The sequence below is a fragment of the Paenibacillus lignilyticus genome (assembly GCF_017942085.1).
GTDB lineage: Bacteria > Bacillota > Bacilli > Paenibacillales > Paenibacillaceae > Paenibacillus_Z > Paenibacillus_Z lignilyticus.
This window is the reverse complement of the sequence record NZ_JAGKSP010000004.1, coordinates 57,672-115,342: the sequence shown is the minus strand read 5'-3', so window position 1 is coordinate 115,342 and position 57,671 is coordinate 57,672. Positions and strand designations below refer to the sequence as shown.

General features: G+C 50.8%; 52 protein-coding genes. 6 read left to right on the top strand and 46 right to left on the bottom strand.

The genetic code is table 11. The features are described 5' to 3' along the window. Positions 1-15 precede the first annotated feature (15 nt). The 6 genes from hutH to I8J30_RS12560 all read right to left on the bottom strand — a co-directional run bounded on the left by hutH (position 16) and on the right by I8J30_RS12560 (position 8,370). Positions 16-1,545, bottom strand: coding sequence for a histidine ammonia-lyase (gene hutH / locus I8J30_RS12585; protein WP_210655435.1), 1,530 nt, complete (start codon positions 1,543-1,545; stop codon positions 16-18). A gap of 277 nt (positions 1,546-1,822) precedes the next feature. Beyond that, complete coding sequence (locus I8J30_RS12580) at positions 1,823-3,604, bottom strand: cache domain-containing sensor histidine kinase (protein WP_210655437.1); 1,782 nt, start codon at positions 3,602-3,604, stop codon at positions 1,823-1,825. Next, complete coding sequence (locus tag I8J30_RS12575) at positions 3,594-5,165, bottom strand: response regulator (RefSeq protein WP_210655439.1); 1,572 nt, start codon at positions 5,163-5,165, stop codon at positions 3,594-3,596. The genes I8J30_RS12580 and I8J30_RS12575 overlap by 11 nt, the downstream gene beginning before the upstream one ends. 122 nt (positions 5,166-5,287) lie before the next feature. Continuing rightward, complete coding sequence (locus I8J30_RS12570) at positions 5,288-6,376, bottom strand: WG repeat-containing protein (RefSeq protein WP_210655442.1); 1,089 nt, start codon at positions 6,374-6,376, stop codon at positions 5,288-5,290. 155 nt (positions 6,377-6,531) lie between these two features. Next, positions 6,532-7,299 carry a sugar phosphate isomerase/epimerase family protein gene (locus tag I8J30_RS12565; RefSeq protein ID WP_091213810.1) on the bottom strand — a complete coding sequence of 256 codons (768 nt, stop codon included), beginning with the start codon at positions 7,297-7,299 and terminating at the stop codon, positions 6,532-6,534. An 18-nt stretch (positions 7,300-7,317) separates the two neighbouring features. Next, entirely contained in the window at positions 7,318-8,370 is a 1,053-nt protein-coding gene (locus I8J30_RS12560) for a Gfo/Idh/MocA family protein (protein ID WP_210655444.1), read from the bottom strand. A gap of 245 nt (positions 8,371-8,615) precedes the next feature. Here I8J30_RS12560 and cysC point away from each other — a divergent pair, with 245 nt between their 5' ends. Then, positions 8,616-9,227, top strand: coding sequence for an adenylyl-sulfate kinase (gene cysC / locus I8J30_RS12555; RefSeq protein WP_210655445.1), 612 nt, complete (start codon positions 8,616-8,618; stop codon positions 9,225-9,227). An 822-nt stretch (positions 9,228-10,049) separates the two neighbouring features. Here the strand turns inward: cysC and I8J30_RS12550 are convergent. From I8J30_RS12550 to I8J30_RS12355, 40 genes are all read right to left on the bottom strand, one after another. Next, the gene (locus I8J30_RS12550) at positions 10,050-11,855 is read right to left on the bottom strand and encodes an ABC transporter ATP-binding protein (RefSeq protein ID WP_210655447.1); all 1,806 of its coding nucleotides are present in this window, start codon (positions 11,853-11,855) and stop codon (positions 10,050-10,052) included. 13 nt (positions 11,856-11,868) lie between these two features. After that, positions 11,869-12,810: a phosphoenolpyruvate carboxykinase (ATP) gene (locus I8J30_RS12545; RefSeq protein ID WP_210655449.1), complete on the bottom strand. Its 942-nt coding sequence runs from the start codon at positions 12,808-12,810 to the stop codon at positions 11,869-11,871. 105 nt (positions 12,811-12,915) lie between these two features. After that, a complete protein-coding gene (locus tag I8J30_RS12540) occupies positions 12,916-13,056 on the bottom strand; it encodes a paeninodin family lasso peptide (protein ID WP_210655451.1) in 141 nt (46 codons plus the stop codon). Positions 13,057-13,085: 29 nt separating this feature from the next. After that, a complete protein-coding gene (locus I8J30_RS12535) occupies positions 13,086-15,026 on the bottom strand; it encodes an asparagine synthase-related protein (protein WP_210655453.1) in 1,941 nt (646 codons plus the stop codon). A gap of 68 nt (positions 15,027-15,094) precedes the next feature. Beyond that, a complete protein-coding gene (locus I8J30_RS12530; protein WP_210655455.1) occupies positions 15,095-16,267 on the bottom strand; it encodes a nucleotidyltransferase domain-containing protein in 1,173 nt (390 codons plus the stop codon). 12 nt (positions 16,268-16,279) lie between these two features. Next, positions 16,280-16,684 (bottom strand): lasso peptide biosynthesis B2 protein, encoded by a 405-nt coding sequence (locus tag I8J30_RS12525; protein WP_210656079.1) that lies wholly within the window; start codon positions 16,682-16,684, stop codon positions 16,280-16,282. Between the two features lie 37 nt (positions 16,685-16,721). Beyond that, entirely contained in the window at positions 16,722-17,024 is a 303-nt protein-coding gene (locus I8J30_RS12520) for a lasso peptide biosynthesis PqqD family chaperone (RefSeq protein ID WP_210655456.1), read from the bottom strand. Between the two features lie 2 nt (positions 17,025-17,026). Further along, positions 17,027-17,926, bottom strand: a complete 900-nt coding sequence (locus tag I8J30_RS12515) for a phosphoenolpyruvate carboxykinase (ATP) (protein WP_210655458.1) — start codon at positions 17,924-17,926, stop codon at positions 17,027-17,029. 125 nt (positions 17,927-18,051) lie between these two features. Then, on the bottom strand, positions 18,052-18,183 hold the full coding sequence (locus I8J30_RS12510; protein WP_143044416.1) for a paeninodin family lasso peptide: 132 nt from the start codon (positions 18,181-18,183) through the stop codon (positions 18,052-18,054). Between the two features lie 222 nt (positions 18,184-18,405). Continuing rightward, positions 18,406-20,346, bottom strand: coding sequence for an asparagine synthase-related protein (locus tag I8J30_RS12505; protein ID WP_210655460.1), 1,941 nt, complete (start codon positions 20,344-20,346; stop codon positions 18,406-18,408). After that, complete coding sequence (locus I8J30_RS12500) at positions 20,343-21,587, bottom strand: sulfotransferase family protein (protein ID WP_210655462.1); 1,245 nt, start codon at positions 21,585-21,587, stop codon at positions 20,343-20,345. The genes I8J30_RS12505 and I8J30_RS12500 overlap by 4 nt, the downstream gene beginning before the upstream one ends. Positions 21,588-21,627: 40 nt before the next feature. Beyond that, positions 21,628-24,570, bottom strand: coding sequence for a chitobiase/beta-hexosaminidase C-terminal domain-containing protein (locus I8J30_RS12495; protein WP_338044796.1), 2,943 nt, complete (start codon positions 24,568-24,570; stop codon positions 21,628-21,630). Positions 24,571-24,591: 21 nt separating this feature from the next. Continuing rightward, a complete protein-coding gene (locus tag I8J30_RS12490) occupies positions 24,592-25,932 on the bottom strand; it encodes a UDP-glucose dehydrogenase family protein (RefSeq protein WP_210655466.1) in 1,341 nt (446 codons plus the stop codon). 57 nt (positions 25,933-25,989) lie between these two features. Beyond that, positions 25,990-27,360 (bottom strand): sugar phosphate nucleotidyltransferase, encoded by a 1,371-nt coding sequence (locus I8J30_RS12485; protein ID WP_210655468.1) that lies wholly within the window; start codon positions 27,358-27,360, stop codon positions 25,990-25,992. 65 nt (positions 27,361-27,425) lie between these two features. Further along, complete coding sequence (locus I8J30_RS12480) at positions 27,426-28,391, bottom strand: polysaccharide pyruvyl transferase family protein (protein WP_210655470.1); 966 nt, start codon at positions 28,389-28,391, stop codon at positions 27,426-27,428. A 106-nt stretch (positions 28,392-28,497) separates the two neighbouring features. Beyond that, positions 28,498-29,049: an acyltransferase gene (locus I8J30_RS33645; RefSeq protein WP_210655472.1), complete on the bottom strand. Its 552-nt coding sequence runs from the start codon at positions 29,047-29,049 to the stop codon at positions 28,498-28,500. Positions 29,050-29,067: 18 nt separating this feature from the next. Continuing rightward, positions 29,068-30,408 (bottom strand): lipopolysaccharide biosynthesis protein, encoded by a 1,341-nt coding sequence (locus I8J30_RS12470; protein ID WP_210655474.1) that lies wholly within the window; start codon positions 30,406-30,408, stop codon positions 29,068-29,070. A 21-nt stretch (positions 30,409-30,429) separates the two neighbouring features. Next, positions 30,430-31,329: a glycosyltransferase gene (locus tag I8J30_RS12465; protein WP_210655476.1), complete on the bottom strand. Its 900-nt coding sequence runs from the start codon at positions 31,327-31,329 to the stop codon at positions 30,430-30,432. Next, positions 31,326-32,375, bottom strand: a complete 1,050-nt coding sequence (locus tag I8J30_RS12460; protein ID WP_210655479.1) for a glycosyltransferase — start codon at positions 32,373-32,375, stop codon at positions 31,326-31,328. Before I8J30_RS12460 ends, I8J30_RS12465 begins: the two co-directional genes overlap by 4 nt. A gap of 5 nt (positions 32,376-32,380) precedes the next feature. Next, positions 32,381-33,598, bottom strand: coding sequence for a glycosyltransferase family 4 protein (locus tag I8J30_RS12455; protein WP_210655481.1), 1,218 nt, complete (start codon positions 33,596-33,598; stop codon positions 32,381-32,383). Beyond that, positions 33,595-34,908, bottom strand: a complete 1,314-nt coding sequence (locus I8J30_RS12450) for an O-antigen ligase family protein (RefSeq protein ID WP_210655482.1) — start codon at positions 34,906-34,908, stop codon at positions 33,595-33,597. Before I8J30_RS12450 ends, I8J30_RS12455 begins: the two co-directional genes overlap by 4 nt. A 29-nt stretch (positions 34,909-34,937) precedes the next feature. After that, the gene (locus I8J30_RS12445; RefSeq protein WP_210655484.1) at positions 34,938-36,194 is read right to left on the bottom strand and encodes a glycosyltransferase family 4 protein; all 1,257 of its coding nucleotides are present in this window, start codon (positions 36,192-36,194) and stop codon (positions 34,938-34,940) included. A gap of 19 nt (positions 36,195-36,213) precedes the next feature. Continuing rightward, a complete protein-coding gene (locus I8J30_RS12440; RefSeq protein WP_240547849.1) occupies positions 36,214-36,864 on the bottom strand; it encodes a sugar transferase in 651 nt (216 codons plus the stop codon). A 13-nt stretch (positions 36,865-36,877) separates the two neighbouring features. After that, complete coding sequence (galU, locus tag I8J30_RS12435) at positions 36,878-37,777, bottom strand: UTP--glucose-1-phosphate uridylyltransferase GalU (protein ID WP_210655488.1); 900 nt, start codon at positions 37,775-37,777, stop codon at positions 36,878-36,880. 263 nt (positions 37,778-38,040) lie between these two features. Beyond that, positions 38,041-38,685 (bottom strand): CpsD/CapB family tyrosine-protein kinase, encoded by a 645-nt coding sequence (locus I8J30_RS12430; protein WP_210655490.1) that lies wholly within the window; start codon positions 38,683-38,685, stop codon positions 38,041-38,043. Continuing rightward, positions 38,666-39,421, bottom strand: coding sequence for a YveK family protein (locus I8J30_RS12425; protein WP_210655492.1), 756 nt, complete (start codon positions 39,419-39,421; stop codon positions 38,666-38,668). Before I8J30_RS12425 ends, I8J30_RS12430 begins: the two co-directional genes overlap by 20 nt. A gap of 301 nt (positions 39,422-39,722) precedes the next feature. Continuing rightward, positions 39,723-40,367 carry a response regulator gene (locus I8J30_RS12420; RefSeq protein ID WP_091213748.1) on the bottom strand — a complete coding sequence of 215 codons (645 nt, stop codon included), beginning with the start codon at positions 40,365-40,367 and terminating at the stop codon, positions 39,723-39,725. A gap of 5 nt (positions 40,368-40,372) precedes the next feature. Then, positions 40,373-41,071 (bottom strand): sensor histidine kinase, encoded by a 699-nt coding sequence (locus I8J30_RS12415; RefSeq protein ID WP_210655494.1) that lies wholly within the window; start codon positions 41,069-41,071, stop codon positions 40,373-40,375. Positions 41,072-41,815: 744 nt separating this feature from the next. Beyond that, the gene (locus I8J30_RS12410; RefSeq protein WP_210655496.1) at positions 41,816-42,484 is read right to left on the bottom strand and encodes a PspA/IM30 family protein; all 669 of its coding nucleotides are present in this window, start codon (positions 42,482-42,484) and stop codon (positions 41,816-41,818) included. 2 nt (positions 42,485-42,486) lie between these two features. Further along, entirely contained in the window at positions 42,487-42,963 is a 477-nt protein-coding gene (locus I8J30_RS12405) for an LPXTG cell wall anchor domain-containing protein (RefSeq protein WP_210655498.1), read from the bottom strand. A gap of 125 nt (positions 42,964-43,088) precedes the next feature. Further along, complete coding sequence (locus I8J30_RS12400; RefSeq protein ID WP_240547766.1) at positions 43,089-44,450, bottom strand: sensor histidine kinase; 1,362 nt, start codon at positions 44,448-44,450, stop codon at positions 43,089-43,091. Further along, a complete protein-coding gene (locus I8J30_RS12395) occupies positions 44,440-45,114 on the bottom strand; it encodes a response regulator transcription factor (protein WP_210656080.1) in 675 nt (224 codons plus the stop codon). The genes I8J30_RS12400 and I8J30_RS12395 overlap by 11 nt, the downstream gene beginning before the upstream one ends. 93 nt (positions 45,115-45,207) lie before the next feature. Continuing rightward, positions 45,208-46,137, bottom strand: a complete 930-nt coding sequence (locus I8J30_RS12390) for an ABC transporter permease (protein WP_210655500.1) — start codon at positions 46,135-46,137, stop codon at positions 45,208-45,210. Then, positions 46,134-47,021, bottom strand: coding sequence for an ABC transporter permease subunit (locus tag I8J30_RS12385; RefSeq protein ID WP_210655502.1), 888 nt, complete (start codon positions 47,019-47,021; stop codon positions 46,134-46,136). The genes I8J30_RS12390 and I8J30_RS12385 overlap by 4 nt, the downstream gene beginning before the upstream one ends. Before the next feature lie 16 nt (positions 47,022-47,037). After that, positions 47,038-47,790 (bottom strand): SDR family oxidoreductase, encoded by a 753-nt coding sequence (locus I8J30_RS12380; protein ID WP_210655504.1) that lies wholly within the window; start codon positions 47,788-47,790, stop codon positions 47,038-47,040. A gap of 39 nt (positions 47,791-47,829) precedes the next feature. Beyond that, the gene (locus I8J30_RS12375) at positions 47,830-48,468 is read right to left on the bottom strand and encodes a succinate dehydrogenase cytochrome b558 subunit (RefSeq protein ID WP_210655506.1); all 639 of its coding nucleotides are present in this window, start codon (positions 48,466-48,468) and stop codon (positions 47,830-47,832) included. A gap of 263 nt (positions 48,469-48,731) precedes the next feature. Continuing rightward, entirely contained in the window at positions 48,732-48,911 is a 180-nt protein-coding gene (locus I8J30_RS12370) for a hypothetical protein (protein WP_210655508.1), read from the bottom strand. A 410-nt stretch (positions 48,912-49,321) separates the two neighbouring features. Continuing rightward, entirely contained in the window at positions 49,322-51,004 is a 1,683-nt protein-coding gene (locus I8J30_RS12365; protein WP_210655510.1) for a right-handed parallel beta-helix repeat-containing protein, read from the bottom strand. A gap of 131 nt (positions 51,005-51,135) precedes the next feature. Continuing rightward, on the bottom strand, positions 51,136-52,479 hold the full coding sequence (locus tag I8J30_RS12360; protein ID WP_210655512.1) for a glycoside hydrolase family 30 protein: 1,344 nt from the start codon (positions 52,477-52,479) through the stop codon (positions 51,136-51,138). Positions 52,480-52,505: 26 nt separating this feature from the next. Further along, positions 52,506-53,075: a TetR/AcrR family transcriptional regulator gene (locus I8J30_RS12355; RefSeq protein ID WP_210655514.1), complete on the bottom strand. Its 570-nt coding sequence runs from the start codon at positions 53,073-53,075 to the stop codon at positions 52,506-52,508. 207 nt (positions 53,076-53,282) lie between these two features. Here I8J30_RS12355 and I8J30_RS12350 point away from each other — a divergent pair, with 207 nt between their 5' ends. The 5 genes from I8J30_RS12350 to cyoD all read left to right on the top strand — a co-directional run bounded on the left by I8J30_RS12350 (position 53,283) and on the right by cyoD (position 57,664). Further along, entirely contained in the window at positions 53,283-53,531 is a 249-nt protein-coding gene (locus tag I8J30_RS12350; RefSeq protein WP_210655516.1) for a hypothetical protein, read from the top strand. 157 nt (positions 53,532-53,688) lie between these two features. Then, positions 53,689-54,732: a ubiquinol oxidase subunit II gene (gene cyoA / locus I8J30_RS12345; protein WP_210655518.1), complete on the top strand. Its 1,044-nt coding sequence runs from the start codon at positions 53,689-53,691 to the stop codon at positions 54,730-54,732. Between the two features lie 17 nt (positions 54,733-54,749). Beyond that, entirely contained in the window at positions 54,750-56,717 is a 1,968-nt protein-coding gene (locus I8J30_RS12340; RefSeq protein ID WP_240547768.1) for a cbb3-type cytochrome c oxidase subunit I, read from the top strand. Next, entirely contained in the window at positions 56,717-57,319 is a 603-nt protein-coding gene (cyoC, locus tag I8J30_RS12335) for a cytochrome o ubiquinol oxidase subunit III (RefSeq protein ID WP_210655522.1), read from the top strand. Before I8J30_RS12340 ends, cyoC begins: the two co-directional genes overlap by 1 nt. Before the next feature lie 3 nt (positions 57,320-57,322). Further along, entirely contained in the window at positions 57,323-57,664 is a 342-nt protein-coding gene (cyoD, locus tag I8J30_RS12330; RefSeq protein ID WP_420831198.1) for a cytochrome o ubiquinol oxidase subunit IV, read from the top strand. Positions 57,665-57,671 lie beyond the last annotated feature (7 nt).

The window sequence follows — 57,671 nt, the reverse complement described above, 5'->3', positions numbered from 1 at the left end:
CTAGAACATGATTGACTAATACAGTGGTCCGGTAATGGCTTCCACCGCGACCAGAAATTCGCCGGACAGCAAAGCGTCCGCTGTTCTTTCGATATCGGCCGAAGTGGAACGGTCATCCACGACCGGCGGAACGAGGGTTCTCAGCTTCTCGTATAACGCACGAGTTGCGGGAGCTAACCCGTCCGCCCCGATAAACTCGGCTGCCTCAGCGGCACAGATCAATTCAATCGCAAGCACCTTGGAAACGTTGTCAACCACCTGTACCGCATGTCTGGCGGCCGTTGTCCCCATGGAAACGTGATCCTCCTGGTTGGCCGATGACGGAATTGAATCTACGCTTGCCGGATGGGCGAGCACCTTATTCTCCGAAACGAGTGATGCACTAACATATTGCGTAATCATCAATCCTGACCCGATACCCGGGTTGCGACTAAGGAAAGGAGGCAAGCCGCCGGATAACGCCGGATTGACGAGCCGTTCGGTTCGGCGCTCCGAAATATTCGCAAGCTCGCTCATCCCGATTTTCAGAAAATCCATGGCAAACGCGATCGGTTGACCATGGAAATTGCCTCCCGAGATGACCTGCCCATCTTCCGGAAATAAGAGCGGATTATCGGTAGCGGAATTGATTTCGATGGTCAGTTTATCCCGCACATAATCAAGCACTTGGCGAGTAGCTCCATGCACTTGCGGCAGGCAGCGAAGCGAATAAGCATCTTGTACCCGGATCTCTCCCTGCCGCGTCGTTAGTTTACTGCCTTTCAGCAGGGTCCGGAAATTCTTCGCCACGCCAATCTGTTCGGGATAAGGTCTCGCTTGGTGCACTTCCTCAGCGAATGCTTCCGGGATCCCGCGCAAGCTTTCCAAAGTGAGCGCTGCGATCGCGTCTGCGATTTGGGCCAATCGTTGTGCTTTCATGAAGGTGAGCGTGCCGATCGAGGTCATGATCTGGGTACCGTTGATGAGCGCCAACCCCTCTTTTGCCTGCAAGGTGATGGGTTTCAACCCTGCTCGGGCCAGCGCCGCAGCACCCGGAAGCCGCTCCCCTTGATAGAAAGCCTCCCCTTCGCCCATCAGCACGAGCGCCAGATGGGAAAGCGGCGCTAAATCACCGCTTGCGCCGAGCGAGCCTTGCTCGGGTACAACGGGATGCACGCCTAAATTGATACAATCGATCAGCAATTGCAGCGTGACCGGACGAATGCCGGAATACCCTTTGGCAAGCGCATTGGCGCGAAGAAGCATGAGCGCCCGAACCGTTGCTTCCGGCAAGGGGCTGCCTACCGCGCAGGCGTGACTGCGAATTAAGTTGATTTGCAGCTTCGCGGCGTCTTGAGGCGAGATATGCACATCGCTGAATTTACCGAAACCCGTGCTTACGCCATAAACGACTTTGCCGGCGGCAACAAGCTCTTCCACCATTTCACGGCAGCGACTCACACGCTCGGCCGCATCCGCACACAGTATGACCGCTCTGCAATCCAATGCCACTTCCATCACCAGTTCAGGCACGAGCTGCTTTCCATCCAGTACGACAGGCGTCATGTCAACACCCCTCTCTTGTTGTTCGGCGACTAACATGTCGAGTGATCCCCTTTCTTGCTTTAATATAAGAAAGGGACCGAGCGGAAGCTTTAAGCTTCCACGCGGTCCCTTTTCGAAAAGGGGATATGCGATTGTCCAGTATCATGCTTTCGCCAATACTTCATCGCGACCCACTCGTTTCAGTTGTAGTTTTCGATTCATCTTTAATTGTCACATGCCGGTTTGAATGTTGTCAATGGGGTCTCGCGGACGCGGCGCGGGAAATGTGGCCGATGGTTTACCACGGCAGCTCGATGATGACCGTGACGCCGGGGCCTTCATTGCGCCGATAAGTAAGTCCATACTCTTCTCCATAGAGCAGCTTAATACGTTTGTTGATATTATTTGCGCCATATCCGTGGAAGGGGTCGGTTCGATCCCTATTGAAAATACGTTCCAGGTTTTCCTGCGAGATGCCCACCCCGTCGTCTTTCACCGTGATCACGATTTTGCCATGGACGGCATTTGCGCTGATCGTAATGGTCCCTGTCTCGCTTTCCGTCTCCAGAATGCCGTGAATGATCGAATTTTCGACCAAGGGCTGCAGCGTGATTTTCGGCATCGCATGTTCATAGAGCGCTTCCGGAATATCGATCACAAGCGTAATGCCGTTCTTGAACCTGGCGTTCTGAATGTCGATGTAGGCGGCAATATGCTCGACTTCATTGCGCAAAGAGACGATGTCCTCCCCTTTGCTTAAGCTAAGCTTATAGAATTTGGACAGCGATTGGACAAGATCATAGATGCCTTGCTCCTGAATGCGCATCGCCTTCCAGTAGATCAGGTCAAGCGTGTTATAGAGAAAATGCGGATTAATTTGCGCCTGCAGTGCTTTGAGCTCCATCGATTTCACTTCTTGCCCCAGCGCATATTTCTCATCGAGCAGCTGCGTAACCTTGGCGATCATCGACTTGAAGTTCCGCGATAATTCCCCGATCTCATCCTTGCCCTCGTGCTGAATTTGCAGGTCGAAGTCGCCCTGCTTCACGCTCTTCATCTGCGAGATCAGACCGCGAATTCTGCGCGTACCGGACGCAGCAGCGAGAAAGGCCAGCGGCAGCAGGAACATCGCAATTAAGAACGCAATGGCCAGCATCTGCTTCATCGCTTTCTTCTGCGAGCCCAGAATCTCCTTATACGGAGTCAAGCTGACCAAATACCAGTCGGAATCCTCGACCAGCTGCGCCCCGACCAAATACTCCGCATTGTCGAAAACCCGCTTGCCCCAGACCCCTTCCTTGAACTGATCGTTCGTGCTCCCTTTCAGAATGTCCGACTTGAACGACAGCATCCCTGCATTCGCATGGGAGGAATGAACCAGGATCTCGCCGGCTTGGTTGATCAGAAATACGGAGGACTCCTTCGTAAACGCTACGCGATCCAGAATCGATTCGAATATACTCTTGGGCATATCGACACTGAGGACCCCGATCACATTCTGGAAGCTTTCGTTATCGAAGATACTTCTTGCGATTGTAAACGTCGGCGTCTTCTCCTTCTGCAAATCATTCAGCAGAATCATGCTTGGGAATACCTCGAACGTAGTGCTGCTCTTATTCAAATTCGCGTACCACGCGGTGGACGCAATCCGATTGGTGCTCATTACGTCATCGGTTTCGTTCGTGCTTGCTACGGCCTGAGAGGTATATAAGCTTGTTTTGATAATGTCTTCGCTTGGCTTCGTAATATAAAATTGCTTGCGGATGCCTTCGACATCGAAGCTCCATAACCCGTAGCTATTGTAGTAATAGCTGGCGCTCCGATGCAAAATATCTTGGATTTTCTCATTCGAAGCCAGGATCGTTAAGAAGTTCTTGGCGACATATAGCTTAAATTCCATAAACGATCGGCTCTGTTCGAATACTTGCCGGGAGGAATACCTCGCTTGCGTCTCGAGATCCTTAGAGGAGATGCGATAATTCACGATAATAAACAATGTGAAAGGGATCGCAAGCAGCAGTAAATATTGCAGGAAAAGCTTATAGTGCATTTTCAAATCGCGGTAGATGTTAACTCTCATAGAGCTGCTTCATCCTATACTCGGATGGTGTGGAGCCTGTGTATTTCTTGAACAGCGTGGAGAAATAGTTCGTATCCGTGAGTCCGATTTCGGTTGTAATATCGTACAGCTTCTTATTGCGGTCCTGCAGCAGCCCTTTCGCTTTCTCGATGCGAAGCGCCGTGATGAATTCATTCAGGGTACGGCCGGTCGATTTCTTGAAAAAAGCGCATAAGTACGTTTGACTCAAATACGTATGCTGAGCGATGGTCTGAATCGACAGCTGATTGCTGTCGTAATGGCTTGCGATATACTTCTTGATCTCGTCGATTTTCTCGATGCCGCCTGCCCTGCTCTCCGGCTTCAGCATCGTCATGTCGATATTCGAGCGCAGAAACGCGGCAAGCTCGCTAAGGGTAATGCGCGTATCGATTTCACGCCACATATACGTCGTTTCTTGCTCATCGCCGGAATCGGCAGCATCCCACTGCATCGTCACTTCAAACAGTATCCGCAAATGATTGAAATAGAGGTTTCTGATCTTATTCGTGTCGGGGTCCTCGGCGGCGGCGATTGCTTCTGTCAACTGATTGACATAGTCGATTATTGCTTCAGGCGGGTCGCTTCTGAGCATCTTCTTAAAGCGGTTATAAACGCCTTTGTCCAGTTCATAACAGCCGGGCGCAGCAGAATTCGGAAAGTAAATCCGATTCGTCCCCGCGTAAAATTGACGTTTCGCCGCTTCTGTCGCCGCCTTGTACGACAAGGAGAATGCATCGGTTCGGACCGTTTGATCGCTGCAGCCCGCAGACAGCGAATAGTTCCCCTGCGAAGCCTCTTGAATCGATTCCAGTATATTCCCGGCGAATGCTTCGGCCTTCATCTGTTGAACCGCGGCTGGATCATTCGCGATGATCGCCAAACATCGATCTCCCACGAATCCGGCGATATATCGTTGATCCGAGTTGCTCGGAGAATGATTCAATAGGTGAAGTATTCGCTGCTTGACCAGCGGTTTCTCATCTTCTGCTGTGGCAGAGGACCAATTAAACAGAAATGTATAGACGCGGAAGGGTTCGCTCGTCGTTAACGGCAAAATGCCGGAGTCGACGCGATCCATCCAGACCGACAGATCCGTTTTGTTGCAGATCACATCCACAACGATCTCCTCGCGCCGATACTGAATATCTACCTTTTGGGTAGCCGCATGTTCAATCTTCTTCACAACGTCGATAAACAGCGTCTTCAGCTGCTCCATGTCGACAGGCTTGTCCAGATAGTCGACGGCATGCAGCTGAATCGCCGATTTCAAATACTCTTTGTCCGAGAAGCCGCTAAGGAATACAATCTCACAATCCGGATAGAGGATGCGGAACCTCTGCGCCAGCTCAATGCCATTCATCTTCGGCATGCGAATATCGGTCAGCAATATCGACGGCTTGAACTTCTCTGCAAGCGCAAGCGCCGCAATGCCGTTCTCCGCCGAATGCATTTCTGTAATTCCCCAATCAGACCAGGGCACCAGCTCCATCAAACTATCACGTGTCGTTTCTTCATCATCGACGATCATCAAGTTAATCACCCTGCTCCCCCTCTCTGAAATCGCTTTCAAACATCTCTATTATATAACTTAACGGTTCAGAGTTACATAGAAAAACCGCTTACTCCCATCGTTCGATGGAAGTAAGCGGCTGCTGTGGCGACTCATTGCTGCGGCGGCCATACAATCGTTCCGCTGCGATTCATATATCCTCGTATATAGTCCCGCGAGTCCGGAACGTTAATATAAACCTCTGCCAGCTCCCCGATGAATGAGGCCGCCCATTCGAACTGCACCTTGATCACAAACTTGCCGGAAGTATTGATAAAGCCGTATTTCTGCCCTGTGCTTGCCGGTGCCAGACCGCCGGAGAAGGTTCCGCCCGCTTTAATATTCTGGATCATCTTCTGTCCCTTCTTGTTGATATAGAAGGTAACCCCGTTGCGTTCCACGAACGCCAGCCCTTCCGAGAACGGCTGCGCCATCGAGAACTGCGGCTTCAGAATATACTTCCCGGTTTTATCGATATAACCATATTTTCCATTCTCATACACAACGGCTGCTCCATCGGAGAATGACTCTGCATGGGTAAAACGCGGAGACACCACTAGCTTTCCCGATGTATTGATATAGCCAAACTTGCCATTCAGAGCCAGCTTAACGGCCGCCATTCCCTCCGCGAAGTCTGCTGTGTAACTGAATTGATAGGGAATAACCAATTGCCCCTTCGTGTCTATGAAGCCGGTAGCTTTGCCAAGATTGACTCGAGCAAGCCCCTCCGAGAAGTTAAACGCCTTCACATAAATCGGCCGAATTGCGATCTGCCCTTGGCTGTCCTTATAGCCATACCGAAGCTCAGTCTTACCGTTAGTTCCTTGAATCTTTTCCGTATAGATGGTCAGTCGGTCATACATCAAACCACAACTATTCATCGCGCAATCAAACAGTTTGTCTCCCGCAAGGGTATAGTACGTCACCTTCTTCTCTGCAAGATTGGTGATGACATAAGAATTCCCCGGCTTGCTGTCGTACCATATGCCATCATAGATCGGCGCTACTACCGGTTCGCCTTTACTGTTGATGAGACCATATTTACCATCTAATTCGACGCGATACAGCCGTTCCACGGCCGGCTTCTGTTCCGCTGCGATCGGTTTACCCGCGACAGACACTTCTGCCTGTCCGTGCCCCAACCAAGCAAATCCCGTCATTGCAAGCATCATTGCAGCAATGGCTGCGACCCGTTTCAGCATGTGATTGCCCCCTGTTTTCCAATAACATGTAGATATCTCAATATCTAGACGCATCGTAACGAGAAAAGTGTGCAGCTTGCAATCAAATAAAAAAGAACAGGCTGCCGGGTTAGCCCGGCAGCCTGTCGGTATTGCTGGTATATGATCAAGATCAATTAGAGCAAGCCTTTTTCTTTCAAGTTCAAGTAGCTGACTGTCGCCGTCTCGATACCCGTGAGGTTGCGCAGCTGATCTTGCTCGACCGTCATCCATTCCACGCCGATTTCGGTAGCTGCTTCAATCGACGCTTGAATGTTGACGACGCCGGTACCGACAGCCGTCCACTTCCCAACCTCGTCTGTGCCGTACACATCTTTCAGATGAATGGCCGGTACACGGCCCGCCATCTTGCGAAGGATATGCGCCGGATCTGCACCGCCGAGCGTAATCCAAGCCACATCCATACGGAAGAACAGATGCTTCGGATCGGTATGCTCAGCCAGAATGTCCAGAGAGTATACGCCGTTAAACGTTCTCTCGAATTCATGCGCATGGTTGTGATAGCAGAATCGCAGCCCCTCAGCCGCAAAACGAGCACCTGCCGCATCGTACAATTCAGCATCGCGAAGCAGCTGTTCTCTATTATCAACGACGTCCCACCAGAACGTAACATCCTTCGTTTGCAGGGCATGCGCCTCGCGAATCAGGCGATCGACTTCCTTCTCGTCGCGAAGCAGTTCCTTGCTGGGAACGCTATGCGTAGCCACTTGCAATCCCAATTCATGGAAACGCGCGACATTGGCGTCGACATCTCCCTTGAGCAGCTCGCCGCCGCCTTCGATTCCCTTATAGCCGATTTCAGCGACGCGCTTCATCGTCCCCCAGAAATCCTGCTTCGCTTCTTCATGCACGATTCCAATTAACCCAAGCTTCGGTCTTGTCATGGTTCGTTTCCCGCTCCTTTATTTCGCGAATTGGCCGTCATTAAGCATGGTGATGAAAGGGCTGTCCGTAACGCCGGTAAGCGGAAGCTCTACTCGTGCATTGCGTCGTACCGATTCATAGACTGCGAAAATAATTTCCGAAGCGCGAGTTGCCTTCTGATGCGACGCCTCGGGCTCTTCGCCTGACTCCAAGCAGTCAATCGCATGACGGACATAACCGATCATTTGATCAGACATCGAGGACAGCTCCATCTCAGGCTTCCAAGACGGATCGTCGTAGTTGATTCCCTTGACGATTTGCCCGTCCCACATCACTTCGATAAAACCTTCGGTGCCAATGACGCGAACACCGGCCCAGATCTTCGTCATATCCTGACTCGGTTCCCATGTATCGATAGAGCCGGAATAGAGGCTCGCCTGTACGCCGTTCGCGAATAGAATTTGACCGGTCGCGCCGCATTCGGACGGCACGTTGAACCAGTTATAAATTTCGGTAGTATCGACTGCCCCAAGCACTGTTTTCGCCGGCGTTTCGTCCATGTAGCTAATCGCTTGATCAAACGTATGGATACCGCAATCGAGCAGATTAGGCGGTGAATAGAGGTCTAGGCGAAGCACCTGGCCGATTCGGCCTTCTTTGATAAAACGACGTACCGTTTGATTTCCCTTAGCGAAACGGCGCTGGAGCGAGAAGGTCAGCTGGCAGCCAAACTCGTCTGCGATCTTACCCATCTCTTGGCATTCGCCCCATGTTGCCGACATCGGCTTCTCGCACAATACAGCCTTCGCGCCCGCTTCCGCACAATCGCGGAATACCGGCAGATGCAGCGGTGTCCAGAGACAGATGAGAACAACGTCAGGCTTCTCCTTCTCCAGCATTTCCTTGTGATCGGTATAGATGCTGGCTTGAAAGCCAAACTCATTATTCAGCGTTTCGGCTGATGCGGCAGAAATATCGGACAACGCGACAACCTTTAATCTGCTGTCGGTTTGTACCCCAATGGCATGTTCATGCGCACGTTTGCCGCAGCCGATAAAAGCGACTTTATAAACGGATGATGATGAATTCACTTCGTAATCCCTCTCCCTCAAACTCTATTCTTACTGCTAATCTTAGAACGAATTGAAACGTTTCACATACCTCCAGAATACATCAACAGTTACAGCGCTTTCAACCCAAATTTTTCAAACCCAAGCGTTTTCTTGATGTTCTTTGAACTGGACAGGGAACGGAACAATATGCCTGTCATGATTCGACTATTTCCTCCATGTTTAATTAATCAGGTGTACAAGTTTTTGGAGGGAGAGAGGAACCGTTGGACCACAAGAGCGACAATATCACATGGCATCACTCTAATATATCAAGGGATGACCGGCAGAAGAGGACTCGTCAAAGAAGCTGTACGTTATGGTTAACGGGTTTATCGGGCTCCGGTAAATCAACGCTGGCGTTTGCGCTGGAGAAGGAATTGTATGCCAGAGGAATTGCGTCTTATGTCCTCGATGGGGACAATATCAGGCATGGACTCAATCGTGATCTCGGGTTCTCTGATGAGGATCGCCAAGAAAACATACGCAGAATCGGTGAAATCTCGAAGTTGTTCGTGGATGCCGGCTTAGTTGTGCTGGCGGCGTTCATCTCTCCGAACGAGAAGGACCGCAATATGGTGAGAGAGCTGCTTCAACCGGGGGATTTCAACGAAATTTTCGTAAAATGTTCGTTAGAAGAATGCGAGAAGAGAGATCCCAAAGGACTCTATCGGAAAGCAAGAAGCGGAAAAATTCCCAACTTCACGGGGGTAAGCGGTCAGTATGACATCCCGAGCGCGCCCGAGCTCATTATAGATACGGAACAGTTAACCATTGAACAATCCATAGCGGCTATTATCAACTACCTCGAAGAACGAAACTACTTCACCGGCAACTAACCCCCTCTGCTCGATATCATCTTGACCATAGAGAGAGCCACGCGGCTCTCTCTCAGCATGTAGAGAACTCTACTAACTCTGCCTATCTTTCGCTCAATTGACCGCGACTCCAGAGGCTTGTTCTTGATGCATGGATCGATACACTCCCCTGCCGGGCGGAGGGGTTTTTGCCCCCATACAACTAGCAAATAGCGTCTCAACGATTCGTCAGCATTTTTTCTTTGTCTCTATCGGTCGCCAGTAAGCTAATTTGTCTTTTACTGGTGGAAACTCTGCCTAAATCGTGAAATAGCCCCTCTGGAATCCGTTAGACTTCGGGGAGCGACTTTCTCGGGCAACCTTCACTACTACCGCTGTCAACTTCTCCCCAGTGCATGCTGCTCGTGAAATAGTCCCTCTGGAAACCGTTACACTTCGGGGAGCGACTTTCCCGGGCAGTCTTCACTGTCCTTGCCGCTCTAACGAATTGTAGAGGCCTTATTTTGCAGAAATGGGCACCTCCTAAATTCTAACGAATCACAGAGGGCTTATTTAGCAGAATTACGCTGAAATGCAGGGGTTTTGGAGCAAATAAGGCTTGTAGGATTCGTTAGAATTCCAAAACGAGTTTTTTAGTGCAAATAAGACCTGTACGATTCGTTAGACCTTCCCTCGAGAATCCAACGAAGCGTACAGGCCTTATCGCACAGGATTTGCCCAATAATCAGTGATTATCCCCTCTGGCAACCGTTACACTTCGGGGAGCGACTTTCTCGGTCAGCGTTCACTCCCATTACTAGGACTCGGATAACAGGCTGCGCGGATACTGCACCATTCCCCCTGTTAAGGCACAACTTTGTCCGATTGAAAATGCAGCAATTTGCTAAACGTGCCTTTCATGTCCGCAGAAAGCTGCTGGTAGCCGCCTCGTTGAATCACTTCGCCTTTCTCCAATACAACGACTTGATCCGCGCTGCGTATGGTCGACAGTCGGTGCGCGATGACAATAATGGTCATTCTTCCTCTTAATCGGTCAAGCGCGCCTTGAATTTTGGCTTCATTTTCGCTGTCCAAGGCACTGGTTGCTTCATCGAGGATCAAAATACCCGGCTTTCGCAATACCGCCCGAGCCAGAACAATCCGCTGTCTTTCCCCTCCCGAAAGCCTAACCCCACGGTCACCAAGAATGGTATCCAATCCCTGCGGCAGATTTCGAACAAATTCATCCGAAGCGGAGAACTGCAGCGCCTCCCACATTTGGGCTTCCGTTGCTTCCGGGGCGGCAATCAACAGATTCTCTCTGATGCTTGCATGGAACAAGAATGGATCCTGCGAGACATAACTGACGGATCTCCTCAGCGAGAAGCTGTCGTCGCCGGCCAGATTGCGTCCGTCGACAAGAACCTCTCCTTCATCCGGTTGAATGAGTCCAATGATGATATCGATTAAGGTGCTTTTCCCGGCACCGGATTTTCCAACGATAGCTGTCATCCGATTCACCGGAATGGACAGATTGATATTCTTAAGGGCATAGGAGGATTGGCTTCCATTGTAACGATAAGTGATTCCTCGGCATTCGATTCCTTGCTCCATGCTTACCGGATCTCCGTCCGCCGGATTGTCATGCACTTCCAATTCCTTTGCCAATTCGCAATCCTTCTGAAGATCCGCAAGATTCTTGAAAGCGGGAAGCGTTTGGGCAATTTGTTCCCAATTAGACTGCAAGGTCGAAAACTTCGGCCAAAGACGGGTGAATATGATGATGATCAGCATGAGCTTCTCAGCCTGTACATGGAATACTTCCAGAGATACGTAAACAAATAGCGTAATGATAATGACGGACGCCACTTTATAAATGTACTGGGAGGTTGCCTGCGTTTTCCCAAAGTGAACGAGGTTATACTCCATTTTGCCGCAAAGCGCGCGAAACCAAGTTAAATGCTGCGCTTCTGAACGATTGCTCTTAATGTCTTTCATCCCGTTAAAATGATCGGTCATCCCGCCCATATAATGCTGAGCAAGCTCGGAGGTTTCATCCCCGATGCTTTTGGACCGTTTAATGAATCGGCTTGCATACACGGCAAGCGCTAAACCGCAGATCAAGACCATAATCGTCAGTTGTGCCGACAACCACAGCGCAAAGCCGATTTGTACCGCGGTAAACAAAATAGTGGTCATTAACCGCATCGCGAGATAGGCGCCTTGACTGACGCGCGAAAGCTCATTCGTCATGATGTTATAGAAATCCGATCTTCTTCTTTGCAGATAGAACGCCCACTTGGCCTGCAGCAAGCCCTGATACATTTCCATTCGAAGGTACCTTATGAACCCATGCTGAATATCCAGGTTCAAATGCGTTTGCTTACGCTGCAAATAAGCCTGACCTGCAATTAATAGAATGAACCCCCCTAGAACAACAAGCAGTCTCATTCCGTCCGGTATGGTCTTCAATGGGCTTACCAAGTCAGCCACAAACGGAATACCATCCGTATGGAGGTCCAAAACCCCTATCAAACCAAGCACCGGAATCAACAGAAAAATGCCAATCCCCTCGAGGAAGCTGATCACTACCATGCCGATCAGATTGACAGTGAGCTTCTTACCGGCAAAATGATGCATTTTTTTGATATATAGCAGCAGATGCTCCATTTTTCTTTTCCCCCTATCCGTGCGAAATCCGTATTCCTTCTTCAACCGTATTCAGGATTCGGCTTACTAAATCGTAGGCGGTAAATCTCTCGGCCGGCCTGCATAATTGGTACATGTTAATGTGATTGACGATCGAGACGGAGGCAGAGAAATGCCACTGATCCAAGCCAAGCTGAGGAATCAGAAAATGGCGGTAGGTATGAAATCGGATGGTAGGAAGTCTCTCAAGCCCTTGGAGATGGCGAAGTTCCGTGCCACATCCGTCCGTCTTTACGAGTTCGAAGATACCTGCCAGAGGGACCGGCTCCTCGCAAAACATTGACGCTGCGGGTATCGCATATTTGGTCTCGTACAGCGGAACATAACGATCCGACTGCATCCCAAGCTTGTCGATGCTCTCCTGCCAAAGCTTCTGCTGCGGGTAAGAGGGAATGACGACTGGGACCCGGTCGCGGTTCAACGTTACGGCAATCACGTCGTCGGTCAGAAGCGGATAGCCACGTTTGAGAAAGGCGGCAGCAAGGGTGGATTTGCCCGCGCCGGAATCGCCGACGAACGCATAAGCCTTGCCGTTAATGACAACGGCGCTTCCATGTAAAGGCAACATCTTACGCTGGAACAGCAGCACACCCATGCAGGTTCCGAGCAAGTATAGCCGAACAACGGCATCGTCCGCTCCGATTGTCGGAGAAACAGTGATCCGGTTCCCTCCCCGGACTCTGTAAATGGCCGTGCCTTCTATGTTCAGCATAAAATCATCGCCTTCAAGAGCACAATAATCGTCGCTGCCACTGCCGCTGCTCTCGTTCCAGGCTTGATACAAGTCATCCTTGTCGATATAAACATCCGCTTCACATGTTTGTTCCGCTTCCCGAAGAAGCTCCGGCAAGGCGATTTCGCTTGCCATCGTCAGCCCAAATGCTCGATAAATCGTTCGTTTGACAGCAGGGTTCATCTTCCTCACCTCAATTCAGTAGAGTAGCTGTAAATGAAACTTGAAGAGGCCCTTATACGTTTTCTTCGTATAAGGGCCAATTGGTTTGCCGCGTATCAGGTGCATTTAGGATTCAAAAGCGTGCCCTTTGTTGGAACCCTTGCCGTTCTTGTCCGGGAATACACCATTCGGTCCACCCATCGTCATGTTTACGTCGAGAACTTCCACCGTTGGTTGCTGCCATTCTTTCCTTGTTTGCTTTTCCATATGTATCACCTCCCTTCAAGTGGAATCAATCACGTAAATTGCTTCAAGAACCGGTAAGCTATCAAGGCACGCATTAATAATCTCGCATCCGGATCGTATGCATGCTTCGGCTTTGGAGCATGGCCGATTTTCTCAAGCGATGCCTTGATTTGATCTACGTTCAAATAATGAGAGGCCATGGGATCCCGGCAAAGCTTCCAAAGCTCTTCGTTGAAAAACCCCCATATCGGAATCATGCGATGGACCCAATCCGCTCCTTGAACGCCGTGAATGCGTTGGTTTAATCGTACTTCATCGGGCAAATACGATTCGGTTGCCCTCCGGATGAGTGATCGGTCCATCCCGTTTTGTACATACTGCTCGATCGGCACGGACATGCAGAAGCGTACCACTCTCGGATCGGAGGTCGGGTCCCTTTCCCAAACGCCATACCGCAGGGAAAACTTGGTTACAGATGTGCCTTGATGGTTTGAGGTTGCCAAATTGCTGAATTGATAGTCTCGTGCTTCGAATTCATCGAATGCAGCCCCGCCTAAACCGACGTCATGGTGTTTAAGCTTTTCAAAGACATTTGTTCTTGCGGCCAAATCCGGATGGATGAGATTCGGAATTTCGTTCTTCGGTTCCTTGGCGTAATAAGATCTGGTCGCAAATGGAAAGGCTTGTTTAGCGATAATAGGCAGCAGCCGGGATCTTCCTATATTCATCTGTCTCCCGTAGTGCTTTAGCTCGCGGTAAAAATGGAACAAGCGCAGCTTCCTTAAAAGCTTGGCGTAGTAGTCCATGGCCGGTCCCCAAGAAACGGTATAATTTCCTCGCGCTCCTGTAAGCAGCACGCCGACCCCATCTTGCCGTGCTTTTTCAAGAATCCCTTTGATCCAGAACGAATTCTCGAAGAACTTATATGGAGCTTCCAGAAGCCCGACCAAGTCGTCGATTTCCCCGAACGAGTTCCTGTCCGAAAAATCCAAGCCGTTGTGCGATATATTCCCTACGTGACGTACCGTGGCTCCAATGTGCGGACTTTCGTCGGCCATCATGCTTCTCGAGGTCCAATCCACGAAATCAGGCGAAGGAACGAAACTGTATGTATGCAATGATTTCCCTTCCTTACGCAGAGGGTCAGCGGCAAAGCTGATGACTGCGCCTGAATCCAATCCACCGCTTAAGCTTGCGCCGACCGAACGGAATGTCCGAAGCTTCGATGTTACAGCCTTCTGAAAAACATCGCGAAACGCTTCCTCGTATTCGCCGTTTGATTTCAGCCGAAGCTGATCCCGGGGCGCTTCCAGCGTCTCGTACTGCTCCAGCGTCATTTTGCCATCCCGGGCCGTAAAGCTATGTGCCGGAGGAATTTGTTCGATATTATGGTAGACCGACCCGTTCACGTCGACGGAATCGAGAATAATGGGAATGGCCAAAAACTCGGCAAACCATGACTCATTAAGCTCCTTCTCGGCGCCGGTGATCTCGAATAACGGATTGACCGCCGTGCAAAAGGCAAACTGCCGCTCTTGACGATGGTAGTAGAGCGTGCGGTTTCCCAATAAGTCGCGTGCTCCGAAAATAAGGCGCTTCTTCTCGTCCCAGATGACAAAAGCGAAATCGCCGATCAAATAGCGCGGGACTTCCTTCCCCCACTTCAGGTACGCCGACAAAATAAGCTCGCTGTCCGTCATCCCTTTCCGCCGGGAATAAGCAATTTGCAGCCGGTTAAACAATTCATCCCGGTTGTCGATGATCGCATCGGCGGTAATGGCCAGTTTATGAAGCTCATCATAGAACGGCAGACGTTCATGAACCGATTCCGGCGTGATCCACTGGGCATGGCATCCCAGAAATACGGACCCTCCATGCCAGGTTTGCACATCATCGGCCGGATATTTTTGCAAAGCTTGCATAAGTTTCTTGCTATCCTCTATCGATACAGTCTCTTCGTTGTAACAAAGAATACCTGCAATTGCACTCATGTTTGCCTCCGAGGTGCTTGTCTTTCTTCTACGTGCAGTCATGTCCTGCTTGAATAGGAAGGATCCCTTTAAGCTTCCTGCCTCATTTGCCGCCATAACCAGACGAACGGCCTTAAGGGAAAGTATAGAAAATGCAATTGTTTCGGAAGCGGCATCGCCTCCGTATCCCTGAAGCTGGGATATAATTGGCCAACTATATAAACCGACTTTTGCCGGGTCGTTTTCAATGCAAACAAGTAACGTTTATAGGTCTTGCCTAATTCTTGGGAGCTCGGCACAGGCGAGAAAGCGACGATATCCCGGATGAAATAGAGCGAACGCTGAGCCAACTCGCGATGGTGGCTGCTGGTGATCATCGGTTTGGCGGAGCCTGGTATCGGCGTGCCAAGCAGTGTGGAAGCAAGAATTAGAGCCTGTCCTCCAAGCTGAAGGCATTCATAGCGTCGCATAAGCGAGATAAGCGTTTCAAAGTTTACGCCTTGGCGTACTAAGCGATCAATATCCGCCAGCCAGCGGAGCCTGAACCAGCCGTGACGGGCGCCGTGCGAGACCAAATACATGAAGAGATCTTCGCTTCCCAGCATATAAATAATCTCATTTCTCATAAGCGTACTGCGTCTTCTCCGTTCCCAGAGCTCCTCGAATGAAGGTTCTTTGCCCATGTCGGAATTGAGACGCCAATGAAGCTCCACCTGAATCCTCGTTTGCGGGTGCGTATAGGAGATATGATGCATCTTCCACTTCCAATTGAATAACCGCGGAGCATGACTATCGCTCTCATAACCAAGCTCGGTCAACATCTCTTCTGCCTTTTCCACACCGTCCATTGGGACCAGAATGTCTAAATCCTTGGACGTTCGAAGCGAAACATCACCATATAGCAGATCGGCGAGCACCGGTCCTTTAAGAACCAATGAAGGAATCGCTTTGTCCTGAAATGAGCTGCACAGAAGGCCCATTTCAGCGCTTAAACGGAGCATCTGAAGCGTATTCATGCCGTAATCCCGATGAAGGGCTTGGGAGAAGTCGGCAGGAATCGAATTGTTGTTCTTCAGCTTCGAATACAGCTGCGGATAGACGCGATGATGTCGGATCAGCTTCAGAAGTTGATTCCAATCGATGACAGGCATCGATGGCTTGCCCCATTGCTGCGCCTGATCGGCATTCATCTGCATGAACGCCAGCATGATGTTTAATTCTTCAGGAAAAGCGCTTAGATCCAGGGTGCGATTGTTCTCCATAACGGGACACTTTCATTCCTTTCCTTGCGTTTTGTCCGATCCGAATGCGGCCACCATCGTGAACATTTTCATCTCCTCGGCTCCGGTCACATAGAATGGCCCGCTGCGCAGCCAAGCATGCGCGATCATGTTCCCCTGATCATCCCTCGCCGTACCCAGGTAGAGCGTGCTTTCGATCTGGCGCCGTTTCAGCATTTTCTTGGCTGCGATCGCTCTGACCATACACTGGCTTTCCCAGATGGTATGACGGCTCACCACCCGAATCGCTTGCGCAATTTGTCGGATCGGCATTTCGTTCGACGGATCATTCGCCAGCGGGGTTTCGGACATCCGCCCGCCCAAGGATGGCGCGATCCGGGAGAACGGTAAGGTCTTCAATACTCGTGCCCAGCCTAAGTAAATGAACGCCTCGAGCATGACCCGTTTCTTCTCCGCAGGCAGAGCGAGAAACTTCCTAACGATGCGCTTCAAGGTTCCGAACCTCGATTAGCGATTCCTGATGCATTTTCCGAAGGAAAGCCTCGACTTGTTCCTCACAGGCAGCACGTGTAACGTTATATTCCAATAGGAGCTTGTCTACCAATTGGCTAGCCGTAATCGGTGAAGTAAGGAGCTCCCAAATTCGGCCGCCAATCATGCCGAGATTGTAATATTTTCCGCTATCGATGCTGAACATCACTTTCTCCCCGTTCATGTCACTCACAATACTGCCAGGCGATTGGATAATCTGTTGTTCCGCCAAGTTCACGTTCGTCACGTTTATACGCCTCCTTTGTCAATGGTACGAATAATCTCAGCTGCGAGGTCTTGCGCCGTAAATCCGTTTGTTGGCCGAATGAGCTGATGTACGTTTACCTGATCGGCCACGCCGGAAGCTATCTTGAAATGCCATTGCTCCAATCCCAGACGCGGGATCAGCATATTTCGGTACGTATGCATCAGCACGATGCGCAGTCGATCCAGATTGGACAACCGCCTGATCGAAACCGCTGGCTCAGATTCCGACTTTACCAATTCAAACAGTCCGGCAAGCGGGACGGGCTCGTTGCAAAATCTTGAAAGTACCGGTACGGCAAATTTCGTCGTTTCCCGATAAACCGATTGATAGTGCCCGGATGCCAAACCCAGCTGATCGATGCTTTCCTGCCACAGCTTCTGCTGCGGATAAGACGGCATAACGACAAGCCTTCCTCCTTCACCCGCAAAGGAAACCGGGATGACATCGTCGCTTATCAGCTCATACCCTTTGCTTACCAGCGTGGCGGCAAGCGTTGATTTGCCGGCTCCCGAATCGCCAAGAAACGCGTAGGCTTTGCCGCCTATCATAATGGCGCTTCCGTGCAAAGGCAGCACATTGCGGATCATTAGCAGCGCGCCCATGCAGGTACCGAGCAAATACACACGCACCTTCTCTGGATCTGCGCCGGTAAGCGGAGCGACTGTAATTCGATATGCGTCTTCTATGCAATAAATAGCTGTCTCCGGAATGAGGAACAGGAATCGGCCGTCTTTGTACAAAAAGTTGCTGCCGCCAAGCTCAAGCTCTTCCCACAACTTGTCTGGGCTAGCCGATTCAATGAAAACATCGGGGTGCTCCTTTTCCTTCATGGGACCGGACACAGGTAATTCAGGCAGCGGGATTGAACTCGATATCCGCATGTTGAAAGCCTTATATACCGTGTGTTCACTGGCAGATATCAGATCAATCACTCCTTTCAGGGCAATAATAATAAATCCCTTATACAATCCACTTGCGCGGATTGTATAAGGGCGCTTGGACCGAACTAGCTCGGGTTATAGATGTCCATATCGTCAGTTGTTACAAAGTCAATATTCGACATCCCTTTTCCATACATCGTTTCGCTCACGTCAAGCATTTCAACAGTCGGAACTTGCCATTCTTTTTTGTTCGTCATGGTTTTTCACCCCCTCTCAATGGAGTTAACGAGTTTTATACTATTTTTAAAGAAAGTTATAAGGAAGAGCTCCGGGTTCAGGGATGTGCCTGCGGCCGCTGTTAAGCTTGTATTCTCTTTGGATTAGATTAGTCGGTAACAATACAAGTTTAAAGGAGGCACGTAAACTCTCCGGCACAATCCCTTTCACCCTTACGTTCCTTATCATTTCTCTAAAATCTTTTAAAATCGTTTTAAGAACCGGTAGATGATCAGGCTGCGCATGAGCATTCGCATCTCCGGATGGAAAGCGTGCTCCGGGCGAGGCGTATCGCCAAGCCGAGAGACGGCGTCCCGGATACGGTTGACGTGCAAGTACTGGGATGCTGCAGGATCGGTGCACAGCTGCCTCAGTTCATCGGTCAACGGCTTCCAGGATGGCGCGATGCGGTGCACCCAATCCGCTCCTTGAATGCCGCGAATGCGCTGGTTCAGCCTTACCTCGTCGGGCAAATAATGCTTTGTCGCCCTCCGGATAAGCGCACGATCCAAGCCGCCCTGCACATACTGTTCCACCGGGACCGAGAAGCAGAACCGCACGACTCTGGGATCGCAGGTGGGATCGCGTTCCCATGCGCCGTAACGCAAGGACAATTTCGTTGCCGATGCGCCGTTCTTGTTCCCGACAGCAAGATCTTGCATCTTCTCCTTGCGCAGCTCCAGCGGATCGCTGATGGTAGAGCCGTTCACGCCGATTCGATGCTCCTGCAGCTTGGCGAACACATCCGTTCGCCTCGCAAAATCGGGATGAATCAGCATCGTCGGAATAGCTTCCGGTTCGCTCGCCTGCTGCGAACGTTTAGCCAGAATCGGGAATGCCTGCTTGCCGATCACGGATAATAAGCGCGATCTGCTTATCCCTTTATTAACGCTGTACAGCTGAAGCTCCCGCAAGAATGCCAGCCATTTCAGTTTTCGGAGCAGCGTAGCGTAATAATAGAGCGCCGGCCCCCACGACACGGTAAAGTTTCCTCTTGCCCCGGTGAGCAGCACTCCTGCACCTTGTCCGCCTGCTCGCTCGTGTATCCCTTTCAACCAGTAGGAATTCTCGAAGAATTTATAAGGCATCTCGAGCATGTCCAGCCACTCGTCTACTTCGGATAAAGGGCTGATCCCTTCGAAATCCATCGCTTGGTGCGAAATGTTGCCGACATGCCGGACCGTTGCATCAATGAACCGGCTTTCGTCGGCTGCTGTGCTGCTGGGCGTCCAATCGGTGAAATCGCCGGTCGGAATGTAGCTGTACGCATGCAAGGACTTCCCTTCCTCACGCAGTGCACGTGCGGCGAAGCTGGCGACGGAGCCGGAGTCCAGTCCGCCGCTTAACGTTACCGCCACTTGACGATGCGTGCGCAGCCTTGACCTCACCGCTTCATCGAATACCTCCCGGAATGCCTCTTCATAGTCTTGATTCGAGGAGAGCCGAAGCATCGACCTCGGTTCCAAGGAACCGTACCTACTGAGCGAAACGCGTCCATCCGCGACCGTAATCGTATGAGCAGGCGGCAGCTGATGAATGTTCCGGTAAGGCGTGGAGGTGACGTCCGTCGACTCGAACATTTCCGGAATGGCCATAAACTCCGCAAGCCAAGGTTCATGAAGCGCTTTGACAACATCCGGTAAGGCGAATAACGGAGCAAGCGTCGTACCGAAAGCAAACCGATCGCGGCCTTGAACATAGTACAGCGAGCGATGCCCCAGCAAATCTCTGGCACCGAACAGCTCCTGCTTCGCTTTATCCCAGATCACGAATGCGAAATCGCCGATCAGATATTCCGGAGCATGGCGCCCCCATTTGCGATAGGCCAGCAGAATAAGCTCGCTGTCCGTAATTTTGCCGCGATGAGCGGGATAAACCTGCAGCAGCTCGAACAATTCCCGGCGATTGTCAAGGATGGCATCGGCAACGATGCCAAGCTTGCGTTCGGCGTCGTAATAAGGCATTCGCTCGCCTACCGACTCGGGAGTGATCCACTTGGCCCGGCAGCCGAGGAAGACCGCGCCGTTCGTCCACGTTTGGGCATCATCGGCATCGTACCTCTCCATGGCTTCCATCATTCCGCTGCTGTCCCTGCTGCTGACCGGATGCCCGGTATGCTGATAAATGCCGACAATCGCGCTCATTTGTTCAGCCTGCCGTTATTGAAGTAGGTCGAAGCCAGCTGGGACAGTCGATTGCCGAAGGGAATCAGCATTTTCAGCCGATTGGCTTTGCGCTTCATGGTGTCGAGCTGCAGTTTCAGCTGCCTGCGCTCTTTGGCACTGTTCTCCAGACGTTTCTCAAGCATGCGCACGGTCATCTGCAATTGAAGCTCCTCCGGATGCAGCCATTTATCATCATGGTACCGTTCAGGCAGCACAACATTTCCTGATGTACCCGAATCCGTTCGCATCTCGTAATCGGCTTCCCACCTGCAGCCTGTCGCATCCGCCAGTTGCTTGGTGTACAGATCCATTAGCTCCGTATCCGGTTCAAGTTCGAAGCGTACGCCCGTGAGCTTCTCCGCTTCAGCCAGCTCCTCGCTGTACCCCAGATCATGAAAGAGTTGAGCGCCAAGCACTCGGCCGTACATTTCGATCTCCTGCTTGTCGAGCACGTCTTTCCAGATCGCGATGGAATCCTGATTCGCCTCCGAATGATTCGAAACAAACGGATCCCCTACCCCCATGCTGAAATACAAGTCAGACTTGGCGGTATTTCTAAAGTTCCCGTAAAGCTCCAGCCCTTCTTCATAGGCAACGCCCAGAAATCGGCACACCTCGATCATCTGCTCTCTCGGGCTCGCCACCAGCTTCTCGTAGGACAAACGGTGCGTGTAGGGATTAGCTTGAGCGAAGTAGCGGAAATAGCGGAACAACCCGATCGTCAGATCGGCAACCTTCATATCGAAGGTTCCATTTCGCATGTCCTCCCTCAGATTGAAGCTTGTTCCCCGCTGTCCGTTCACCTTCTTATGGGAAGAGAGTACCGCGAACGGGTTGCGAATAAGCCAGATCCGACGGGAGTGCGGAAACAGAGCATCCAGAAACTCCAGCAGATAATAATACCTGGGCGACTTGTCGATCACCATCTCCGCTCCGGCGCTGCTTTGCATTAAGCCGTTGTAGACCTGGAGGGCAAAAGCTCGGCAAGCCTGCTCATAGCTGTGTTGAGGCAGAACGCCGTTATAGAACTGATTAAGGATGCCTGTCCCGCCATAAGCGCGGCGCTGCGGCGATTGCAGATCATACAAGCTCATCAGGAACCACATTTCCTGGGTGGCGAACAATTTACTGTGATTTTGGAGCATAACCGTGGCCAGAGAGCTTCCGCTCCTCGGCGTACAAAGTAGAAAAACAAGGTTGTTGCCGCTCGAATCGACCAACGTGTACCTCCTTCAAGGCAAGGATTGCGAAGCAATCGGCTTAGCCTTTATTGAAATCATAATAAAATTTCGCGCGCTCCCCGAGCATGACCTTATAGATGTCATAGTTCGTATCCATGATCGCTTTCAGATAGTCCTTGTAAGGGCGATCCGCAACATTGACCAGACCGGAGTTGTAATGCTCGCCTCCTACGCCCTGCCAGTACCTGCCAAGCCCTGCTTGATCCACGTAATTGAACACGTGTGCACCGACTACATAAGGCAGCGTGACCGCACCTTCCACGTAATTGCGATAGCGCATTCCCCGTTGGAACTGGTTCACTGCCGAGTTCGGAAGGAGAGGCGCAAGCCCCTGCTCGCTTGTCCCGTAACCGAATTCGCTGAACAGAATCGGTTTGCCGCCGGATAGATCGTAAATCTTCTTCAACAGATCGGGTTCGAGCTTATAGGTGTAATAGTTGATGCTGATGACATCCACGTATTTCCCTTCCGCTTTGGCAAGCGCGCTGCTGATTTTCTCATTATGGAACGTTGTCGTAATCCATCGATCTCCAAGAAGGAGATGGTTCGGATCGTATTTCCGATATGCACGAGATACCGTTCCGAAGAACGTATCCAGATAGTAGTCGAAGAAGCCTTCCATATCGCGCCATGATTGGGAGGTTGAAACAGGCAGCTCCGCCTCCTTCATCTCGTCGAACGATTTGAATGTCGTCTTCCAATTGGCGTTGAAGGAGCTGATGGTTTGATATTTATCCTTCAGCCTCTGGACCAATTTCCCTTTCATGGCAGCCGAGCTCGCTTTGAGCTTGGGCACATTCGTATAAAATTTATGAAAGTCGTATTCGTTATCGATGAAATAACCGATCAGATTCTTATCGTTTTTGTTTGGCGTGAGCGCATTCTTGAATGCTTTATCGATCTGCTCTGCGGCATTCGGAGCAAAGATATCGAATAACGAGAGTCCATTGATTCGAGCCCATGCCATTCCGTTAAGCGGAAGCATTCTCACGTACGGAAGCTTGCCATCCTCGCCGTATTTCTCGGTCGAATAATTGCCTACGCCGTTAAAGCCCCATTTCGGAAGCCGGGTTACCGCTTCCGAGTAGATCGCATGCTCGGTTGGGAACACGCCTTTCTTCCGGAAAACATTCGCCACATAGAACGAATAGTTATCCTTGCCGATATAAGCGTTTTTGTTAATGCCTTGATTCGGGAGAACGGATTCGAATTTCTGCTCCCGACCGGCGATCCGGGTGTAGGTTTCATTGGCCGTCACGCCATTCACGGCTAAGCTGAAATAGAGATTTCCATCCGGCGTCGTCATCACTTTGCGTTCACCCATTCGCTGGATCGCGAAGTAACCCTTGGCAGCCAAATTGTATTTCTTCGCGCTGCCGGCAAGTCCGCCGTATGGATCGCGGCCTCCCGGCGGCTTCAGGCTGCCGTAGTAAGCAGCATCTGCCGCCGCATCCGCTGCCAGCTCCTTCTCATCGGTCACTTTACCCGTGAAATTCGCATCCTTCATTTGACCGAAGCGATCGACAAGGATCTCGCTGCTCGCGTTCACCGTAAACTTGCGAATCGGACTTGGCAGCCAGCCGTCTTTCACCGCGTACGTTTCAAGTACGTTATACCCTTGAAGCTGGAGCGGCTTCGAATAATACACGAAATCCGGCCCTTTGTTTAATCGATAGTAAATGCGCGCGCCTTTCGTAATCGAGGTCAATTCGGTCTTCACCGAAGACTCGCTTCGGGAGGTGGCCAGCTTCACGGAAGCCGTGTTCTGATTAATGACGACCTTCGAAACTTGAGGCGACCAGGCTTTAGAACCGAGCAGCACGATTTTCAAATACCTCGAATGTTCGGGCAATCCTGAAGCTTCATACGCGTATTGCTGCCAGTTTCCCGTCGGATAGCCGACAGGGTTGATCGTCACGGGAATTTGCTTGTAGTCTTTTCCGTCCGACGAGACAAACAATCGATGCTCCTCCATCGGATTTCCGGTAAAAAAGCTGCTGTAGACCGTAAACGATTGGATGTCGTAACCCGTATGGTACACCATGCTGCCGGGGGCGCTGGTCGTACGCGCGAGCCGGCCTTTGTCGTTATCGAAGTAGCCCGGCTGGTTACTGGCTACATACAGATTGGCGCGATGGGCGAGCAGCTTGAAATTATCAAGCGGATCGATTAACCCAACCGGCGGCGCCAACTGAGGAGCAGGCACATATCGATAAGTCGATACGCCTGTTGCTGCCGACTGGCCCGAACTGGAATGGCCCACAGCTGTTATTTGAAGCAGCAAATTTTGAACGACTGCAATTGGCGAGCTGTAATGCATGCGAGTCAGCGATGTTCTGGGGTCGCTGCCATCGGTTGTGTAATAGATGGTTTCACCCTTCTCGCCCTGGTTCAGCATAACCATTCGCCCGTAAGGCACTGTACCCGAAGGCACGCTGGTGTCTGCGCTGGAAGGTCCGTTCAGTACAACCTTCCCGATGGCAGGCGATCTTGCGATACTGGTACCCTGGTAGACGACTTTGAGAAACTTCGTGCCTGCCGGGAACTTTCTCGATTCGTACACGATGTTTACCGCTCCGCTGTCTACTTCGTGCATGTCCGGTATGACCTTGATATAGGTCACGCCATCTTTGGAAATGTAGAATGCCGGATGGTCATAGGTCTTGCTCCCGTTCGGCTGATAGTATGCGTAAACCGCGAAGGACCGGAGATAACCTTCCGCCTTGTACACCATGTTCTCACCTGAAACGCCGCTGCGTTTCACTCGGGTCGGATCCGAGGTTTCACTCGGAGCCTTCGTCAGAAAGAGCGTATCGGAATGCTTGTAGACCTGCTTCCAATCTCGCAGATGGTCGATTTCAATCTCATAGTAGGAAAGCGGAGCGGCATCTCCCGTAGCGGATAACGGTATCAAGCAGCCGAGCAGCCCATATAACAACAGCAATGAAGCATTTTTTCTCACAATAAAGGCCCTCATCATCCTTTAGTAATGTAAAGCCAACACTTCCTCCTTGACGCCTTGATTCAAGCTGGGGCGGCCGATGGAATAGTAAATGAACGCCGTACCCGCCAAATCCTCTTCTTTGAACACGTTGCGGCCGTCAATCAAAATAGGCTTTCGCAGTACTGTTTGCAGCTGATTCAGATCCACGTGAATGAATTCGTCCCATTCCGTCAACAGGCAGAGCGCATCTGCATCGGCTGCCGCTTCCAATGCTCCTTCGCACCAAACCACGCCGTCCTCGCCGTACATACGGCGGAAGTTCGGAATTGCGATGGGATCGTAAACCTTCACCACAGCCCCGCTGTTCACCAGATGCTGAACAATCTCGAGTGCCGGAGATTCCCTCACGTCGTCGGTATTGGGTTTAAAGGATAGTCCCCAGATGGCGATCGTCTTGCCTTGGAGGTTGCCGTCGAATATCGTTTCAAGTTTACGGATCATTTTGAACCGCTGATCCTGATTGACCTCAACTACCGCACGAAGCAATTTGAATTCGTAATCGACATGGCCGGCAATTTGGATGAGAGCCCTAGTATCCTTCGGGAAACACGAGCCTCCATAGCCAATGCCCGCTTTCAGAAACGAATGGCCGATCCGGTTGTCGTATCCCATTCCTTGGGCGACCTGGGTCACGTCTGCGCCTACCTTCTCGCAGATGTTCGCAATCTCGTTAATGAACGAAATTTTCGTAGCGAGAAAAGCATTGGAGGCATACTTGAGCATCTCGCTGCTGCGAATGTCCGTCATCACGATTTGATCCGTCAGCGGCGCATGCAGCTTGGCCATCGTGTCTGCGGCACTCTGACTGTCGGCACCAATGACGATCCGGTCCGGATGAAGCGTATCCTGGACGGCCGAACCCTCTCTCAAGAACTCCGGCAGCGAGATGCTGTCGAACCTTTCGCTCGTCAGGCGGCGAATCCGATCTCGCACGCGTTCGTTCGTGCCGACGGGCACCGTACTCTTCACGGCGATGATCTTATATCCGTTCATCGCTTCCGCAATTTCGTCGGCAGCCTGATCGATGTAAGACAAATCCGCTTCGCCGTTTGCCAAGGAAGGCGTCCCGACCGCGATAATCACAATATCCGACAGCTGAACCGCGCGATGCAGATCGGACGTATAGCTCAGCTTCCCGGCAGCCATATTTTTAAGCGAAAGTTCCTGCAGGTTCGGTTCGTAAATAGGGATAGCTCCGTTTCGCAAAATATCGAGCTTGGCTTGATCCTTGTCTACGCAGATCACTTGATTGCCAAGCTCCGCATAACAAACCCCCGATACAAGCCCGACATAACCAGCACCGATAACCGTGATGTTCATCTTCAACAACTCCTTCGAATTTTCGGAGAAAACGCAGCAGCGTAAGCATTCGCTTCGTTATTTCGTACAGAGCTGCATAATTTCGTTCCAATCATGTTCAAGCCTTACAATGTCCTCTTCAATCAGCTGCGAACCGGTTTGGATTTCGATGATTTCGATATCCGCCAGCGCACGCAGGCTATGTCTGTTTTCCTTCGGAATCAGGAGGACGTCCCCGGTAGTGATGGAGAATCGCTTGCCGTTAAGCACCATTTCCCCATGTCCGGCAACCACCGTCCATACCTCGTCCCGAAGACTATGGTATTGGTAGCTCAGATTGCTTCCCTCGGAAATGAAGATCCGCTTGGTCAGCACTTCCCGGCCATCCGGATAAGTCACATAATCGAGCACCCGATAGCGTCCCCAGCGCCGCTCTTCGTACATTGGGCGCTGCTCCGAGTGTTTCATGACATCCTTGATCTGCGGACTTGAAGCTTTGTCTGCAACAAGAATGCCGTCCGGACTCGCCGCAACAATGACATCGGACAAGCCGAGCAGTGTAATCGGAACTTCCAGCTCGTTAATGACATGGGTATTAATTGAATCTGCCGTAATAATGCCTTTGCCGATCAGAGAGGTTTCGATTTCCTCCGTCAACGTATTCCATGTGCCAAGATCCTTCCAGGACCCATCATATTGAATGGCAGCTATCCGATTCGCTTTCTCCACCACTTTGTAGTCGAAGCTGATCTTCGGCAGCTTGCTGTACTGCTTCAACATTTCTTCGTACTGGATCGGCAGCCCGTTCACGATCAGTATGTTAATGATCAGATCCAATTTGAATGCGAAAACACCGCAATTCCACAGCGCATCCTGACGAATCATCTCTACAGCCTCTTCTTCGCGAGGTTTCTCGCGGAAGCTCTGAACATCCATGAACGTTTGAGCAGCGTCGCCGCTTTGCTTCGGAATGATATACCCGTATTTCTCAGATGGATAAGTCGGTTTAACCCCCATCAGCGCTAAGTCGGCATCGGAGCTGGCAAGCACCTGCTCTAACTCTTTCAGCTTCTCGAAGAAGCCGATCTCAACGAAGGGATCTACCGGCATGACGACAATCGCTTCGTCAAGACTCACGCCTTCGACCGAATAGAGATAGGTGGCTGCAAGCGCGATCGCGGGAAATGTGTCTCTTCGCTCCGGCTCGACGATCAAGTTGATTTCATTCCCAAGCTGACTTTGAATCATCTCTACCTGAGGTTTGCTCGTCGTGACATAGGCATGATTCTGCAAATCGGCTTCACCGATCTGTCCCCAGACTCGTTGTATCATGGACTCCAAACGGTCATCGTCTTTTTTCAAGATTTTCAAAAACTGTTTCGACCGGGCGTCATTCGACAACGGCCACAGCCGTTTCCCCGATCCTCCCGAAAGCAATACGACTTTCATGATATACCTCCTTTAATAGGGAGTTTGACGGAGTCAAACTCTCTCTGCTATAAGTTTGACGAGAGTCAAACTCTCTCTGCGCTAGTCTGCTGCGCCAATAGTTTCGCTGACGTTATTCCATTCGTCCAAGTGCGATAGTAGCTGGAATTCTTTCCGTAGGAGTTGTCCAGCAGAATATTCGGCTTATCCATGAGACAAGACAGAATATGTCCATGAAGCCTTGAGGTCTGCACTTTCTTGTATTTACTAAACCGGTTAACGGCTTTGTTCACCAGATAGTCGGTGTATTTGCCCCAGATCATGCTTACAGGCAATTTGCCGTTGCTTGCTGCGGACATTTTGAAAATCGCGCGAATGGATTTCTGCTCAAATCCGCTGAACAGCGTCGCCCAATCCAGATAGTCGCCTTGGCCTGAAGCTTCAAGCCGCTCCTGCTCCGCCGTCTTCTCGATGTCAATGCGAAGGAAACAAAGCAATTCCTTATCCGGGTTCGTATGGCTCCGAATCGGCCATAATTGATGCGCCATATCCGGGGACAGGTAGACATGGCAGGTCTTGAATTTGACGGCAGCCATCTCTTGCGAGTAGGTGTCGCGAACATAGAGATGCAAGTCCTTATGCTGATTGAAGATACTTGCCGTCCGGTTGAATTCCGCCTCGCTCTTGTAGAAAATCGTCTGCGGCAGCATGACTACCCGATGGCCGGGATAGTCGGAAACGACTTGCTCGCGCAGCCTCTGGTGAGCCGGATACAGATCACCGAAGTTCCCGCCGCCATGCAGCACGATAATATGATCCTGCGGAATCTTCACGCCGCTTGGGAAATCAAGCACGCTGTAACGCGCCATAACGCGAATATGATTATCTTTGAAGAACGCTTCAGTGCCTTTCATGATCAACAGATCTCCGCCATTACCATGAACCGGATAATCGAGGTAATAGATCTTGGAATGCGGCGGAATCACCTGCAAAATCTGCCGAAGCCGGTCCTTGAGCTCATCCATCGGATGAGCAAACTGTACGCTTTCCATTCATCCGTCTCCTCCGTGTCTCTTCTCTCTCTCTCTCGGGCTTGTTCAAAAAGGGAGTGCTGCAGGGTTCAGGGATGTGCTCTCCGCGCTTTTTGAACAAGCTCCGTCACTTGGTCCACTTCACGTTCTTCTTGATGGGCTTCGCGGGGACGCCTGCGACAAGCGTGTGGGCTGGCACGTCTCTCGACACAACCGACCCTGCAGCCACAACTGCGCCTTCCCCGATCGTGACCCCTTTCAGAATAATCGCCTTATTGCCGATCCAGACACGATTGCCGATGATTGTCGGCTTGGTCGCCAAGCTGCCCTCCATGCTGTGATAGTCCGTATCCATAATGGTGACATCCCACGAGATGGCGCAGTGACTGCCGATTGTTACCTGCTTCTTGCATCTGATTTCGGTTCTACGATTAATGAACGTATGGTCGCCGATTTCAATGACAGCCTCGTTGGAATCCAAGTAAAATCCGGCATGCTTGTGCAGGATGACGTAGTCGCCGATGAAGAGCTTGGCTCGTTTGGCCTTCGACACCGTCATGCTTCCGCCTACCCGCAGCAGCTTCCCGCATTGATCGACATGCCTCCGAAAGAACGCACCGAGCAATACGCGATACCCGAATTTGAAGTAATCCTTGATGCTTCTGTTGCTTATGTTCATGCCGGTGTTGCCGCCTTCCTAAGTTTGCATTCTTCGCGAGAGGTGCTCGTATAGAAAGCGCAGATCACTTTTGTCATACAAAATGCCGAGAATGCGAACCTTGAACACGATCCTCATCGCTGCGATCGTAATCAGAATGCGGATAACCGCGCCGAGCAGCAAAGCAATTGCGATGCCGTTCAAGCCATACAGCGGTGTAAGGATGAAAAACAACCCGACCGTGATGGCCAGCGCGATCGCTTGCCGCATCGCTACCAATCCGGGGCGTCCCATCGCGTTGAAGGAAGAGGCGAGAATCCATGAACCTCCGCCGATGATGCATTCGAGGGACAGCAGGTAGAACGCCGTGCCGGCTTCCAGAAACTGCTCCCCGTACAAGAGGCCCAGCAAATAATGGCCGATGAGCATTCCCGGAATAACCGCGATGGTCATGAGCAGGAAGGACAGCCGGAAGGCTCTGCCGACGGAAGCGATGATTTTGTCCTGACTAAGCCCCGTCACCTTCGGAAAAATAACGTTCGAAATGGCCGTCTGCACGACATTGAATACACGAGATAACGTATAAACAACCGTATAGAGCCCGAAATCCCTCGGTGTTAGCAGCGTTAAAATAATCAGCTTGTCGCACTGTGAATACAGCGTGCCGAGCAGCTCTACGCCGAATACTCGTCCACCGTAGCCAAACAGCGTCCCCAGCACGATACGGTCCGAAAATCTGCGCAGCCAGTTGAACGATAATTCATGCCGCAGCCGGTACAGCGCCCAGAAGATGACCATTAAGCTCGTACCGAAGAATATGAGTGCGGCGCCGTGCAGCGATAATTTGCCGATCGCCCACAAAACCAGCAGTCCCAGCAGATTGCTAAGCGGAACGTATAAGCGCAGTCCGTTATACAGCACGAATTTATCCATGCTTTGCGTGAGTGCCGTCAGCAGATTGACAGCCAGCAGCATCGGCAGTGTCAAGATCGTGTACCACTGGGCTGTCCGAATGACGTCATCCGGATAGTTTCCGAGCCAGACGGGCAGGCCGATCCAGGCAATCGTGCCGACAAGCACACTGACCGGCACCTGGAACATGAATCCTGCTCGAATGTACTCCGCCGCTTTCCCCGCATGAATCTTCATGTTGTAAATAAGGGAGGTAGGTAGCCCGAATGAGACAAGCCCTGCCAGCAAAGTCGGCCAGAACAGAATAGCCGAGAACATCCCTTTCCCCTCGACGCCGAACAATCGTGCGGTCACGATGGAGGTTAAGGTGCTTAACACCATAATGAGCAGATTGGCGACGCTGGTATGCAGGATCGTTTGGAATACGCTGCGGCCTGCTCCCGCCCTTGTAGCAGCTAGTTGATTCATGATTCAAAACATCCTCAAAGGTTAGATTCGCTTCAGCTGGTAGCTTCGCAGCACGCCGCTGATCAATCCGTTGTTATAAATGATCTTGCTGACATTACGGAATATCCGCCGTTTATCGAACAGGAACAAGATCGTCAGCACGAGAAAGATCGGCAGTTTCACGAGCGATTTCATGATGATCCCCGTTTTTTGCTTCGAGGACACCGCGCTGCTTACCCCTTGCCAATAAATGCGCCGCAGCAGCCATTTCCGGCTGATCCGGCTTCGCGGAATCTTGTGCAGCACGGAAGCATGGGGCGTGTAGTAGACCGCATACCGCGTACGAATACGCGCAATCAGCTCAGCCTCTTCACTGGAGAGCAAATTGCTTCCCACTCTGCCGAGATCCTCGCGGAAGGCATTCATCGTATCGAATACCGACTTGCGGAAAGCAACATTGGCTCCGAACGGAATCGCCGGCTCCTTCATCTCCACAATGTCATCCGAATAATCCAAAATGCTGTAGAGGGAATGGTTATCCCGGGACAGCCACCTTGGCGGGCTGCCTTCCCATGCGGGCTCGATTTTACCGCCGACACAGCCGATTCGCGGATTCCCGTCGAACAAGTCAATGATGCCGGCAAGCCAGTCCTTCGATGCCTTCGCATCGTCATCCAGGAAGAGAATGATCTCGCCTCTTGCCTCGCGGATCGCACGATTCCGGGCGACGGATAAACCAAGTCGTTCCTCATACACGTAGCGGACCTGAATATCGACCATATTCCGGAAGTCCAGTACCGTTTGTTTGGTATGATCGGTGGATCGATTGTCGATCACGATGACCTCGAAAGGTTGTTTGTAGCTTTGCTGCAGCAGGCTGAGCAGCGCTTCCTTCACATCTGCTGCCCGATTATGTGTACAAATGGCTATCGTTGCTTTCATGCTTTCACCTCGTGCAGCTTTGTACCGCTATAAATAGGGATCATTTTACCGGCTATCCGGCTCCAATCGAGCTCTCGCAGCTTGGCCTCAATTTGCTTCTCCGTTTGCTTCATATCCATGTCCAATGACTTTCGAAGCGCATTGCGCAAGCCGTTAGGGTCCTCCGGATCGTACAGAATGCCGCATTCGCCTGTTACATACTCACCGAGCGCGCCAAGATTCGGCGCTATAACCGGCTTATGATGGGATAAAGCCAGAATCGCGCTCCCGGATGTCGTGATTTGGTTGTACGGCAATACGACCCGATCGGCCGCTTGCAGATAGTCGGCCAGTTCATCATCACCCACAAACTGCGGATAAACGCTAATGGCTCCATCGCTGTTGTAGGCGTCGATGAAATCCAGGCTGTACCCCTTATCGACCCTTCCGGCGATTAACAAACTGCAATGCTCAAGATTCAGTGACGCGAACGCCTCCACGAGTCGATCAACCCCTTTGTACGGATTGATCCGACCGACGAACAAGAACAGGAACCGGTCCGGCGCGATGCCGAATTTCCGGCGGATATCCGTTCCTGTACCCGGATAGGCGCCAACATAATGGCCATGCGGCGTCACCACAAGCTTTCTTGGCGATATCCCAAACACGCCGGAAACTTCCTGCTTCACCGACTCGCTCAGGACAAAAGCGCGGTGGCAAACGGTCAAAATATACTTGCGCATGATATAGTCCCAGCGTGTTCTGCCTGAATGCGGCCAAATGTTGTGAACGGTCCAGAACAAGCGAACGCCTCTGATCCTGTAATAGAGCAGCAGGAGCGCGAAGAACAGCGACTTCAGGACGGTCAATGCCAATCCGGATGCATGCTGATAGGAATTACTCGGCCAATGCATGTGGACGATGTCCCCGCTGCCCGGCTTCAGCACCGTTTCTTTGTCATAATGCTCGACATGCAATCCTGCCTGCTCAATCGATTTGGTCAGCAGTTCGCTGTATTTATTATCCGGGCTCGCTTTGGGCCACATGTAAACGGTCGACTTGCTCATGGTGCTCATCTCCCGTTCACCCCTGCCAGCGCATATTCATGCTGGCCATATTGAATTTGTTCATATAGATTGAGGTGTTTGTCCAACAGCGATTGCGTCGTAAAGTTACGGCAATGCTTCAGACACTGCTCTCCAATCCTTCTTCTCTCGTCGCCCCTTAAGGCATGGAACGCGATAATTTTGGCTTGGATCGCTTCCGCGCTCCCCGGAGCAAAGAGGAATTCGCCCGGATTCCAGACCGCATCCGGAATTCCTCCGACCGCCGAGGCGTACACCGGGGTTCCGACCTGATACGACTCGATGATGACCCGTCCGAAAGGCTCTTCCCATATGGAAGGAACAAACGTAACATCGACGCGGCCCATATGGCTGCGGGCTTCTTCCGGTGTAACTTTGCCGGTAAACACGAACCGGTCATCAGAGCTGCACAACTCCTGAAGCTGCTGCTTCAATCCCCCATCGCCGCAAATCATCACTTGCTCTACCATCTTGCGCGGCAGGAAACGGATGGCGTCGATCAGCTCGCGCACGCCTTTCTCGGCTTCGATTCGCCCGAAATAACCGATTCGCAGCGGCTCGCGATGAAAGTCTTTCGCTCCGCCTTCGATAGCGCCGTCCACGGCGTTCGGAATGACCAGCTTTGCTGCATTAGGGAACAGTCCCGCATCCGTATGACGCTTTAGAATATGGGATGAAATCCCGACGACCGCCGATACCCGTTTGCTGTAACCAAGCGAAGTCGAATGATACATGCGCGCTAACGCCTGGTTCTTGATGGGAGAGCTGACCGGCGAGAGGAGCGAATAGTCCCGGAGCGTATGCGCCACTGGCAAGCCTTGTTCGGCGCAAGCTGACCAAATCCCCGAGCCAAACCCGGATAAATTCTGGGTGTGCACCAGATCCGGTTTGATCGCTGACAAGAGGCTGCGGAACGTCTTGATTTGCACCGGATTGTAGAGATCGATCATCCTGCGTGCCGCCTTCATCAATGTTCCGCGTCCCTGAGGCTCCCCGATCCAGTACAGATTGTTGTATGGCAAACGATGCACGGTGACGCCGTTGATCACTTCTGTGTACACACCGGCGCTTCGCTTCTGACCGCCAACCGTCAAGACATGAACCTCAGCGGCGGAGACCAGCGATTCCGCTAATATTTGCGTCGATATTTCCGCGCCGCCAATGATGTACGGCGTGTATAAACTATTCACAATTAAGATTCTCATGCAATTCGTTTCATTCCCTTCATGCGCTGCATCACGCTTCCTACTGCCACGGCAGCCGGCTGTTCATTGAAAAAACCGCCTCGGATGAACCCGATCAACAGCCAAAAGTTCACAAAGGAATAGGAATCGAAGTTCATGACGAGCGAAACGCACAGCGCAAAAGCGAATTTAGCGTAAGGACTCGCACCTGCGCTCCTCAAGGCGGAGATCATAAAGCCGAAGAACAGCGCGGCCCCGATCAAGCCTTCCTCTGCGAACACTTTGGACAACAAATTCCGTGACGTTGCCATCTCAGGAGTGTCGAAGACGAGATCATGTACCTCTTTGAACACCAAACCATCATTGAAATTCTTCAGCAATAGTTCCGCAAAATCCCTGTAATAAAATCCTCCCCCAACGCCGAAGAGCGGGTGGTGTGCGAATTCCAAGAAACCGATAGCCGGGAAAACAACCCGGATGAAAAACGAATTATCGGTCTTGATCAGGGAATTGAAATCAAACTGGAACCGGTCCGTAAAGTAGCCGCTGACGTGGAAAGCCTCTAACAGGAACGGAACCCCTACCCCTACGACAAGAACGCATGCCGCAAGCACAAGCAGCATTTTTCCCCGGTTCTTGCTCGTTATCAGCACGTAGATGAGCAGCGCGGTCAGCAATACGCTGTAGGCATAAGCCGAGAAGGATAATACCAGCAGCACCGCCGTTCCGATCAGCAGCACCAAATGTTTGCGGAAACCCTGCTTGAACAGGTAAAACATCAGAATGCCGCCGCTCAGCATATGAATGGCTCCCCACGACGGCTCTCCGGACAGCAGTTGAATACGTCCGCGATACACCTTCTCCGAGAACAACCCCGTTAAAGGCAAGGAGAATCCGCTGTGAATAACTAGCGCATCCATGAGCTGAATGAAACCGATAGCCACCGGCGGGATAAAGCCGATTAACAGGCTCTTGGCGATCCATCCCTTCAAGGCAGGATCCGTTTTCGTTTCTTCGGCAATATAGACGGACACCCTGTACATCGATAGGCCAAACAGCAGCGTAATGACATGTTTCAGGCTGCTGCCCGCATCTTCATAGCCAATCGCGGCCACCAAGGAATGTCCGATGCTGTAGATAACGAATGCGATGAAGAAGAGGTCTCCCGGCCTGAACCGGAAATCGCAGAATAACAGCAGAAACGACGCTGCGAACATCGGAAACATGGCGACCGGACGATAGACCGAGAAGTGAAAATACGGCAAGCTATCGTAGGTTAAAACCGCCAAGGAGAAGAGAAACAGCATAATGATAAGATTTCGAAGAACCATGAATGCACCTGCTCTTGGCGCAAGCGGAGCTATGATAAGATCAGCTCCATATGTTTGCGTGTGACGGAGCTGCTGAAATGACCTGCGACATAGCGTACCGAATTGCGCGATACTTTCTCGTTAATCTCTGGGTTGCTGAGTAGAAGCAGTACGTTCTGAACGATTTCGTCATCCGAATCGCAGATGAACAAATCCTCACTATGGTTGGCGCTGATCCCTTCGACGCCGATCTGATTGGTCACGACCGGAACGCCCCAGGACATCGCCTCCACGATTTTCGTTTTGATGCCTGTCCCGAACAGCAGCGGAGCGATCATAAGCGCGCAATTGCTGACAATCTGCTTCACATCGTCCACTTCTCCGGTGACGACGACGCCCGGATAAGCTTCCTGCAGCTGCAGCACTTCGGCGGTCGGATTCTTCCCGACAATGTAGAAGGTAGCATCCGGCGCCTTCCGCTTGATCTTGGGCCATATTCGCTCGCAGAAATAGACGACGGCGGAGCTGTTATGCGGGATGTCCATCTTGCCGACGAACACCAGCTTGTTTCGGTCATACCTGCGCGGTCCGCTGCCCTGCCGTCCATCCGGTTCGAACTTCATCGGAATGCCGTAACAGGATTCGTGGCGGGTAACCTTCCGGAAGCTTTCCGCTTCGGTCGGGGAGGTGAAGATGAGATGGTGAAAATGGGCCGCCACCCGCTTCTCGTACTTGCCAAGCAGCTGGCTCTCCAGGTTGATCAACCATTTCTGAATAAACTTCACGTCCGCTAAACGCTTCAGCTTGCCCGGCAATTTGTCCGCAAACCCGCCAAGTGCGGATGGAATATAATGAAACCATTCAAGCTGCCGCCGATAGCGCAGCGATAACAGATCATCGTAGCTCAGAACCTGTCTGCCTTGTTCCTCAGACACATATTCCGCAACGCGCACCATGTCGTACAAGATGAGCTCCGGTTTCTCCGATTGCACAATTTCTTTGATTTTCCGATGTGTCTTCCGGCTGTAATAAGCAGATACCTGAAGCGGCCATCTTCTTAGCAGCAGGGAATATACCGCGACATTGAATAGCTTCTCGGCCAATCCCGGCAGCTCAAGACACACCAATCGATCGATTTCATCCGGCCGATGCTTGAGATACCGGTCATCATCCACGAAGGATAAATTGACAATTTCACTGCCCGGATAAATCTCTTTCATTTGCCGAATGTATTGCAGCAGCATATTTTTCCGTCCATCCGTATTCGGGAAGGGAAACCGGTTCGTAATAAACATGATGGTTTTCATGTGCAGTCCCTACCCCCTATCAAAAAGCATCCTTGGCACCGAGCAGAAGCTTGAAGGTTTTGAAAATAATTTTCAAATCGCCTGTTACGCTTCGTTTCTGGATATATTCCAAGTCCAGCTTCACCATTTCTTCGAAGCTCAGGTCATTGCGACCGCTGACCTGCCATAATCCCGTGCAGCCCGATGTCACCGTCAGCCTGAGCTTGTCGTATTCCGAGTACTCTGCAACTTCTCTTGGCAGCGGTGGCCTGGGGCCAACCAGCGACATATCGCCTTTGAGTACGTTAACCAGCTGCGGAAGCTCGTCGATGCTTGTTTTCCGAATGAATTTGCCGACCTTGGTAATGCGCGGATCATCCTTCATCTTGAACATGGCACCTTGAATTTCATTCTTATCGAGCAGATCCTTCAGCTTCTCCTCCGCGTTTGAAACCATCGAGCGGAACTTGTACATCTTGAACGGTTTCTCGTCCTTGCCAATGCGAGTTTGATAGAAGAACGCCGAGCCTTTCGGATCTTCCAGCTTAATCAGGATTACAATGAGTACAAACAAGGGCAGGAGGATAATTAATCCGAGCAGCGCGCAGCTAATATCGATCATGCGTTTGACTAGCGTATAGAAAACCAAATTGTTATACGTTTGCAGAGCCTGATGTTCCGACACCTTCATGACAGCTTCCTGATCAAATTGTCGATTCATGAGATACACTCGCTCTTTCACGCTCGAGAATTTCCTCGAGCTCTTCTATTAATTGGTAGCGCAGCTCGCGGTTGCCGAGCGCGAAATCGATCGTTGTCATTATGAATCCGAGCTTCTCGCCAACATCGTAGCGAGTCCCCTCGAAATCGTAGGCGTATACGCCGGAATCCTCATTCAGCTTCTGAATGGCATCCGTCAATTGAATTTCCCCGCCTGCTCCCGTCTCATGCCGGCCCAAATATTCGAAAATATCCGGGGTTAGCACGTAGCGTCCCATAATAGCCAAATTCGACGGCGCTTGTCCGAATGGCGGCTTCTCCACGAAACGGTTGACGGTGCACAGCCGCCCGACACTTTCAAGCGGATCTACGATCCCGTAACGATGCGTTTGGTGAGCGCCTACCGCTTGAACACCAATAACGGATTTTCCCGTTCGTTCATATTGCTCGATGAGCTGCCTGGTGCAAGGAACATCCGCTTTGACGATGTCATCGCCGAGCAGCACCGCGAACGGCTCGTCACCGATAAAATTACGTGCACACCATACGGCATGCCCGAGGCCTCTTGCCTCTTTCTGACGGATATAGTGAAGCTCAACGTTAGATGACTGCTGTACTTTCCGGAGAATCTCGTGTTTCCCTTTCTCCTCGAGCGTATGCTCAAGCTCAAAGGCAATATCGAAGTGATCCTCAATTGCACGTTTTCCTTTGCCCGTGACGACGATGATGTCTTCAATACCGGATGCGATCGCTTCCTCCACGATGTACTGGATTGTCGGCTTGTCGACAATCGGAAGCATTTCTTTGGGCATTGCTTTGGTTGCGGGTAGAAACCTAGTACCGAGTCCAGCCGCAGGGATAATTGCTTTTCTCACTTTTTTCATTGATCTCACCCTATCCAATTTATTTCTGTATCTATGTCGTGTTCTAAAAACACGAGCTATGTTTTCTCGCCATGGAGTAAAACATAGCTCGTATTTCTAGATAAGAAGAAACGGATCTAAAAATAGAGTAGGGCATTGAACCCTCCCTCACGTCATACCCCTGACGATAAACGTCTAAGGCCGCTTGACCCACAGCATAACCGAGTGCCTCCGGTGATAAAGGAGCAGGAGACATTTCCTTAAATCGGCAGAGATATTGGTTGCTAACGGCCTGCCCGATTGAGAACAGCTCCGATGACGGTTGCCTGGCCATATTCCAGTGCTGCCATAGCTTTGGCCGCTATATCGTTCTTCACTTTTCCCGGCTTCACTACAAGTACGACGCCATCGCTCTTGTTGGCTAATATCAGCGGATCCGTAACCGCCATAATCGGCGGCGTATCGATGATCACGATATCGAAGCGCTCCTTTGCAATCTCCAGCAATGCCGTCATCTCCAGCGAATCCAGCAGCTCAGACGGTCCATCCGGTTCCGGCCCGGCAGTCAATACATACAAATTCGCGATGCGCGTTTGCTGAATAACCGCTTCAAGCTCGCTATGATCGGCTAATGCCGTACTTAACCCGTAACGATCGTTGTTTAGCCCGAATATGTGATGCTGAACGGGCGTTCGCAGGTCTGCATCGATAAGCAGCACCCTCTTATTGGCCTGCGCGTAGGTGACCGCAACGTTGGCCGCTGTCGTGCTCTTGCCTTCGCCCGGCAGCGCCGACGTAATCATGACGCTCTTCAAAGCTTCATCCCGGTTCGAGAAGGAGATTTTCGTCCGCAAGCTGCGATAAATTTCGGAGACGGCCGACTTCGGATTGTTCTCGGTAACAAGGCTTCTATGCATCAAGCGAGACATTGCTTTTCCTCCCTGACAGCTGTTTCATCTGAGCATTATGGCCGCTTGCGCCCTTAACGCTTCGTTTGATTTTCGGAATATCCGCCAGCACGGGAATTCCGAACTGTGCCTGAACATCTTCTTCCGTCTTAACCGTGTCATCCAGCTGATCCAGAATAAAAGCGGCTACGACGCCGGCCATCAAGGCCAGTACGAAGGTGACCATAATGTTCATCGCAGGATTAGGCGATACTTGGCTTCGGTGTTGCGTTGGATCGGCCAAGTTCAGAACCGCGATATTGTCCAATTTCATAAGCGTCCGAATTTCTTGGCGGAAGACCTCCGACATGGCGTTGGCGATATTGGCCGCTCGCTCAGAAGAAGTATCTCGGACGGTAATTGTCATGACCTGTGTTTCATTGATGGAGCTGACGCTCACTTTCGAAGCAAGCTCGCCTGCGCTTACGCCCAGCTCCGGATGTTCCTTTACGACTTTCTCCATGACGCGAGGCGTCCGGATGATTTCCTTATAGGTTTTGATCAGCAATATATTGGAGTTGATGGAACCGACGTCAATGATTGATTTGTTCGGATCCGCTTCCTTGCTCTGACCTACGATCAGCTTCGTCGAAGCTTCGTATTGCGGTTTCACGAAGTGGCTCGTGTAGTAGCCGACGAGCGTGCAGCTGACTATCACCATTAGAGCGATCAGCCACAGCTTCTTTCTGACAATGCTCCAATATCGTTGTAATTCCAAGCTGGTTCCTCCGATACCGCGTTCATAGGTGGAGATTGAACACTATTTTAGTCTGAATATTCTGATTTATTTATGTGTTGCTATCAGCCTTCCAGGGCTCAACCTTCCCCTTGGCGGTAAGGCCATTTTGCTGTGCACCTTAATTGTATAGCGACTTCACGCCTCAAGACTATTGAACGGCAGGATAATTTTGTTGCATCGCAAGTTGTACGTCCGGCCGCCCCCAATGGATACAGTCGAATTATACTTTCGTACCATATGCGCCCCAAGAAGAACAAAAAGAGCGGCAGTCGCCACTCTTTTAAGTAGTTCCGGACAGCTCATCCGACAATGCGTACGCAGCTACTCCCCGCGACTGCGCATAAAGAGCAGCTTGCGTGCGGTCATTTACATTTAATTTCTGAAAAATATTACTAATATGTTTCTTAACCGTGGACTCGCTGATCATGAGCTTCTGCGCCAAAGCGCTGTTGGATAGTCCTTCGCCCAGAGAGGACAGCACATTGCGTTCCTTCGGAGTCAGCTTCTCGAGCGGATCGTCCGGGTCCTTACGGATAAGGACGTCCATAAGCCCTTGATCAAAGTATTTTCTTCCCCGGTCAATCATCTTGATGGCGAGCAGCAGCTCCTCGGGCATGGAATCTTTAAGCACATAGCCGTCAGCGCCGCACTCCTCTGCCCGGCGAATATCCGCTTCCGCCGCAGATGAAGTAAGCATCATGAAACGGCAGCCATGATCTCGAAACTGTTCGACCACGTCAAAGCCGCATTGGTCGCCAAGTCGAATATCGACGATGGCCAGATCAGGCTCAGTCGTCTCTATGAGCTGAACAGCCTCTTCGACCGTCTCAGCCTCTCCGATGATTTCAATTCCTTCTTCCTGCGCCAGTACGGCGATCAGGCCTTTGCGGACCACATGATGGTCATCCACAATGACGATTTTCAAGTCGATCACCCGCTTTTCGTAGTTTGGCCGGTTGCTTTATGAACGCCGGTTATCGGCAGTAAGACCCGAATGACGGTCCCGCTCCCTTGCTTCGTGCTAATTCCAAACTTACCGCCCAGTGATGCGGCAAGCGTGCGCATGTTAGATAAACCGAAACCTGAATCCGGTTTGCTTGGTTTGATCAACCAAGGGTTAAAGCCGCGTCCGTTATCTTCGATGGAGAGTTTGACAATCCGGGGCTCCACAGTCAAATGAATCGTTATCCTGCTGCTCGCTCCATGACGGATTGCATTGCCTACCCCTTCCAGGATCATTCGATACAGCGCTTTTTGATGATTTATAGAAAGGCGGTCGTCCGAGTTAGGTGCGTGGAAACGGATTTCGACTCCGTTCAATTTGGCCTGATTGGCCAGATGTGATTGTACGATACTGATCCAGGAAGCATTGTCGTTCTTATCGCTCTCGCGAGAGCTCAGATTGTAAATCGATGCACGCAGTTCACGGGAAGCAGCCAATGCCGCTTCTTGAATTTCTTGCATCTGTTCTTGGGTCCGGTCGTCATTCATTCCGTTACAGTCACCTTTCATTGACTGAATGGCGTAAATGATACCGAACAAATGCTGGGAAACACGATCATGCAGTTCCTCAGCGATCCGGTTACGCTCCTCGATTAAGAATCGTTCTGACTCGATCTGAATTGCCATCGTTATCATCACCTTTCTTGCCATTCATTTGAAAACCACTTCCGGTTATGGAGTGCTCATACTATGAACAATATGAGAGAATCTTAAGTTTTCGTCATGGATATCCAAAATCGGACAATGGGCTCCTCATCTCAACATACCTTGAGAAGGTTGACATGGACATACTGCAGGAGTACTGATTTTGTTAACCGTTCGTTTACAGGTAAACAGTGACCTTGGACTCAATTGGGGATACCCATCATTTGTCGAATACGAAGTAGATAGCTAACGAACGAGGTTAGCTCTTGTAATCTTTTTGTAAGAGCAAAAACGAGATAGCAGAGCACTGCGCTTGGAAAGAGAACGATTCTCAATAGCGCCGTTCGGAACGATTCTTGGAGCTTCAGACGATTGGGCCTCATTACCCAATTAGGGGTATCCGAGAACCTCAGCAAAGTGGGACTATGAGCAACCATCAAAATCATATCTTTAAATAAAATTTAAGTATTATTTACATATTTTAGCTGAAACACTCCCCTTAGTAGTATCGGACATGGTGCTTTTGCACACTGCACAAGTACAAATAAGAGTTAATAATGAGAAAAAAGTGAGAATAATGAGAAGAATAATTTGACATACTCGACTTCGCATCGGCAAGCCATTACTTACCCTCATCCTATTTATATGAAACAATAACGTTCGAAAAGGCGCCCCTTAAGGGACGCCTCGTATCGTGAAGTAAGTTTCTGCTTCATGCCCGGCCTGCTATTCCTGAGTATGCTGCTGCTTCAGCTCATCCAATTCCTTGTCGATGTCTGCCGTAAGACTTGGATCCAAATATTGAGGAGCCGATCGTTTCACCGGGGAAGAGAAATGAGCCATCGCTTCCATCTCGGCTTCGATCATCAAGATTCTGTCTTCCGCGCGAGCAAATCCTTTGGCAACATTCTCGGTTTGAAAGGATACGACATTCTGATTCAATTCCTTCAGCGAGCTGGCAACATTAGCCCGGGATGCAAGCAGCAGGCGGCGATGATTGTACTCCTCCGATTGCACAAGCAGCCGTCCGATTCGCTCTTCCAGCAGCTTCGTTTGTTCCTGTATGGTTGCATACTGGGCGCTGTAAGCCGCCAGTTTCTTCTCATGCATCAGCTTTTCTTGCAGCGCCAGCTTCGCGATATGCTCCTCGTCTTGCTTCACCGCGAGTTTGGCCTGGCGATCTCGCTTCTCGATGATGGCCTCGGTTTCGGCGATTAGGGCAGCTTGTCTTTTCTCAATATACAGTTGATTCGCCAATGCCCGCTGTCCTTTTGCAAGCTCCAGTTCAAACTCGCGAATATATTGATCCACCATTTTAAGGGGTTGTTCGCACTTGTCCAGAAGCCCGTTCGTTTCCGCCAGAAACAAATCTTTTACTCGCTTGAAAATGCCCATATTCAGTTCGACTCCTTTGCATTAGCAGAATGATTTCTTTCCCATTGGTCCAGGAAATCGGAAGTGGAAGTCAGCATCGGCGCAGCTGCGCTTACATAAAGCGGTTCGTGGGATTGGGATGGCGATTTCTTTCTGCGCTTGAGAATCAAGAAGAGCAATCCGGCAATAAGGATCGTGCCGACTATGGCCACGCCGGCATTCCACTCTTCGCGCGGATGTCCGTCTATGCGCATCGCTTTCACTGGCCCAACTTCCGGCCCGGCAACAACGATATCTCTCCCTTCGCCTCTGGGCATACCGCCTATACTTCTTTCATCACCTCTTGGCAGGAACGGTTCATCCTTTAATTTCACATGCTTAATGGCGTTCTGATGAACCGATACGTCGCCACCCGAAGCGAATTTCACTCCAATGCCAACAACGACAATAACAACAGCTATGAGAAGCACTTTCTTGATCCAAGATTTACCGGACCTCATCTCTCATCCATCCTCTCGCGACAATGTTCTTCTTACAGCTCTCACTATAGACTTAGAAAGTAAAAGTACGGTAAATAGGCAAAAAAAATCCTTCCTCAACATGCATTGAGAAAGGGCCTATGATTCTATACGATGGGAAATCTCACGATAAACGTACTTCCTTTACCTAACGCGCTTTTCACTTCGATCGACCCTTGATGGGATTCGGCAATCCATTTGGCGATCGACAGTCCAAGTCCCGCGCTTCCTTCTTCCCGCGAACGGTGCTCCTCCACCCGATAGAACCTGTCGAAGATCCGAGGTAGCGCATGCTCAGGAATGCCCATGCCCGTATCTCTAATCGATAGTGACCATTGTTTGGGACTGCTGCTCAAGGCGACATCAACCGTACCGCCTTCGGGTGTGTACTTGATCGCATTGTCCAAGAGGATGTACACCAGCTGTTTGATTCGTTCCACGTCTCCCGTAACCGCCAATTGTTCAGGCAGCTCGGCCTTTAACGAAATCTGCTTCTTGTGAGCAACGGCTTCGATCGTCTGCACCCACTGCCGGACCTTCGGAACCAAGTCAAACGAAGCCTTCTCAAATTCGACAGAGCCTGCGTCGGATCGAGCGAGCAGCAATAAGTGCTGAACCATGCGGCTCATGCGCCCGACTTCCTCTTTCATATCCACGACGACTTCCTTTGTAAAGGCGGAGAAGTCTTGCCCATTCTCCAGCTCGATGACGTCCAGCGACGTATTCATAATACTCAGCGGCGTCCGAAGCTCATGCGACGCATCTGCCAGAAACTGCTGCTGCTGCCGGTATGCTTGCTGAATCGGGATCATCGCTTTCTTGGACATGGAATTACTCAGCCATACCGCGGCCATGATGAAGACGACGAGTATAAGGAGAAACACCACAAGCAGGTTTCGAAACACCTCATAATAGAAGGTCACATCTTTGGCGGCATAAATGACGGCTATCGTACCGTTATCGAGCATAACCGGGCGCGCGCCGACATAGAGCAGCCGCTCCCCAGCCATCAGTACCCTCGGAGCTTTCGGCGGTAATTTCGGTTCGATTTCAATGTCGACACGTTGGCGCACTTCCACATGCGTCTCCGGCTGCCAGTCCAATCGAAACGAAACATCTCGAGGATGCCACCTAATGATCTTCTGTATATTGATGTTTTCCAGTTGCGGATAGGCAGAGCTGCCTGCCAGCACATTTCCTTGGTCATCCAGGACATAGAAAAAGTACAAGTCGTCCCCGCGGGAGTTCGATAAATCAGGAATCGCCACGTTACCCTTCTCTGTCGTCGCAAACAACGTTGACATAATGGATTCTTGCTGCTCCCGATAAGCCATTCCGAGGAATATAGCGGAAACGATGATTGAAAATACGACCAAGAAGAGAATAATCAGCCAGGTGTACGTGTAGGTTAACTTCCTTCTCGATTTAACGAACATGTCTGTCTTGAGCGCCGGTCGTTTAGGCTTCAAATCGGTAGCCTACCCCTCTGACGCTCTGGATCATCGTTTCCCCTTGTACAGCCTCCAGCTTGTCCCGAAGCATTTTGACCGTTACATCCACATTTTTATTGGACACCTCGCTGCCAACGCCCCAGACACGATCTAAGATAACGTCCCTCGTCAGCGCATGGCCGAGATTCTGAAGAAACAAATCGAGCAGCTGGTACTCCCGCTGGCTGAGGAAGATCTCTTCCCCTCTCCGGAACAATTGACGGGACGACCGCTTCAGCATAAACGGCCCGAACGTCACCGCCTCCGCCTGAATAGGGGCAAAGTTTCGCCGCGTGAGCGAGCGGAGACGGGCGAGTAACTCATCCATCTCGAAGGGCTTCGTGAGATAGTCATCTGCCCCGGCATCCAAGCCGAGGATTTTATCTTGCAGCGCATCCTTCGCGGTTAACAGAAGGATAGCCTGACGGTAATGGGCCGCTCGCAAGCTTTTGCAAACGTCAATTCCATCCTTGCGCGGCATCATCCAATCCAGAACCAGCACATCATAGGTCGAGCCGACCGCGTAGTGGTGCGCATCCTCGCCGTTATCTACCCAATCGACGTGGTAGTCGCCTTTCTTCTCCAGTACATATTTCATTAACTTGCCCAGCTTCTTATCATCTTCCGCCAGAAGAATGTTCACTTTCATTTCACCGCCGACAATAGCCTATTTCGTTTAGGATACCATACAAACGGTAAAAGTACGGTAAATGAAACCATAGAAAGTTTGCCGGACTCAGAAGTGAGAGAACTTCGAAAATCTCTTCTTGTACAGCTTCTCAAGCCCGATCGAGATCATATGAAAGCCGAGAATGTAGAGGAGATACGCAAGCAGCGGGATGACCAGCACCCACTGATAAATAAACAAATTACTGCGAGCTTGTCCGACCAATCCGCTCCACTCATTCGAGATACTCACATAATCGGGCGGATCGGGCGGATTGTAGTACACCGCCGTGCCGCCGACGAAGATATGGAAGATCGCCAGCTGCCCGAACAAGCCGAGGATCAAGACGATCTCTTGAACGAACAGAATGAGAAAGCTTTCCTTCAAATGCGGAAACAGATGCTTCCGAATAATGCTCCAGCGGCTTGCTCCGATGGACTTGGCGGAGAGTACGAACTGCTTCTCGCGAAGGATCATCGTTTTCTCTTTCATCGTGGAGGCGACTGTCGGAATGCCCACCAGCGCCAATACGACGGCTATGATGACCGTCAGCTTTAACGGTGATGCCGAAGGTTCAATAGAGATGCCGATCATAATCATCCATACCAGAATAAAGATCGGGATGCCATTTAACAGACTCCAGAGCGGATGGCGCTTGCCCGTTGTCGTTTTGCCTTTGCCGACAAATCCGAGCAGCATCCCCAGCACGCCGCCAACGATAATCCGAAATGCGGCAATCGACAGCGACGCGATGATCGTAAATTTCGCTCCGGCCAGCAGTTTGGCCATCATATCCACGCTGAACTTATCGGTACCGAACGGATAACTCGCATTCGGCGGGAACGGCGGTGCCAGAAGCGTGCCGTTGCCGTTCTCATCGACCACATAATCCACCGTAGCCGAGTCGCTTAGATCGTGGGGAGCTACAAATTGGCCCAAGAAAGAAGCCAAGATCATTAGAATCGTAATGAACAAGCCGATAAACAGCGTTTTATTCATCGTACGAACACCTTCTCCCAGCCGGCAATCAGCACTTTCATGAGGAGTAACATAACGGCATAGAGCAGCAGCAAAGTGAAGAGGCCGTTCACGACCAAATTGTACTGATAACCTTCATAGGCATAAGCATTGGAGAACACCAGCAACGTCACGCCGTTCAGGTTGTACAGATATTCGAAAATAAACAAATTCCCGAACAGAATCCCCAGAAACTTATGCAAATCCGCTTTGACGAAGGGAAGCACATTAGGCAGCGCATGAAAGAAAATAATATAGCGTTTGCCTAATCCCCGTGCTTTCGCAAAGCTGATATAATCCTCGGACAGCGTCTGGCTCATGTGAAGAGCCACATTGCGAATCATATAGATCGCAGGAATGATGATCGTCGAAATCAACGGAAGCGCAATCGCCGGTTCATCCGTCGAGAAGCTGGCGACTTGAAACATGACAAGCCCGGTCTTATCCGCAATGAGGACGATTAGAACCTGCAGGAGCAGCACGATGACGAAATCCGGGAGCACGCTTGTCAGCTCCAGCAGCCCTTTGAGCCATTGTTTACGTGTTACCGAGAAATAGATCCCGAGCAATATGCCGGAGGTCATGCCGATAACAGCGCCGACCGCCATGTAGGAGAAAGTGAGCGTAAGACTGCTTCCGATCTGCTCCCAGAACGATCGTTCCGTCTTGCCGGACAGATAACGAAACGTATCCCCGTTCGCGATACCTGCTAGATATTCATTAAAGCTTGTCAGCCCATTGGACCAAAGGAAATGAAGAGAACCGTCAAAATGACCTTGTATGAGAACATTAGGAACCATGGCAAACACAAATACGAACGACAGGATGCCGAGAAACACGGTAATATACTGCGTTGCTTTAATCATGAGAACGATCCCAGCTTCAGTTAACGGAACTGCTCAGCCATTCCTTATAGTGCGTCGAGCTGATGCGTGCATGACCATCGCTTGGTACGAGAGATTGATCATTCACCGCAGCTGAAGCGAAATAGAGCGCTTTGTCATCCGTGACCACTTTCCGCGAATCCCCGGTAGCCTGCAAGTACAGTCGAACGATTTCATCGAGACGCATCTGATCCGGACCGGCCACCTCGATGATGCCATTCACCGGTTTTTCAATAAAATCAACCAGCGCGGACGCAACATCATCCGCAGCCATAGGCTGTGTAAGAACCGAAGGCAGCCGCACGATATCCCCTTCCGTAGCGACAAAGGCGATACTGCCGACAAACTCGAAGAACTGCGTCACGCGGACGATCGAATACGGAATTTTGGAAGATTTGATCAGCTCTTCTTGAGCCATTTTCGCACGGAAATAACCGCTTTGAAGAAGGCGATCGGTGCCCACGACCGACAGCGCTACGTGATGACTGACGCCGGCGGCCGCTTCCGCAGCGAGGAGATTGCGAGTGGAAGTCTCGAAGAACTCCATCACCGCCTTGTCCTCAAACGAAGGCGAGTTGGATACGTCCACGACAACCCTCGCCCCGAACAGCGCTTCCTTCAACCCTTCTCCGGTCAGCGTATTGATGCCAAGCGACGGGGATGCCGCCACCACCTCATGGCCAAGCTGACGAAGGTTGTTTACAAGTTTTTTCCCAATTAAGCCGCTGCCGCCAATAACTACAATTTTCATATGAATGCCCCCCAAGATGTGTGTGAATATATCGATTTATTAAGATGACATGAATTCATTACCGGTAAAAGCAACGAGCGAAAGAATGAACAGCAGCGAGATCAGCGCAAATACGCCCATGCAAATAGAAGCAGACAGTTTCTGCGAGCGTGGCGAAATCGTAATGCCCCAGCTGATCATGAATGCCCAGAGTCCGTTGCTGAAATGGAATACGGCCGACAATACGCCAATGACGTAAAGGATAAAATACATGGGATTCGTGGCAATTTGATGCATGGTTGAACCAAGCTCTTCATGCGTAATGTTGCCCAAGTAAATTTGAAGGCGCGTATTATAGAAATGCCAGAAAACGAAAATAAACGTAAGAACGCCCGTCATCCGCTGCAGAATGAAAGCCCAGTTGCGGCCGTATGAATATTGTCCCGCGTTCATGTTGGACCGATAGGCCATGTACAATCCATATACGCCGTGAAACAGTATCGGAAGGTAGATTCCGAAAATCTCGAGCAGCGGCTTCAGCGGTATACTGTTAATAATATGGACATAGGTAGCGAACCCTTCCGGTCCGCGTTCAAACGCCTGAAAGTTGATCGATACGTGCACAAGAATAAAACCTCCAAGAGGAATGACCCCGAAGAGCGAGTGCAGCTTGCGCCAGTAATATGCGTTTCCTTTCATGACTCCACCTCTCATATGACATATTTCTAGTTGTTCACTGATTAAACGATTGACGCGGAGGATGTGTGACATTGCCGCAGGAAATGCAGCTTAGGCGGCTGGTGGTGGAAATATTATTGCACTAGGGGCAACATTTCATTACGACATTGCATACAAAAGTAAGAGGCTGTCCCATATGTCATCTGTGATGACGATGGAACAGCCCCTTGCTCTTACGTAGCTTTGGTTTTACCGCATTCAATGCGCAGTCGCCCGAATGTTCTCTATTCGCTCTGATTTTGTTTCAAGCGTATACCTGTGAGCTCGAAAGCCTCTTTATGAATCCCCAGAAGTTCCGCTTTCTTCTTCTTGATCATCATCGCCTGTTGTAAGCTGGTGGCTTGAAATTCAATTGCAGTGCCTGCTGAATCTTCAAATGCATAATAGCATTTTTTGTTCGACATGAAGTTGTGCCTCCATCGTATCCCTGCATGATTTGCAACTATTATGTCCTTAGGATCTGTTTGTATGCAGCGAAATCCCGCACTTGATAGCGAAATCCCAGCCATGCTACGGACACGCTCGCCCGTATCGGAGCTCCCGAGGGGTAACTTGTATACTGAGATCATTCAGATTGTGAGATGATACAGGTGGAATATACGAAGTTCGAGAGCGATTGTATTGAATCCATTGCTGAAGTTTTGCAATTTCTTTCCGGAAAATGGACTATTCTAGTCATCACGGAGTTATTGAAGGAGCCTCAGCGATTCACGGATAAAGGAGCAGCCTTCTCGGATGTGTTTACGCACATGAATCAATGGAAAACCGAGTGGGAATCTCCTAGCCATTCTTAAACTCAGCCCAAGCCTAAATTTTAAATGGAATTCCCATTAATCACTACATTACTGCAAGCCAGCAGACGAACAGCATCCTCGAATCGGGAGAACGCCTTACCCGATGCGGGTACGGCAATCTCATTATGGAGAACATGCAGCCCCGAAGTGCTCTTCGCATGCAGAATTTGACCGGCGGTCATGTCAAAACGATTGTCTTTAATTCGGACTTGTTGATGTACCGGCTGTTCGATTGGAACCTCTCGATTCTCCGGAGCGATGAGAATGACAGGGTGCTCCTCATTGCCGCACTCCAAGAATCGGTTCATTCTGATCGTCACATCCCGAACCATGCCGGACTCGAACCAGCTCTCGGCATCATCGGCGATAAGTATGGCGCTCATGCCTGTGCGTTCAAATTGGTTGTTCTCGATTACAACCTTACGTCTTGTCGTGACCAATATGCCGCGCGTCGGAATACAAGCAAACCGATTGTTGCGGACGCTGACCTGCGGAGTCCAAGTGACATTCTCCACTACATCATGTTCCTCGATCGAATCCGGTACCAGCTTGTCTAAAGTAAGCAGCCAATCTCTGGCATCAATCCTGCTAACCGCTTCAACAGTGTGGCTGGAATAAGGTGTTAATGTACGTGCTTGAATAAACTCCAGCTCATCTCCTGCGAAGAAAGGCTCAAAACCATAAGTTTGCCCGTGCATATATCGAACGACAATCTGGTTTCCGGAAGGACGATCCACGATTCGCAAATGGGTGCCATGCACGTTAATGGCATCATCATGCGCCCCTTCAAAATCACTGTTCTCGATACGGATAAGTCCGCGGCATCCCGAGACATGGATCAAATCCGCAAATCCTGCGCATGTCCGGCCGGATTCGGCGCGAGGCTTCATGCTCATTTCATCGAATGAAACATTCTCGCTGAACTGGCATACAATTCCAAGCCCATGCATGTAATGCATGCCGACCTTTGACCAGGTTACGTTCCGGCTGCGGACCACGAATGAGCCCACTTGATCGCGGATGCCATCGCGCAGCTGGAATACGTTTCCGGCTTTCGTATCCGGCATCTCCCCTGCATAATGCAAACGCAAGCGATTCGGCTCTAACGCTTCTACTTTCACCGCGTCCATGACGGGATGTTGCGGGATACGCCTGATCGTATGGTTCGCCGGATCGTATTGCGCTGCCGGTCCTCCTTGGTATCGCCAGCCTTCCCCGACCCAGAACAGATCCCCATGAAGATCGAGCTCATACCAAGAGTCAGGCTTGACGCGAACATCCAGATGATGACGGCCTACTGACTCGACTACCATCTCCGACATGGTCGCACGCTCGAAATCAATCGATAGATTTCGAATCTGAATGTTCTCGCAGCCATCGATGACCAGAGGCGTCATTTTCCCATGGAAAACAAAGAGCGAACCGTTGCCATCGAGCGTAATGTCTTTCATGCCTTTCAACAACAGCCCGACGGTCTTGCTCACATCCGGATTCTCGGATTCGCTTGCCGTATTGGTAATATAATAGGGCACCTTCGCCGCGTGCTCGGGATAGAAATCGTATCTGCCTTTCGGGATCGATAGCGTTACCGGACTATCGTACTCTTTCATCTTCTCTACTGCCTGTCGGAAGGCCGGCACGGCATCTGTTCCAAGATCAGGCTTTATCCCAACATCCATCATGTGCCCTATTGTCTCCATCATGGTTCACCTCGTTACAATATAAGGAGCTTATTTACGCAACCTGTACCGAAACTTTCGCGCCCGTAATCCGATTCTCCTGCCTGTTACATAAATAAGACGCAGAGAGGAACTCTCTGCGTCTCGTATTTTTGTTATCCCTTTACCACGACCGTAGTCACGCTTTCCGCTTTAAACGACCATGTACGCGGGGTTGCGCCGGTGAATACACGCTCCAAGTCGAAATCTGCCGATGTTTCGTAAATTTCTGTAGTCGTTCCCTCTCCATCCGTACCGATATCGATGCCAGAGGTAACATTCTCTTTGCTGTTGTTGACGACAACAAGCGTTACGCGCTCTCCACCGTTGTCGGTAAACGCAGCAACCTTAAGCTCCGGATGATCGGATTGAGCCTCGTTTCTTACATCGCCCGGCCGAATGAATTTACTATAATTTCCGATTGCCCAAAGCCGTTTCGTTTCCTTAATCCGGCCCTCTGCCTCATCGACATAAACCAGCCCATCGCGGAAGTCGTATTTGGACACGGCGATCCAATACTGCCATGAAGTCACGCCGCCAATGGTGATATCCTCATGGACCAAATTGGCTAGATTCAGCGCCGTTTCCATGCCATAGTCCGCTCCGCCCTCCATCTCGGTCCACTCCGACATCCAAATGCTGAGGTTCGGCTGATCCCGGCGAATAAGCTCGGCGAACTCTTCTTTGTACACCGGATTAGAAACCTGCGGAACGTACGAATGGACGGCAATATTGCCGATTTGGCTCATAAGCTCCTTATCCTCTGCCAGCTTATAATAGTACATCCTAGCGCTTGTCCATTCTCCCGCTTCGATCGCGGATATGCGGACAGGCAGCCCTTGCTCTTGTATGTTGCGTGCTAACGCACGATATACTTGCGCGCATTCCTCAGGCGTGTAGTGACAGCCTTCTTGTCCATTCTCCGCATTCCATAACCACATTGGTTCATTGATCGGGGATATCCATTCCACAGGCAAGCCTTCGACTTCAATCAGATGCTTGACGACATCCACAAGATACCGGGCGAACTGCTCTTCCATGCCTTCCCGGAAATTGGACTTCCCTTCTCGATGTCCGGAGGTCATCCCGCTAATGGTCATTCTAGGAGTTGGACTGTTGGCAAACGCTACAATTTGCTTGGCGCCTTTCTGAGCGGCCATCTTCATTACCGCCAGCGCTTGCGCATCCTTGCTCCAGTCATATTGACCTTCGGCAACTTCGACGCCTTCCGCTCGCCGCCATACATCTTCAATTTCCTCGCCATTGCCGGCTCCGATATTATGGCGATAGATCGTCATACCGATGCCCTTGTGGGGATCATAGAGCAATTCCAGCAATCGAGATACTTCCGACTGCTGCCAGCTGCCCGTATGCTGTGCCCACCATGCGCCTGAAGCACCAAAGCCCTCCATGCTTTGTTTCTTGTCTGCCTGATTGATTGCAATCCGATGTTCTCCCATATGCTCACCTTTTCTCATTAGAATGGTTATAACGGAGCCTCGTGCAAAATACCGGTAAACAGAATATCGATCATCTCTTTCAACGCTTCGTCGTAAGTCAGATTCGTATCCATCAAGAACCGGTCCTTCAGCATGCGATTCATTGTCCCGACAATCATTTCCTTCAGTATCACGGGATGAATCGGTTTAATCCGCTTCTGCCTAATCCCTTCTTCGATTAAAGCCATCGTTTGATCCCAATCTGCCTGCAGGTGGCCTTCGATCTCCGCGAACAGCTTGGGGTACGTCTTCTCGATTTCGTAGACACGCCGGTAATCGAGTACATCTGAGACAGCAGGCATGATCGGAATAACGCGCTTCAGCTTCTCAATCACATCCAGGGATGAATCCGATAAAATGCGCTGCTCCTGTTCCTTAATGCTTGCAAAAGCTTCTTGGATAAACAGACGAATAACATCTTCCTTATTTCCTATTTGCTCATAAAGTGTTCGTTTGGAGATGCCCAGCTTGGCCGAAAGGTCGTCCATCGTAAACCGAATTCCCTTCTCGTCGAATACCTCTATAGCCGCTTTCATGACCCTTGATTTTAATTCCATCGCGCCACTTCCTTTTCTTCTTCAATTACGAAAACATCTATAAAACTCATAAAACCATTCTAGTTTTCTTAGTTTTATATACAAAATATCATACCTCATTGGACTGTACAAGAAGGTTTCATTCCTTTTTCGAACTAAAAAACAAATAGCTGTCCATACTATTGAGGAAAAGTATGAAATAGATCCTTTTGAGGAAGTGGACGTACATTGACGACGAAATCGGTATCGAATGAAAAAACGGAACGAGAAGGAAATGCTCTGTTTCTAACCATGAAAATTGCCGCGTGGTTAGCATTTATAATTGGTGTGGCGCTGTGTCTCATCAATTATGAGAATTTCAGCGATAGCAATAGCTCTTTAATGACCGGCATCGGCTGTCTGGTCGGCAGTGTGTTCATCTATACGATCGGTACGGCGATCAACCTCGTGCATAAACGCAAAATCGAATCCGAATAGGCAGCTTAGTCTTGCTTTGAACAAGGACTGTTTCCTTCTATAGGGAGCAGTCCTTCTTTATATAGCTCGGACTTGCAGCAATTGCCGTTGTAATATTGAACCGCATTCCGGGGAAAATTAAGTTAATCCAAGGTGATGTTTAGGAGATGAGGAACTGATGAATATTTCAAAGCTCACACGGCTGTTGACGACGAGCGGCGTCTTGGCAAGCACCGCCATGTTCGTATCGGGTTGCAAGTCGATGATAGTCTTCGATCCGAAAGGACCAATCGGCATCCATCAGCGTGACCTAATCTATATCACAATGCTGCTTTGCCTGATCCTATTGGTTCCGGTGTTAATCATTGCGGCCTGGATCGTATGGCGCTTCCGCGACAAGAAGGGCAACAATGCGCCTTATCAACCGATCTGGTCTCACAGCACCAAACTGGAGATCATCTGGTGGAGCATTCCTATCCTGGTCATTTTGATCTTGGCCATTGTAACCGCACGGTACACGTACATGCTGGATCCGGCAAAACCGATCACGTCCGACAAGAAAGCGATCACGATCCAGGTAACGTCGCTGGACTGGAAATGGCTGTTCCAGTATCCGGACCAAGGCATCGCCACCGTCAACCATCTGGTCATTCCCGAGGGGACCCCGATTAAGTTCGAGCTTACCTCAGACGGGCCGATGAACGGGTTCTGGGTGCCTCAGCTCGGAGGGATGATTTACACGATGTCCGGCATGGCGACGACGATGTATCTTCAAGCCGATGAGCCCGGTAATTATATGGGTACCGGATCCAATTTTACCGGCCGCGATTTCGCGAAAATGGGCTTTAAGACCAAAGCTGTTCCGCAGGCGGAATTCGATCAGTGGGTGGCAGAATCGAAAGCCGGCGGGAATGCTTTGTCCGAAGAAGGCTATCAAAATCTTGCAAAGCCCGGCACTTCTGGCCCGATGACCTTCGCGTCCATCCCGCCCGGCTTATTCGAGCGGATCGTTCATGTCTACTCCATGAGCCGCGGAGCTCCTCCGGGATATACGCAGAAAGCCCAAACGCTAAGTGGAGAAAAATCGACTGAACATTCGGAAGGCGGCCAGCTCCCTCCTGGCAACAACGCGCAAAAGGATGCGCCGGACGACTTGGAAAGCTTCGGCTCCGGGCACGCCAATCCTAAATTGGACAACATGCATATGAATCATGGCAAATGAGAGGAGAGGCTTCCGTGATGGACCAAATTAAAGATTTCGTCTCGTGGTTCTTTGTCACAGGCGACCCGTTGATCTACGGGGCGGATGTGGCAATCTCGCTGACGACGGTGGCTATTATCTTCGTGCTTAGCTATTTTGGCAAATGGGGCTGGTTGTGGAGGGAATGGCTGACGACCGTCGATCATAAGCGCGTCGGGATTATGTACATCATTGCTTCACTTCTTATGCTGTTCCGCGGCGGGGTGGATGCACTGCTGATGCGGACTCAGCTTGCTTTTCCCGAAATGAAATTTCTATCGCCGGAGCACTACAACGAGGTGTTCACCACGCATGGCGTCATCATGATTCTATTCATGGCGATGCCGCTCATGTTCGGCTTATTCAACATCGCCGTGCCGTTGCAGCTTGGCGCGCGCGACGTCGCTTTCCCGTTCCTCAACTCGCTCAGCTTCTGGCTGTTCTTCTTCGGCGCGATGCTGTTCAATATGTCCTTCGTCATCGGCGGTTCGGCGAATGCCGGCTGGCTGTCGTATCCGCCGCTCTCCGAGATGACGGGCAGTCCGGGAGTAGGCGAAGACTTCTACATCTGGGGCGTTCAAATTTCCGGGATCGGTTCCCTGATGACGGGGATTAACTTCATTGTCACCATTGTCAAAATGCGTGCTCCCGGGATGACATGGTCAAGGGTCCCGATCTTCACGTGGTCCGTACTCTCAAGCTGCATCGCGATTATTGTCGCGTTCCCTGTGCTGACCGTAACGCTCGCGCTGCTGTTCTTGGACCGCTTCCTGGGTGCGCATTTCTTCACGATGGATGGCGGCGGCAACGCCATGATGTACGTCAACCTAATCTGGATGTGGGGCCATCCGGAGGTATACATTGTCGTTCTGCCCGCCTTCGGTATTTTCTCGGAAGTGGTGGCAACCTTCTCCAGGAAACGTTTGTTTGGCTATGGATCCATGGTGTTTGCGATGATGAGCATCAGTCTGATGGCGTATTTCACCTGGCTCCATCACTTCTTCACGATGGGCTCCGGAGCTAACGTCAACCTCTTCTTCGCCATATCAACGATGATCATCGCAATTCCTACGGGCGTGAAAATATTCAATTGGCTGTTCACCATGTTCCGCGGACGGATCTCGTTAGCAACGCCAATGCTGTGGACGATCGGGTTCATTCCATGTTTCATCGTTGGCGGCATGACCGGCGTCATGCTCTCGGTAGCACCTGCGGATTTCCAGTTCCATAACAGCTACTTCCTCATTGCCCACTTCCATCAAGTACTCATCGGCGGGGTAGCTTTCGGTTACTTTGCGGGCTTGTATTACTGGTGGCCGAAGATGTTCGGCTTCAAACTGAATGAACCTATCGGCAAATGGGCGTTCTGGATATGGAATATTGGATTCTATGTCTGCTTTATGCCTCAGTATGTGGTCGGACTTGACGGCATGACTCGCCGGATCAATTCGTACGACTGGGATACCGGCTGGTGGGCGCTCAATTTCACATCGACCATTGGCGGTTTCTTGATGGGTCTCGGCTTCTTGTTCCAGGTATGGCAGATCGCGCACAGCATCAAGTTTATGGAAAAGGACACAACCGGCGATCCGTGGGGAGCCCGTACGCTGGAATGGTCCATTCCATCGCCGGCACCTCTCTATAACTTTGCGACGACGCCTCTCGTTACGGACCGAGATGATTGGTGGGAGGAGAAAGAACGCATCGCCGCAGGGAAAATGCCTAAGGAGAAGCCGGCGCTCGAGCCTATTCATATGCCGAAGAACTCACCGATTCCTTTTATTCAATCCATCTGCTGGTTTACAGTCGGCTTTGGCCTTGTATTTCACTGGCTATGGATCGCGATTCCCGGTTTCGTCGGCATTGCGCTGACGATGCTCGTTCATTCGTTTAACTACAACACCGATTACTATATCCCGATAGATGAAATCCAACGGACGGAAGCAAATGCAAGGGGGCTTAGCTAATGGCACACGCGCATGCGCATGAGGCCGGACATGATGGCCATCACGATCTTGAAGAGCTCCGTAAATTCGGCTTCTGGATTTTCTTGATCACCGACTGTATCTTGTTCGCGACTCTGTTTGCCACCTATCTCGTGCTTCATGAGAGTACCGCAGGCGGACCGGGGGCCAAAGAAATCTTCGAAATGCCCGGCGTCATCGTCGAAACGTTCATCCTGCTGACGAGCAGCTTCACCAGCGGTCTGGCTGTGCTGGCTATGAACGCGGGAAGCCGAAAAGGACTGTTAGGCTGGCTAATTGTAACGATCCTGCTCGGTGCCTGCTTTATTGTGATGGAAGTAACGGAATTTCTGAAGCTCGTACACGAAGGCCATACGATTCATACCAGTGCGTTTCTATCCGGTTTCTTCACGCTTGTCGGTACGCATGGACTGCACGTCTCGCTGGGCATCTGCTGGATCACGGCGTTGATTATCCAGCTGACCCGGCACGGCATTACGCCGGTCACGCAGCGAAAAGTACATATCACAAGCTTGTATTGGCACTTTCTCGATGCCGTATGGATCTTCGTGTTCACATTCGTTTATTTGATGGGAGTGATGTGAGAAGTGAATCACAATAATGCTATCGGCGGACACGGAAATCATGGCAGCCATGCCAAGCACCACGGCTCCCTCAAAGAGTACGTCATCGGCTTCGCGCTCTCCATCCTCTTGACCATTATCCCGATTCTGGCCGTCATGAACGGCTGGTTCGGGAAAACAACGACGGTCGTTGTACTGCTGGCCACGGCGGTTCTGCAATTCGCGGTGCAGCTGCTGTTCTTTATGCATCTGCGCGAAGAGGAAGGACCGCGGTATAACCTCGTTACGCTCATTCTCGGCCTCATCATTGTCGTGGTCGTCGTCTATGGTTCCATATGGATCATGGATCATAACAAAATGTATTAAATGAGGA

Coding starts and splice junctions, on each gene's coding strand:
- I8J30_RS12430 (WP_210655490.1), bottom strand. CDS start 38,685: ATGTCTCGCTTGATGCATAGAAGCCTTGTTACCGAGAACAATCCGAAG.
- I8J30_RS12485 (WP_210655468.1), bottom strand. CDS start 27,360: ATGAAAGTCGTATTGCTTTCGGGAGGATCGGGGAAACGGCTGTGGCCG.
- I8J30_RS12375 (WP_210655506.1), bottom strand. CDS start 48,468: ATGAAAGGAAACGCATATTACTGGCGCAAGCTGCACTCGCTCTTCGGG.
- I8J30_RS12515 (WP_210655458.1), bottom strand. CDS start 17,926: ATGCGGATATCGAGTTCAATCCCGCTGCCTGAATTACCTGTGTCCGGT.
- I8J30_RS12455 (WP_210655481.1), bottom strand. CDS start 33,598: ATGAGAATCTTAATTGTGAATAGTTTATACACGCCGTACATCATTGGC.
- I8J30_RS12415 (WP_210655494.1), bottom strand. CDS start 41,071: ATGGCAATTCAGATCGAGTCAGAACGATTCTTAATCGAGGAGCGTAAC.
- I8J30_RS12470 (WP_210655474.1), bottom strand. CDS start 30,408: ATGAATCAACTAGCTGCTACAAGGGCGGGAGCAGGCCGCAGCGTATTC.
- I8J30_RS12340 (WP_240547768.1), top strand. CDS start 54,750: ATGGACCAAATTAAAGATTTCGTCTCGTGGTTCTTTGTCACAGGCGAC.
- I8J30_RS33645 (WP_210655472.1), bottom strand. CDS start 29,049: ATGAACATAAGCAACAGAAGCATCAAGGATTACTTCAAATTCGGGTAT.
- I8J30_RS12530 (WP_210655455.1), bottom strand. CDS start 16,267: ATGGAGAACAATCGCACCCTGGATCTAAGCGCTTTTCCTGAAGAATTA.
- I8J30_RS12545 (WP_210655449.1), bottom strand. CDS start 12,810: ATGAACCCTGCTGTCAAACGAACGATTTATCGAGCATTTGGGCTGACG.
- cyoA (WP_210655518.1), top strand. CDS start 53,689: ATGAATATTTCAAAGCTCACACGGCTGTTGACGACGAGCGGCGTCTTG.
- galU (WP_210655488.1), bottom strand. CDS start 37,777: ATGAAAAAAGTGAGAAAAGCAATTATCCCTGCGGCTGGACTCGGTACT.
- I8J30_RS12370 (WP_210655508.1), bottom strand. CDS start 48,911: ATGTCGAACAAAAAATGCTATTATGCATTTGAAGATTCAGCAGGCACT.
- I8J30_RS12450 (WP_210655482.1), bottom strand. CDS start 34,908: ATGGTTCTTCGAAATCTTATCATTATGCTGTTTCTCTTCTCCTTGGCG.
- I8J30_RS12360 (WP_210655512.1), bottom strand. CDS start 52,479: ATGGGAGAACATCGGATTGCAATCAATCAGGCAGACAAGAAACAAAGC.
- I8J30_RS12390 (WP_210655500.1), bottom strand. CDS start 46,137: ATGAATAAAACGCTGTTTATCGGCTTGTTCATTACGATTCTAATGATC.
- I8J30_RS12365 (WP_210655510.1), bottom strand. CDS start 51,004: ATGATGGAGACAATAGGGCACATGATGGATGTTGGGATAAAGCCTGAT.
- I8J30_RS12465 (WP_210655476.1), bottom strand. CDS start 31,329: ATGAAAGCAACGATAGCCATTTGTACACATAATCGGGCAGCAGATGTG.
- I8J30_RS12460 (WP_210655479.1), bottom strand. CDS start 32,375: ATGAGCAAGTCGACCGTTTACATGTGGCCCAAAGCGAGCCCGGATAAT.
- I8J30_RS12355 (WP_210655514.1), bottom strand. CDS start 53,075: ATGGAATTAAAATCAAGGGTCATGAAAGCGGCTATAGAGGTATTCGAC.
- I8J30_RS12380 (WP_210655504.1), bottom strand. CDS start 47,790: ATGAAAATTGTAGTTATTGGCGGCAGCGGCTTAATTGGGAAAAAACTT.
- I8J30_RS12405 (WP_210655498.1), bottom strand. CDS start 42,963: ATGAGGTCCGGTAAATCTTGGATCAAGAAAGTGCTTCTCATAGCTGTT.
- I8J30_RS12525 (WP_210656079.1), bottom strand. CDS start 16,684: ATGCTCGAGGCGTTCATTTACTTAGGCTGGGCACGAGTATTGAAGACC.
- hutH (WP_210655435.1), bottom strand. CDS start 1,545: ATGACGCCTGTCGTACTGGATGGAAAGCAGCTCGTGCCTGAACTGGTG.
- I8J30_RS12535 (WP_210655453.1), bottom strand. CDS start 15,026: ATGAGTGCAATTGCAGGTATTCTTTGTTACAACGAAGAGACTGTATCG.
- I8J30_RS12505 (WP_210655460.1), bottom strand. CDS start 20,346: ATGAGCGCGATTGTCGGCATTTATCAGCATACCGGGCATCCGGTCAGC.
- I8J30_RS12550 (WP_210655447.1), bottom strand. CDS start 11,855: ATGGAGCATCTGCTGCTATATATCAAAAAAATGCATCATTTTGCCGGT.
- I8J30_RS12540 (WP_210655451.1), bottom strand. CDS start 13,056: ATGGAAAAGCAAACAAGGAAAGAATGGCAGCAACCAACGGTGGAAGTT.
- I8J30_RS12440 (WP_240547849.1), bottom strand. CDS start 36,864: ATGAAGGTGTCGGAACATCAGGCTCTGCAAACGTATAACAATTTGGTT.
- I8J30_RS12565 (WP_091213810.1), bottom strand. CDS start 7,299: ATGACAAGACCGAAGCTTGGGTTAATTGGAATCGTGCATGAAGAAGCG.
- I8J30_RS12410 (WP_210655496.1), bottom strand. CDS start 42,484: ATGGGCATTTTCAAGCGAGTAAAAGATTTGTTTCTGGCGGAAACGAAC.
- I8J30_RS12480 (WP_210655470.1), bottom strand. CDS start 28,391: ATGGAAAGCGTACAGTTTGCTCATCCGATGGATGAGCTCAAGGACCGG.
- cyoC (WP_210655522.1), top strand. CDS start 56,717: ATGGCACACGCGCATGCGCATGAGGCCGGACATGATGGCCATCACGAT.
- I8J30_RS12570 (WP_210655442.1), bottom strand. CDS start 6,376: ATGCTGAAACGGGTCGCAGCCATTGCTGCAATGATGCTTGCAATGACG.
- I8J30_RS12580 (WP_210655437.1), bottom strand. CDS start 3,604: ATGAGAGTTAACATCTACCGCGATTTGAAAATGCACTATAAGCTTTTC.
- I8J30_RS12445 (WP_210655484.1), bottom strand. CDS start 36,194: ATGAAAACCATCATGTTTATTACGAACCGGTTTCCCTTCCCGAATACG.
- I8J30_RS12490 (WP_210655466.1), bottom strand. CDS start 25,932: ATGAACATCACGGTTATCGGTGCTGGTTATGTCGGGCTTGTATCGGGG.
- I8J30_RS12385 (WP_210655502.1), bottom strand. CDS start 47,021: ATGATTAAAGCAACGCAGTATATTACCGTGTTTCTCGGCATCCTGTCG.
- I8J30_RS12510 (WP_143044416.1), bottom strand. CDS start 18,183: ATGACGAACAAAAAAGAATGGCAAGTTCCGACTGTTGAAATGCTTGAC.